This window comes from Sphingobacterium sp. HJSM2_6 (genome assembly GCF_049316305.1).
In the GTDB taxonomy this organism is placed as follows: Bacteria; Bacteroidota; Bacteroidia; order Sphingobacteriales; family Sphingobacteriaceae; genus Sphingobacterium.
On record NZ_JBMOXB010000007.1, the window covers coordinates 115343 to 173013 of the forward strand.

The 57671-nt window shown below is 35.5% G+C and carries 39 protein-coding genes (1 of these 39 cut by a window edge); 29 read left to right on the forward strand and 10 right to left on the reverse strand.

Annotated features, from left to right (window positions below):
• Positions 1 to 235 precede the first annotated feature (235 nt).
• From ACFRAE_RS08255 to ACFRAE_RS08315, 13 genes are all read left to right on the forward strand, one after another.
• Complete coding sequence (locus ACFRAE_RS08255; protein ID WP_422796666.1) at positions 236 to 2689, forward strand: ThuA domain-containing protein; 2454 nt, start codon at positions 236 to 238, stop codon at positions 2687 to 2689.
• A 296-nt stretch (positions 2690 to 2985) separates the two neighbouring features.
• Positions 2986 to 4008: a LacI family DNA-binding transcriptional regulator gene (locus ACFRAE_RS08260; RefSeq protein ID WP_422796667.1), complete on the forward strand. Its 1023-nt coding sequence runs from the start codon at positions 2986 to 2988 to the stop codon at positions 4006 to 4008.
• Positions 4009 to 4165: 157 nt separating this feature from the next.
• Complete coding sequence (locus ACFRAE_RS08265) at positions 4166 to 6781, forward strand: family 78 glycoside hydrolase catalytic domain (protein ID WP_422796668.1); 2616 nt, start codon at positions 4166 to 4168, stop codon at positions 6779 to 6781.
• A 120-nt stretch (positions 6782 to 6901) separates the two neighbouring features.
• Positions 6902 to 9985 carry a SusC/RagA family TonB-linked outer membrane protein gene (locus tag ACFRAE_RS08270; RefSeq protein ID WP_422796669.1) on the forward strand — a complete coding sequence of 1028 codons (3084 nt, stop codon included), beginning with the start codon at positions 6902 to 6904 and terminating at the stop codon, positions 9983 to 9985.
• A gap of 10 nt (positions 9986 to 9995) precedes the next feature.
• Positions 9996 to 11873, forward strand: coding sequence for a RagB/SusD family nutrient uptake outer membrane protein (locus ACFRAE_RS08275; protein WP_422796670.1), 1878 nt, complete (start codon positions 9996 to 9998; stop codon positions 11871 to 11873).
• 114 nt (positions 11874 to 11987) lie between these two features.
• Positions 11988 to 13223 (forward strand): cellulase family glycosylhydrolase, encoded by a 1236-nt coding sequence (locus ACFRAE_RS08280; protein ID WP_422796671.1) that lies wholly within the window; start codon positions 11988 to 11990, stop codon positions 13221 to 13223.
• A 65-nt stretch (positions 13224 to 13288) separates the two neighbouring features.
• The gene (locus tag ACFRAE_RS08285; protein WP_422796672.1) at positions 13289 to 14263 is read left to right on the forward strand and encodes an ROK family protein; all 975 of its coding nucleotides are present in this window, start codon (positions 13289 to 13291) and stop codon (positions 14261 to 14263) included.
• 1 nt (position 14264) lies between these two features.
• A complete protein-coding gene (locus ACFRAE_RS08290) occupies positions 14265 to 14837 on the forward strand; it encodes an SIS domain-containing protein (RefSeq protein ID WP_422796673.1) in 573 nt (190 codons plus the stop codon).
• 20 nt (positions 14838 to 14857) lie between these two features.
• Entirely contained in the window at positions 14858 to 16363 is a 1506-nt protein-coding gene (locus ACFRAE_RS08295) for a hypothetical protein (RefSeq protein WP_422796674.1), read from the forward strand.
• Between the two features lie 377 nt (positions 16364 to 16740).
• Positions 16741 to 18804: an alpha-galactosidase gene (locus ACFRAE_RS08300; protein WP_422796675.1), complete on the forward strand. Its 2064-nt coding sequence runs from the start codon at positions 16741 to 16743 to the stop codon at positions 18802 to 18804.
• Between the two features lie 18 nt (positions 18805 to 18822).
• Complete coding sequence (locus ACFRAE_RS08305) at positions 18823 to 19671, forward strand: sugar phosphate isomerase/epimerase family protein (protein WP_422796676.1); 849 nt, start codon at positions 18823 to 18825, stop codon at positions 19669 to 19671.
• Between the two features lie 59 nt (positions 19672 to 19730).
• Positions 19731 to 20654, forward strand: a complete 924-nt coding sequence (locus ACFRAE_RS08310; protein ID WP_422796677.1) for an ROK family protein — start codon at positions 19731 to 19733, stop codon at positions 20652 to 20654.
• Positions 20655 to 20683: 29 nt separating this feature from the next.
• Entirely contained in the window at positions 20684 to 21259 is a 576-nt protein-coding gene (locus ACFRAE_RS08315) for a D-sedoheptulose-7-phosphate isomerase (protein WP_422796678.1), read from the forward strand.
• Between the two features lie 102 nt (positions 21260 to 21361).
• Here ACFRAE_RS08315 and ACFRAE_RS08320 read toward each other — a convergent pair whose 3' ends face one another.
• From ACFRAE_RS08320 to ACFRAE_RS08330, 3 genes are all read right to left on the reverse strand, one after another.
• Positions 21362 to 23893: a phosphocholine-specific phospholipase C gene (locus tag ACFRAE_RS08320; protein WP_422796679.1), complete on the reverse strand. Its 2532-nt coding sequence runs from the start codon at positions 23891 to 23893 to the stop codon at positions 21362 to 21364.
• Between the two features lie 981 nt (positions 23894 to 24874).
• Positions 24875 to 25507, reverse strand: coding sequence for a response regulator transcription factor (locus tag ACFRAE_RS08325; protein ID WP_422796680.1), 633 nt, complete (start codon positions 25505 to 25507; stop codon positions 24875 to 24877).
• Positions 25497 to 27461, reverse strand: a complete 1965-nt coding sequence (locus ACFRAE_RS08330) for a tetratricopeptide repeat-containing sensor histidine kinase (protein WP_422796681.1) — start codon at positions 27459 to 27461, stop codon at positions 25497 to 25499. Before ACFRAE_RS08330 ends, ACFRAE_RS08325 begins: the two co-directional genes overlap by 11 nt.
• 155 nt (positions 27462 to 27616) lie before the next feature.
• Between ACFRAE_RS08330 and ACFRAE_RS08335 the strand changes: the two genes are divergently transcribed.
• Both ACFRAE_RS08335 and ACFRAE_RS08340 read left to right on the forward strand, forming a co-directional pair.
• Positions 27617 to 28060 carry a hypothetical protein gene (locus ACFRAE_RS08335; RefSeq protein ID WP_422796682.1) on the forward strand — a complete coding sequence of 148 codons (444 nt, stop codon included), beginning with the start codon at positions 27617 to 27619 and terminating at the stop codon, positions 28058 to 28060.
• An 80-nt stretch (positions 28061 to 28140) separates the two neighbouring features.
• On the forward strand, positions 28141 to 28992 hold the full coding sequence (locus ACFRAE_RS08340) for a hypothetical protein (RefSeq protein ID WP_422796683.1): 852 nt from the start codon (positions 28141 to 28143) through the stop codon (positions 28990 to 28992).
• An 89-nt stretch (positions 28993 to 29081) separates the two neighbouring features.
• Here ACFRAE_RS08340 and ACFRAE_RS08345 read toward each other — a convergent pair whose 3' ends face one another.
• On the reverse strand, positions 29082 to 30827 hold the full coding sequence (locus ACFRAE_RS08345; RefSeq protein WP_422796684.1) for a hypothetical protein: 1746 nt from the start codon (positions 30825 to 30827) through the stop codon (positions 29082 to 29084).
• Between the two features lie 445 nt (positions 30828 to 31272).
• On the opposite strand from ACFRAE_RS08345, the gene ACFRAE_RS08350 reads away from it, so the two are divergent.
• The 6 genes from ACFRAE_RS08350 to ACFRAE_RS08375 all read left to right on the forward strand — a co-directional run bounded on the left by ACFRAE_RS08350 (position 31273) and on the right by ACFRAE_RS08375 (position 35772).
• Positions 31273 to 31482, forward strand: coding sequence for a hypothetical protein (locus ACFRAE_RS08350; protein ID WP_422796685.1), 210 nt, complete (start codon positions 31273 to 31275; stop codon positions 31480 to 31482).
• Positions 31483 to 31903: 421 nt separating this feature from the next.
• Positions 31904 to 32107: a hypothetical protein gene (locus tag ACFRAE_RS08355; protein WP_422796686.1), complete on the forward strand. Its 204-nt coding sequence runs from the start codon at positions 31904 to 31906 to the stop codon at positions 32105 to 32107.
• A gap of 208 nt (positions 32108 to 32315) precedes the next feature.
• Positions 32316 to 33476 (forward strand): sialidase family protein, encoded by a 1161-nt coding sequence (locus ACFRAE_RS08360; protein ID WP_422796687.1) that lies wholly within the window; start codon positions 32316 to 32318, stop codon positions 33474 to 33476.
• Positions 33477 to 33979: 503 nt separating this feature from the next.
• Positions 33980 to 34258, forward strand: a complete 279-nt coding sequence (locus tag ACFRAE_RS08365) for an HNH endonuclease (protein ID WP_422796688.1) — start codon at positions 33980 to 33982, stop codon at positions 34256 to 34258.
• A gap of 4 nt (positions 34259 to 34262) precedes the next feature.
• Complete coding sequence (locus tag ACFRAE_RS08370; protein ID WP_422796689.1) at positions 34263 to 34817, forward strand: hypothetical protein; 555 nt, start codon at positions 34263 to 34265, stop codon at positions 34815 to 34817.
• Between the two features lies 1 nt (position 34818).
• The gene (locus ACFRAE_RS08375) at positions 34819 to 35772 is read left to right on the forward strand and encodes a DUF4407 domain-containing protein (RefSeq protein ID WP_422796690.1); all 954 of its coding nucleotides are present in this window, start codon (positions 34819 to 34821) and stop codon (positions 35770 to 35772) included.
• A 506-nt stretch (positions 35773 to 36278) separates the two neighbouring features.
• Here the strand turns inward: ACFRAE_RS08375 and ACFRAE_RS08380 are convergent.
• On the reverse strand, positions 36279 to 36995 hold the full coding sequence (locus ACFRAE_RS08380) for an SOS response-associated peptidase (RefSeq protein ID WP_422796691.1): 717 nt from the start codon (positions 36993 to 36995) through the stop codon (positions 36279 to 36281).
• 153 nt (positions 36996 to 37148) lie between these two features.
• Here ACFRAE_RS08380 and ACFRAE_RS08385 point away from each other — a divergent pair, with 153 nt between their 5' ends.
• Both ACFRAE_RS08385 and ACFRAE_RS08390 read left to right on the forward strand, forming a co-directional pair.
• The gene (locus tag ACFRAE_RS08385) at positions 37149 to 38660 is read left to right on the forward strand and encodes a sulfatase (protein WP_422796692.1); all 1512 of its coding nucleotides are present in this window, start codon (positions 37149 to 37151) and stop codon (positions 38658 to 38660) included.
• Positions 38661 to 39033: 373 nt separating this feature from the next.
• Positions 39034 to 39501, forward strand: a complete 468-nt coding sequence (locus tag ACFRAE_RS08390; RefSeq protein WP_422796693.1) for a response regulator — start codon at positions 39034 to 39036, stop codon at positions 39499 to 39501.
• A gap of 20 nt (positions 39502 to 39521) precedes the next feature.
• Here ACFRAE_RS08390 and ACFRAE_RS08395 read toward each other — a convergent pair whose 3' ends face one another.
• From ACFRAE_RS08395 to ACFRAE_RS08410, 4 genes are read right to left on the reverse strand one after another with little or no spacing between them, the layout of a single operon-like run.
• The gene (locus ACFRAE_RS08395; RefSeq protein ID WP_422796694.1) at positions 39522 to 40610 is read right to left on the reverse strand and encodes a sensor histidine kinase; all 1089 of its coding nucleotides are present in this window, start codon (positions 40608 to 40610) and stop codon (positions 39522 to 39524) included.
• Positions 40611 to 40640: 30 nt separating this feature from the next.
• Positions 40641 to 42815, reverse strand: coding sequence for a sensor histidine kinase (locus ACFRAE_RS08400; protein WP_422796695.1), 2175 nt, complete (start codon positions 42813 to 42815; stop codon positions 40641 to 40643).
• An 8-nt stretch (positions 42816 to 42823) separates the two neighbouring features.
• Positions 42824 to 43909: a ThiF family adenylyltransferase gene (locus ACFRAE_RS08405; protein WP_422796696.1), complete on the reverse strand. Its 1086-nt coding sequence runs from the start codon at positions 43907 to 43909 to the stop codon at positions 42824 to 42826.
• Positions 43910 to 43921: 12 nt separating this feature from the next.
• Positions 43922 to 44734 (reverse strand): hypothetical protein, encoded by an 813-nt coding sequence (locus ACFRAE_RS08410; RefSeq protein WP_422796697.1) that lies wholly within the window; start codon positions 44732 to 44734, stop codon positions 43922 to 43924.
• A gap of 617 nt (positions 44735 to 45351) precedes the next feature.
• Here ACFRAE_RS08410 and ACFRAE_RS08415 point away from each other — a divergent pair.
• A complete protein-coding gene (locus ACFRAE_RS08415; RefSeq protein ID WP_422796698.1) occupies positions 45352 to 46641 on the forward strand; it encodes a sensor histidine kinase in 1290 nt (429 codons plus the stop codon).
• Positions 46642 to 46678: 37 nt separating this feature from the next.
• Here ACFRAE_RS08415 and ACFRAE_RS08420 read toward each other — a convergent pair whose 3' ends face one another.
• Positions 46679 to 48520: an acyltransferase family protein gene (locus ACFRAE_RS08420; RefSeq protein WP_422796699.1), complete on the reverse strand. Its 1842-nt coding sequence runs from the start codon at positions 48518 to 48520 to the stop codon at positions 46679 to 46681.
• Between the two features lie 768 nt (positions 48521 to 49288).
• On the opposite strand from ACFRAE_RS08420, the gene ACFRAE_RS08425 reads away from it, so the two are divergent.
• The 5 genes in view from ACFRAE_RS08425 to ACFRAE_RS08445 are tightly spaced (at most 32 nt apart) and all read left to right on the forward strand, a layout consistent with a single transcriptional unit that may run on beyond the window.
• Positions 49289 to 52396 (forward strand): SusC/RagA family TonB-linked outer membrane protein, encoded by a 3108-nt coding sequence (locus tag ACFRAE_RS08425; RefSeq protein ID WP_422796700.1) that lies wholly within the window; start codon positions 49289 to 49291, stop codon positions 52394 to 52396.
• A gap of 7 nt (positions 52397 to 52403) precedes the next feature.
• Positions 52404 to 54218, forward strand: a complete 1815-nt coding sequence (locus ACFRAE_RS08430) for a RagB/SusD family nutrient uptake outer membrane protein (protein WP_422796701.1) — start codon at positions 52404 to 52406, stop codon at positions 54216 to 54218.
• 2 nt (positions 54219 to 54220) lie between these two features.
• Positions 54221 to 56119, forward strand: coding sequence for a sialate O-acetylesterase (locus tag ACFRAE_RS08435; protein WP_422796702.1), 1899 nt, complete (start codon positions 54221 to 54223; stop codon positions 56117 to 56119).
• A 32-nt stretch (positions 56120 to 56151) separates the two neighbouring features.
• Complete coding sequence (locus tag ACFRAE_RS08440; RefSeq protein ID WP_422796703.1) at positions 56152 to 57435, forward strand: hypothetical protein; 1284 nt, start codon at positions 56152 to 56154, stop codon at positions 57433 to 57435.
• 1 nt (position 57436) lies between these two features.
• Positions 57437 to 57671, forward strand: the start of a protein-coding gene (locus ACFRAE_RS08445; protein WP_422796704.1) for a hypothetical protein. Its footprint extends 995 nt past the window's final position; only the first 235 of its 1230 coding nucleotides appear in the window; the start codon lies at positions 57437 to 57439; the stop codon falls past the right edge of the window.

A 57671-nucleotide genomic window follows, 5' to 3' on the forward strand; every position in this document is an offset into this window, starting at 1 on the left:
TATTCTTCCAATTCCTTGGATCTCCTCTCTATTGTATTAGGTAGGAAATGTAAATGAGGTGATTTTTCAATAATAAAATTGAAAGATTTATAATTGAAAGGAAATTCTTGTAAAATTTTTGAATGGCATAGCTTTAACTAAAATTATTATTGCATATTTGTTTCTCAAATTTTAAACTGTTGTTAATTTGATTTTTCAGATTAACCAAACCTAATCAAATATAATTTATCATCGTATGATTAAACATTTATTGACGAAGGCTTGCATGGTACTGGTTTTAGTGGTCATGTTTAGTTCCTGTCAGCAAAAGCGTTCTGGAAATCCAAAGATATTAGTGTTTAGTAAAGCAACTGGATTCCAACATTCCTCTATTGCCGCTGGTAATACAGCCTTACTTAAATTAGGCCAGGAAAATAAGATGGATGTAGATACAACAAGCAATGCCGATATATTTAACGAAGACTCGCTGAAGAATTATTCTGCAGTAGTGTTTTTAAATACTTCTGGGGATGTATTGAACAATTATCAAGAGGCAGATTTTGAGCGCTATATTCAAGCAGGCGGAGGCTTTGTCGGAATACATACAGCGGCAGAGACTGAAATCGACTGGGGATGGTATCGTCGTTTGGTAGGTGGATATATCGCTTCGAACACGGAAGTAAAGAATGCTAAATTATCCATTGTAGATAAATCACATGCATCTACTAAAACGTTAAACGATACTTGGGAGATTACGGACGAATGGCCAACATTTAAAAACATGAATCCTGATGTTAAAGTATTAGTTAAAGTAGGAAAGGATGTTCTTAATAATCCAGCAGTTAAAGAAGACAGTCCAATATCATGGTATCATGATTATGATGGCGGTCGTTCTTTTTATACAGCAGTAGGTCATCAAGACGCTAGTTTTTCTGATGCTCAATTTTTAAATCAACTATTAGGAGGAATTCAATATGCGATTGGCGATAACTATGAGTTAGATTATAAAAAAGCTAAAACAATCAGAGTACCGGCAGAAGAAGATTTTGAAAAGGTAACGATGGGTTTTGGTGAGTTTTCTGAACCTACCGAAATGGCTATTTTGCCAAACCTTAATATATTAGTTGCTCAACGTCGTGGTGAGTTAATGTTATTCAATCAGGAAACAAAGGCTGTTACTCAGGTTGGTCTGCTAGATGTTTATCATCAAACCACCGTGCCGAATGTAAATGCGGAAGAAGGATTCATGGGATTGGCATTAGACCCTGATTTTGAAAAAAATAATTTCGTTTATGCTTACTACAGTCCAAAAGATACATCAGTAAACCGTTTGTCCAGATTTGAGTTTAAAGACAATAAATTAGACATGGCTTCTGAAAAGATCGTTTTGCAATTATATTCTCAACGTAATATTTGTTGTCATACAGGTGGTTCATTAGCTTTCGGAAAAGATCGTGTATTATTCTTATCCACAGGTGATAACTCGACGCCATTTGATGAGGGAGGACAAAAATTTGTAAGTAATGGCTATTCACCGAGAGACTCTCGTGAAGGTCATGAGCAATATGATGTACAAAGAACTTCTGGAAATACCAATGATTTGCGCGGTAAAATTTTAAGAATCGTCATGAAAGAAGACGGTACTTACGATATTCCTGCAGGCAATTTATTTGCAAAAGGCCAAGAGAAAACCAAACCAGAAATTTATGTTATGGGTAATAGAAACCCTTACCGTATTTCTGTTGATCAAAAGAATGGGTTTTTATATTGGGGAGAAGTTGGTCCAGATGCTAATGAGGATAACCCTGTGCGTGGTCCTAGAGGATACGATGAAGTAAACCAAGCACGTCAAGCAGGTTATTTTGGATGGCCATATTTTGTGGGCGACAACTATGCTTATGTTGCCTATAATTATGAGACAGGTGAAAGTGGACAGGCTTACGATCCAAGTAAACCAATCAATGATTCTAGAAACAATACTGGATTAAGAGAATTACCTGCCGCACAACCGGCATTTATTTGGTATCCATATGCAGCATCGGTAGATTTTCCTCAAGTTGGATCTGGTGGTCGTAATGCGATGACTGGGCCGATTTATTATGCTGAATTATTCCCTAAAGAATCTAGGTATCCAGAATACTACGAAGGTAAATTATTTATATACGATTGGATTCGTGGTTGGATAAAAGTAGTTTCTATGTTGCCAAATGGAGATTTTGATAAAATGGAATCTTTTATGGGTTCTACAAAATTTGCTAATCCTATCGATATGGAAGTAGGTCCGGATGGTAAAATATATGTATTGGAATATGGTAGTGGTTGGTTTAGTAAAAATCCAGATTCTGGAATTTCTAGAGTAGATTACAATCCTAAATCCAATAACAAACAGGTTGCGGATGGAAAGAAAGCTGAAGGTAATGATAAACCAGATGGCCCAATGGGACATCAAGAGGGTTCTACACCTAAGGGTGAAAGCCTAATTGCAGCATCTGATTGTAAATCTTGTCATACACTAGATAAGAAATCAGTAGGTCCAACGTATCAAGATGTGGCTAAAAAATATAAAGATAATAAGGACGCTTCTGCGCTATTAATAAGTAAAATTCTTAATGGTGGCAGTGGAGTTTGGGGTGAAGTAGCGATGCCAGCACACCCAGGAATGAAAGAAGAGGAAGTAAAAGAAATGGTAGACTGGATTCTTTCTTTATAAAAAATGCTTAAGATAATTAAAAGAAAAGGTGCGAGTAATCGCACCTTTTCTTGTTTATACGGGTCGGCTCTTGTTTTCCAAATCAAAATAAATTTAAAAAAATTATAGAAATGATCTTTTTAATTTCTACCTTGTAGTTATAAACCGAGCACACATTTATTTTTTTAATACAGGATTATAAGACCAAAGTATTGGATTATAATTTTTTTATAGGGTTACTTAACCGATTAAGTAAAATAGTTATCGGTCATGTATGGATAATATGCATAGTGAAAGCTACTTAACTAGTTAATTAAATGGGAATATCATTAAAAAGCATAGCGCAAGCACTTAATTTATCTAAAACTACGGTTTCCTGGGTGTTATCTGGAAAAGCTTCAGAAAAGAACATCAGTGAATCTACGGCTAAAAAGGTCTTGGATTATGCCAATAGTATAGGATATGAGCCTAATTTAATTGCTAGAAGCTTGAATACCGGAGAAACAAAAACTATAGGCCTTATACTGCCTTCGATTTCTGATAGTTTTTATTCTGCCATAGCGAAGGAAATTGAAGCGAATGCAAGAAAAAAAGGGTATTCATTAATGATTAGTAGTTCTGAATCTGATATTGATCGGGAAGGGGAGATTCTTCGTTTATTCAAATCAAAAAGTGTGGATGGTATCATCCTAGCGCCAACCAAACGCTCAAAGGTAGAGATCAATCGGTTAATTGCAGAGGATTATCCTTTAGTGACAATAGATCGTTATTTCCCTGAATTGAATATGAATTACATCGTCATTAATAATCTGGAGAGTTGTTACTTGCTTACCAAGCATTTATTAGGAAAAGGCTGCAAAAATATTGCATTCATAACGACGAATTCCTATTTAACAACGATGTCATTTCGTAAAGAAGGATATGAAAAGGCTATTCAAGAGTGGAATTTTCCAATTAATACTGCGCTAATTGGCGAGGTTGATTTTAAAGGCTATGAGCGCAATTTGTATAATGTATTGGATGGAATTTTTGAAAAAGTTCCCAACGTGGATGCTTTTGTGTTTAGTACACAAATTTTAGCGTTAGAGGCATTTCAATATTTTTACGATAAGGGGATTGCTCCAGATTTTGAAATGGCAAGTATTCACGAAGAACCTATATTTAAAGTGCTAGCACCTAAAATAAATGTCGCAAAAATGCCTGTTGAAGAAATCTCAATTAATGCCGTGAACATATTAATTGATCAAATAAAATTTAAAAGGAATTTATCGAAAAATCCGGATGCTCGACCAGCGTTGAATCAATTAATGCTTTCAACGATTATTGAGTATAGAAGTTGAACATTAGATTAGCGGATTAACTAACAATAATATTGTGGTCAATATAGTGATACACTGTTGTTGAATACTTATTTAACTAGTTAAGTTGATTTTTATATTGGAGTTTATTAGTTGTTTTATTTAAACCTAACAATCATTTATATCAGAAAATAATCCTATGAAAGTTATTCTAAAATTGATTATTTGTTTACCTACTTTGTTGTTTTTTTCCTGTAAATCTAAGCAGGTAACAGTAGATGGACTGCGCTGTGAATATCAAGTTTCACCAATTCACATAGATGTTCAATCGCCGCGATTTAATTGGAAATATAGTGCAGAAACAAGCGAAGGATTTAAACAGAAATTCCATCAGCTTGAAATTGGAAAAACATCAAAAGATGTGGAATCTAATGTTTTATTATGGAATTCGGGTAAAATAGAAAACCCTCAAGGATTAGGACATTTTGCGAGTGATAACCCCCTAGAATCCCATCAATGGTATTATTGGCGGGTTAGAATTTGGGATTATTCAGGTAATGAAAATGTATCTGCAATCGATAGTTTCCGTACGGCAAAAATAAATCAAACCGATTGGAAAGCAGCGTGGATAAGTGATAAGCATGATAAATCATTTGGTCCTGCACCTATGTTTAGAAAGCAATTTGCTGTTCAAAAGCCGGTAAAGTCTGCGTTTGTTTATGTGAGTGCTGCAGCGTATTACGATTTAAAAATCAATGGGAAAGCCTCAGGACCTGAAGTTTTAGATCCAGGATACACTCATTATGATAAACGAAATATTTATAGTGTAAAAAATGTTTCTCATTTAATCCAGCAAGGTGAAAATGTATTAAATGCAGTCGTGGGAAATGGATTTTTCAATGCTGATGCACCTGTTGCCACTTGGGACTTTGAAAAAGCACGTTGGAGAAATAGAGCGCAATGGATTATGGAATTGCAATTAGTCTATGCAGATGGTACACAGGAAATCATTTCTACCGATGAGACTTGGAAAACGAATACAGGTCCGCACGTTTATAATAATATTTATAGTGGAGAGTGGTATGATGCAAATTTGGAATTTGATGGTTGGGATCAGCCCTCATTCGATGATAGCAAATGGGATCATGCAATTCAAGTGAAGGCGCCTTCCAATTTGTTGATTGCACAAGCGATGCCGCCAATGAAAATGACAAAAACCTATGATCCGGTATCTATAAAATCCTTTGGAGATTCTGTGTATGTTTTTGATATGGGAATTAATTTTACTGGGGTATGTGAGTTGATAGTGGAGGGGGAGAAAGGGACTAAAGTAACGCTTACGCATGGAGAATTAATTAAACCTTCAGGAAGGATAGAGATGAGAAATCTCGATATCTATTATAAACCGATCAAAGATGTCGAGTTCCAAACAGATACTTATATTTTGAAAGGCATTGGCAAGGAGCATTTCACCCCTTCATTTACTTATCATGGTTTTCGGTATGTGGAAGTTAAGACGAGTAAACCTCTAAATTTAACGAAGGAATCGCTGATAGGTAAATTTATCCATACCGATATGGAGGATGTTGGGGAATTTAGTTGTTCTAACGAGTTACTCAATAAAATTTGGTCAGCTACCAAGCAAACATACCTTAACAATGTTCAAGGTATTCCAACAGACTGCCCACAACGTGAAAAAAATGGTTGGACTGCCGATGGTTACCTTGCTATTGATATCGCACTCTTAAATTATGATGCACTTACGTTTTATGAGAAGTGGCTAGATGATTTTGTGGATAATCAAAAACCTGAAGGAAATATTTCTGGAATCATACCTAGCGCTGGTTGGGGCTATGACGATTGGATAGGTCCAGTATGGGATGCCGCCATGTTTATTTTGCCAGATGCCTTGGAGCGTTATTATGGGGATGCTAAGGCAATAGAGAAAGTGTATGCAAGTTGTGAACGCTATTTAGCCTATTTGAAGAATCGTGAAAATGCGGAAGGTACCGTTACCTGGGGTATTGGAGATTGGGTTTTTTATAAAGCCCAAACGCCAACTGATTTTACCAGTACCTGCTTTTATTATTATGACCAAGTTTTAATGGCCAAATTCAGTAAAAAGCTTGGAAAGGATGCATCGGTTTACTTAAAGAAAGCTGCTGAGTTAAAGGACCTCATTAATCGCAAATATTTAAATCAGGAAAAGGGAATGTATGCAAATGGTACACAAACATCATACGCTGTTCCATTGGCATTGGGAATTGTGCCTACAGAACTGGAGGGTAAGATTGCTGAAAATTTGAATAAGGCTGTTGCGTCAAATGATTATCATTTGGATTTTGGCGTGTTAGGCAGTAAATATGTTTTGCGGATGCTTTCTAAGTATGGATATGCTGAAACAGCTTATAAAATGGCCTCAAAAGAAACAGCTCCTTCATGGGGATATTGGATAAAGCAGGGATTAAACACCTTGGGAGAGACTTGGGTTTTATCGCCAGACTTTAGGGATGCATCAATTAATCATGTGTTCTTAGGCGATGTGAGTGCTTGGATGGTGAATACCATTGCTGGGATAAACTATGATGAAAATCGACCTGGATTTGATCATATTATCATAAAACCAGATTACATTCAAGATCTTCAATTTGCTAAAGCTTCTTACAAGTCTGTAAAAGGGCTCATCATTGCTGATTGGAAAAGAGTGGATGGTAAAATTACACTGTCTGTTGAAATACCTCCAAACAGCACAGCGACTATTCATACCGATAAAAAAATCGAAGTAGGAAGTGGAAAATATGAATTTACTTTTTAGCATTTAAACGCATTAAATATGGATACATCATAATCGGGAACCCCTATGCAATCTACCTCGTGCTGTTAAATTAACCACTTAGCATCACTGTAAAAAAACTATAAATCTATAAATACGAATATGAAAAAATTGCAAATTATTGTCACGCTTATTGGCGTGTGGCTGGCCAGTATTGGCTTTGCATATAGCCAAAACCAAGGAGCATCTGAGCTCCTTACCGGCCGAATTGTAAACACAAAACTAGAGCCTATTATTGGAGCTACAGTATCTGAAGTTGGGAATACTTCGAATGTAACGAGTACCAATAACCAAGGGGAGTTTCGATTAGCTGTCAGAAAAAATTCAGAAATTTTAGTCAATTTTTTGGGTTATCAACCACAAACTGTTAAAGCCAATTTTGGACAGGTACAAGTGATTACATTGCTTCAAAATGAGGAAGTTATAGACGAAGTACTGGTGGTGGGCTATGGCGAGCAAAAAGCGGCTACCGTATCGGGCTCTGTTTCTCAAATAAAAACAGATAAAATTACCGTTGCTCCACAAGTTAATGTGACGCAAACATTAGCAGGACAATTACCAGGTTTAATCTCTAAACAAACCTCCGGTATTCCTGGTGCTGATGATGCAAGCTTAAATATACGTGGGTTTGGAAGTCCATTGGTCATAGTAGATGGTATTGAGACCAACTTAAATAATTTAGATGCAAATCAAATCGAATCAGTATCCATCTTAAAGGATGGTGCAGCATCGATTTATGGGGCTAGAGCAGGTAATGGAGTTATTTTAGTGACTACTAAAAGAGGTAAAGCTGGAAAGCCAACCATCGCTGTAAACTCTTCCTTAAGTCTTCAAGGTTCAACAAAAGTGTTTAGACCAGCAACTTCCGCTGAACGCGCACAATTTGAAGTTGATAAGTGGATTAATTCTGAAAAACCAGCAGATCAAGTTCCATTCTCTGCGGAGGAAATTCAAAAGTTTAGAGACGGGTCTGATCCGAAGTATTTAAATACGAATTGGTTTGATGAAACGATACGGAAATTTGCACCGCAGCAAAATCATAATTTATCGCTTTCTGGTGGATCTGATCAAATAAAATATTACGGATATTTTGGGGCAAACCGTCAAGAGACTATTTTAAAAACAAATGGTGGAAATTATAATCGCTATAATTTCCAAACCAATATGGAAGCTAAAGTGACCAGTCAATTGACTGCATTAATGGATATTCAATATTTTAAAGAACAACGTTTTTATCCTTCTGGGGCTGATGGTGTTGGAAGCAATAATAATTTCTGGAGGGATTTAGTGTATGCAGCAGATCCTTCGTTTCCTTTAACATTGCCTGATCCAAACCATATAGCCTACGCTGGTATAACCTATGGTAATCCAATATGGGCAACCAACTCCGATAAGAGTGGGTATCAAGATCGCGTCAATAGTACTACGCAGTTCCGTGGTGAATTGAAATATGATATTGCGCAAATTCCAGGTTTAAATATTAAAGGAAATGTGATTTATCGTAATAATAGCTATGACCAGAAAGTGGTTAAAAATCAAGAACGATTCTATACATACAATGGAGATACTGACCAGTATACATTTGTTAGAAGTTCTCAAGATCCACTTTATTTGAGTAGAGCAAGTACGATGGATTCTGAAATCGTTCAACAGTACTCTTTAAACTATAGTAATTCCTTTCAATCCGTTCATAATTTTACTGGTTTATTCATGTATGAATATATCAACGAGAAAGGAAGATCTTTTGATGCTTCAAGGGGTGGATTTCAATCCATGGCTTTAGAAGAATTGTTTGCAGGAGATCCTACTACCGCAGCAAATTACTCTTCCAGTTTCAATAATGGGCGAATATCTTGGATAGGAAGGCTTAATTATAATTATGCGGATAAATACATGGTAGAGACGATCCTAAGAGCTGATGCTTCTTCCAGATTTTCTAAACAAAATCGTTGGGGATATTTCCCAAGTATCTCCGCAGGATGGAATATTGCGAAGGAAAACTTTATGGCGAATCTTCCAGCGTTTGATAATTTGAAACTACGTGCTAGTTACGGAACCTCAGGTTATGATGCAGTCGCGAATTTTGCCTATTTAACAGGATTTAAGTTTGATGGTACTTACACCATTAACGATAAGCTAATTACGGGACTTATTCCGGCAGGTCTTGCGAATGCTAATCTGACTTGGGAGCAGATGAAAATCTATAATGTGGGATTGGATTACGCTTTATGGAACAGAAAATTATATGGTGAATTGGAATACTTCTATCGTGAGCGCTCCGGAATACCAGGTAATCGATCCATGTCATTACCATCATCATTTGGTGCTGAATTACCCGTAGAGAACCTGAATGATCAAAGTACACAAGGGTTTGAATTTAGATTAGGAACTACAGGTCAAGCAGGGGAAATCACTTACGATATCTCCGGTAATATTTCACGTTCTCGTTCTTCATGGATTTACATTGATGAACCTATTTACAGTGATTCAGATGAGATTAGGTTATACAAGAGAAGTGGTCAATATACCGACAGAAGAATAGGGTATGTATTTGATGGATTATTTACCAGTCAAGAAGAAATTAATCAATGGACGAATACATTTGAGGCATTAAATAACGACAATAGTTCTTTAAGACCAGGTGACGTTAGGTATAAGGATCTAAACGGAGATGGTATTATTAACTGGCGTGATATGAAAGAAATTGGTAAAGGTGCTGAACCACATTGGAACTTTGGTGCAAATATCAATCTTAAGTATAAACAATTTGATTTATCAGCTTTGCTACAAGGGGCATTTGATTACACAACCAATGTGAATTTTGATGGTGGACCTACACAATTAAATTATACCAGCTATTGGAATCCTAGAGACAATAATAAAGCAGATGCTTTACAACCAAGACCTTCAGGTTCATCGACCAATGGATTTTATTCGGATTATAGAAATCATAATACGTCTTATGTTCGATTGAAGAATTTAGCTGTTGGATATAATTTGCCAAATCATATTTTGGATAAAGCAGGTATTAGCCGATTAAGGGTTTATGTTGCTGGAACCAACTTATGGACGATGAGTTCTTTAAACAAATTTGGAGTAGATCCTGAGATGCCTGAAGGATTTGGAGTTGGGGTATATTATCCTCAACAGTACACGATGAGCGCAGGTGTAAATTTAACTTTTTAAACTTAAAGCAATGAAAAGAAAATTTAATTTAGCATACATACTATTGGCTACTGCCAGCTTAACTTCTTGTTATAAGGTATTGGATCAAGTTCCTACAGATCGATATACCGATGCCGTCGTATGGTCCGATCCCTATTTACTGGAGGCCCATTTGACCGAACTATATTCGAATGTTCCTGTCATGGTCAATGATGCCATTTGCTTAATGAACACTTGGAATGGCGCACCAATGAACCGTGATGGTAATGATTTCGGTACTATTATGGGTTTTAGTGCTCAAATGGAAGGACCTGTTAGAACCAATGAAATCGCCGATGAAGCAAAATATAATTTTGGTGGACAAGCGCATTTATTGGATATGAAAGAGAATGGTATTCAGGCCAATGGAACAGAACTGCAGTGGTGGGGAAATGCCTATTATAGCATAAGAAATCTAAACAACTTTATCGAGAAAGCTGCAGCATCCAGTATAGAAAACATCGAAATAAGAATAGCGGAAGCGAAGTTTCTCCGTGCATTCTGTTATTTCGCAATGGTCAAAAGATATGGTGGTGTTCCCTTAATAACCAAGGTGCAAGAACTTTCAGATCCAGAGGAAGTGTTGTATCCAAAGCGGAATACGGAAAAAGAAATCTATGATTTTATCATCAGTGAGACCGATGAAATCGCATCAATACTACCAAGCAGTGCCGAAAAAGGAAGAGCATCCAAATGGGCAGCTTTAGCACTACAAAGCCGCGCAGCATTATTTGCGGGCAGTATTGCTCAATTTGGAACCAAGCAATTAAGTGGAGTATTGGGATTTGAGAATGCTGAAAAAACAGCCTATTACCAGAAGAGTTATGATGCCAGCAATAAAATAATACAAGAAGGTCCTTTTGCATTATATCAAGGAGATGCAGATAAAGTACAGAATTTCAAAAATATCTTTATCAAGAAAGGTAATGTAGAAGCTATTATGGTAAAACAGCATTCCGGAAATGGCTTTTTAGATGGAGGATCTAACAGGTGGTCTTGGGATATGGTAGAATGTCCTAGACCCAATGTTTGGGGGGTAGGAAACTATCATGGACCGTATTTGGACTTCGTGGAAGAATTTGAAATGAAGGATGGTACAAGTGGAAAAATAGATCGTGCATATGCGAAGAGTAGGTTATGGACGATGGAGGAACTTTGGGGAAATAAAGACCCAAGATTCTTTGCGACTGTCTGGACACATGGAACCACTTGGAAGGATGCCGTTGGAGGACCATTAGGGGCAAATAAAATTGATATGCATAATGGGATCATGTCTCGTCAAAATCAATTGCTGGATGGACGTTACGATTCCTATGAAGGCTTAGCAGCCGTAGGCGATCAATTAGTGCGTTTTAAAGAAGGAAATACACCAAATACCGGATTTGGAGTCATGAAATACTTAGATCCAAATGCCAATAATTTCAATTGGTTTAGTGAATCTACCACAGATTATTTGATATTCAGGTATGCGGAGATATTATTGAATTTTGCTGAAGCGGCCTTTGAACTAGGAAAAACTTCCGAAGCATTAGTTGCCATAAACCAAATTCGTGAACGTGCGGGAATCGCTCCATTAGGGAGTGTAGACCAAGCGAAAATACGCCATGAGCGAAAAGTAGAATTGGCTTTTGAAAACCACCGGTATTGGGACCTACGTCGTTGGAGAACAGCCGAATCATCCCTTACAAGAACATATTCCGGATTACGCTATATATATGATGCGGCATCGGGAAAATATCGACTTGATTTCATAGAGGATATTGATGGAAGAGCTAAAAAACCAACCTTTCCGGCGAAAAATTATTATTTTCCAATTGGGCAATCCAGAATTGCCGCTAACCCACAGCTGGTAGAAAATCCAGGCTATTAAAATTTGAAAAGTTGTTGAACGTCATTCCAATTATTAAAAACCCATTAATAAGCTCCTTAAGGAAAATAAGTATCCTTAAGGAGTGGGATGATAATATAAATAAACCCTAAACTTATGGTTAAGAAACAGATGAAATACCTCCTTTTATTCGTCTTATTTGTAGGAATATCATGTTCCGATAAAAAGTTAGAAGCAAAAGTAGATGACCCTAAAGAAGATATGAAGAGCTATCCAGGTTTGTCCGTATCTTCCACAGGCACATTATTGTTGAATGGAAAAAACTTTCGGGGTATAGGCGTAAATTATTTCAATGCGTTTATCAGAACCTTAGAACCAGGAAGTCAAAATGACCAGTCCTATATTCAGGGATTGGACTATTTAAAAGAACGAAAAATTCCATTTATTCGATTTGCTATCAATGGCTATTGGCCCAAAAACTGGGATTTATACCGAAATGACAAAGAAGCCTATTTTAAGAGTTTAGATGCATTTGTAAAAGCGGCGGAAGATCGGGGTATTGGTTTAATTCCTTCTTTCTTTTGGCATACGCCCACGGTACCTGATTTGGTAGGAGAACCCGTAAATCAATGGGGAAATGCAAAAAGTAAAACCCACGTATTCATGAACAACTTCATCGAAGAAGTGGTAAAAAGGTATAGAAATTCCCCAGCTATTTGGGGATGGGAGCAAGGGAATGAAGTCAACCTGTTGGTAGACCTGCCAGGAGATGACAGCAACTTACCACCTGTAGTTCCTTCCTTGGGAACACCCAATTCCCGCAGTAAGTCCGATAAATTGTCAAGCAATGATTTGTTGGTCATGATGAAAGCTTTCGGCAATACTATTCGAAAATTAGATGCATCAAGAATCATCATATCTGGAAATGCTATAGCAAGACCATCAGCCTACCATCTTCATAAACATAAAAACTGGACGAAAGACAGCAAATCTGAATTTAAAGAGATTTTTGCCTTACAGAATCCGGATCCGATCAATGTGTTATCAAGTCACCTGTATAAAGCCAGCAGTACAGAAGGATATTTCGCTGATGAAATAATGGATATAGATGGTTTAGTTGGGAGCAGTATGGAACTAGCATTAGCATTGAAAAAACCACTTTTCTTAGGCGAATGGGGCGCACAACAAGCAAAGTATGGTGAAGATACTAGGGCAGTATTTATGGAAATTTTGAAAGCTGTAGAAGACCATCAAGTTCCAATATCTGCCATGTGGGTATTTGACTATCCTCCTCATGATACTGAAGAAGGAATAAACGTATCACCCAATAATGGCCCGAGGGAATATATGCTTCAAGAAATTATGAAAGTGAATAGCCGTATGAATCCTTAATTCTATCAGAAATAATTATTTCATCTTAAACAGATAAGCAAGTTTCAAAAAGTGAAAAAAGAGTAATGTACGATAAAGAAGAAAAGATTTTTGGTATTGATATAGGCGGGACAAAATGTGCAATAACCTATGGAAAAAAAAAGCAGGATAAATTAATCCTAGTGGAGGAACTGCAGTTCAACACTACCGAGTTAGAAGAAACGATCGCGAATATCCTAAGTACTGTAGAGGGTTTGATGAAAAAGCACCATTTAAATCCGAAAGATATTGCTGCTATAGGCATCAGCTGCGGTGGGCCATTAGATAGTGAAAAAGGCATCATATTATCACCTCCAAATCTTCCCAGTTGGGATCAAGTCCCAATTGTAGCTATTATTTATGCTCATTTTGGCATCAAAGTAGGCCTACAAAACGATGCAAATGCTTGTGCTTTAGCAGAATGGAAGTTTGGATCAGGACAGGGAGCTAAAAACATGATTTTTCTTACCTTCGGAACAGGTCTAGGTGCTGGATTAATACTAAATAATCAATTGTATACCGGAACCAATGATAATGCGGGAGAGGTAGGACATATCCGTTTAGCGAACTTTGGTCCTGTGGGTTATGGAAAGGCAGGTTCATTTGAAGGTTTCTGCAGTGGAGGAGGGCTTGTTCAAATTGCCAAAATGTATATCCTTGAAAAATATCAAATGGGCATAAATACCGCATGGTGTTCCATCGCTGATCTTGATTCCCTTACCGCGAAACAAATAGCAGACGAAGCCTATCGTGGGGATCCATTAGCCATTCAGATTTTTGAGACTTCCGCCAGGGAGCTAGGGCGTGGTTTATCCCTGCTTATCGATATTTTAAATCCAGAGCTGATTGTAATTGGGGGGATTTATACCCGATGCTTGACCTTAATGGAACCTATCATACAAGAAGTAATTCACAAAGAAGCCTTGACCAACTCTTCACAGGTTTGCCAAGTTTTACCTGCCTTATTAGCCGAACAAATAGGCGCTTACTCAGCGCTATCGGTAGCAGCCAATATTATTTAATATGATTCAAGAAAAAATAGTAAATAGCTTATTGGAATCGCAACGAATATTAGATTCCTTTATTTCCAGTAAGCCAGAAATACAAATCGAAAAAGCTGCGGTACTTATAGCCTCAGTAATACGAGCGGGGGGTAAAGTGATTTCTTGTGGCAATGGTGGTTCCCTATGCGATGCTACCCATTTCGCAGAGGAACTTACAGGTCGTTACCGCGAAAACCGCAACCCATTTCCTGCCATCGCCATCAACGATCCAGCCTATATGACATGCGTAGGAAATGATTTTAGCTTTGAGGATATCTTTTCAAGATATGTGGAAGCGTTGGGGCAATCAGGCGATGTCTTATTAGCAATAAGTACCAGTGGGAAATCGGAAAATGTACTTCGTGCCGCCAGGAAAGCCAAAACCATGGGGATAGCTGTCATTGCGCTCACGCATAATGAACCCAATGTATTAGCAAACGAGTCGGATATCGTGTTAGGCAGTCCGAAATCAACGTATTCAGATAGAATTCAAGAAATACATATCAAAATCATTCATACATTAATAGAAGCTATAGAACATCAATTAGGTTAGTTTTATTTAAAACAGATATTATGAACAAAATTTCGATACCTACCTTATTTGCTATTGCAAGTATTTCATTCAGTAGTTGTAAAACCCAAGGAACCTATCAATCTGTACACTTGGGAACGGCAACAGGAACTCAGTTGGAAGCCATGGGTGCAGAACTAGATCCTCATTTTTTTTCTCAAAATCTTACCCGACAAGATGGTGCAAAAGCAGAAGATTGGAAACTGGTAGAGCAACGAGTGAAAAAAATGGAATTGCAAAAGCTGCGTGTGATGGTTCAACCTCAATGGTTTGAACCGGTAAATGATAATGCAGATCCGCACACTACGGATGTCTCTAAGTTCACCTTTGATTCTCCGGAGATGAAATCTTTATACAAAGTGTTGGATATAGCCCAAGAAAATAACATGGCCGTTTGTATTGTTATTTGGGGTTGCCCGGTGCATGTAGCACCTTTAGATCCCAATTATGCCCATGTAAAAACTTCCTTCATGGCAGATCCAAGTAAAAAAGATGTATGGATTACGGGGCCTACAGATTACGATGAATGGGCAGAGAATTATGCGGTTTTAATCAAGCATCTAATTGAAGATCGGAACTATACCTGTGTAAATGAAATTACGCCGATGAATGAACCTGATGGGGGACCATTATTAACATCGACGGAATATATTAAAATGGCAAAAGTTTTAGATACGCGCTTCAAAACAGAAGGTTTACGAGATAAAATACATTTCAATTTATCCGATAATACCGATACAAGGACCTTTTATTTAGAAGACTGTGCAGCGAACCTGCAAGAGCAAGCAGATATCTTTAATTCCCATACCTATATTTTTGGTTACGATACTCCAAATGATACCATTTTTAAATGGGAACAAAATAATGTAAACATTTCCAAGAAGGCAGGCAAAAAACACTTGGTCGGGGAATTTGGCTCCAATCAAACCGTAGGTGCCACTAGACAACGCGATATCGATTTGTATGAGCGTGGTGTTCTTATGACTCGATTAGTGCTTAATTTCTTTAATGCAGGGGCATCAGGCGTCAGTTATTGGAGTCTTATCGATCAGTATTATGGTCGCGACGCAGATTATCAACAAATGCAACAATTGGGATTGTGGAAATATGTTAAAGAGGCCTATAAAGGAGATTCGACCTATCACCGTATAAAAGAGGATTATGAAGTAAGACCACAATATTATGCCTATTCGCTTTTAACAAAACACTTAAAGCCGAATGCTGAAATATATCCTATTGATTTGAAGGATGACTTTGCCATTGGAACTGGATTTAAAAATGTTGATGGCAAATGGGTTTATGTCTTTGCCAATGGTTCTGAGGACGACAAATCCCTTTCATTAGAAGATGCGAATATGGAGGGTCAATTTTCCGTATTTAGATATGAGGAAAATGCGCTCCCTCAAGGGGATGAATTAATCCGTGCTTCAGATAAAGTTGATTTCAAAAAGGGAAAATTAACCATTAAGGTTAAAAAGAATTCAACTGTTTTATTAAAGCAGGAATAAAGCGGGACCTTGTGGAAATAGTAGCAAATGATTTTTCAAATGAATACACTCATTAGCAGGAAGTTCGTTTTTAGTATATTCAAAAGGTTGAACTTGAAAATCATTTTTTATTAGCATCATTTAGCTATAATTTCAACTGGGATAAGCCCCAATATGAAAAGTAAAGATGAGGAAAAAGCGTATTTCAATATTAAAACAAAGCATGTGAAATCTTATTTAAGCCAATAAGCATGTATTTGTTTGCGCAATTTTCAAATCAGCTAAAAATATGATATTTTTAAGCGTATAATTATTCTAAACCTAATCAATAACCAGGCAAGAAAAGGAATCTTTTTACCTATGCAGATTCTTTTAAACCGCCAATAATTTTAAATACTATGATCAGATTACAGCACTATTGGAGAGTGTCTTTGCTCTTATACGGTCTATTTTGCCTACCTATCTTAATGAAGGGGCAATCGAATATGATGTTTCAAAAATCAGCTATTGAAATTAATAAGTGGGTTGATCAACAATTTAATGCAAAGACGATTCCTCCATTTTCATTTCAGTACAATGGTCAAGCATCACAAGCCTTCATTAAGAAATGGAAATTTGAAAAGAAAGAATTGCAGAGTTCAAACCCTGATTCCAAAGCGTATGAGTTTTCTTGGACAGACCCCAAGACCAAATTAAAAGTGAGGTGTGCAGTTGATGCATACCCTAAATATCAAGCGGTGGAATGGGTACTGCACTTTGATAACTTGACAAATACCAATTCAGGTCAGATCAAAACGGTAGAAACCATAGATGCGGCATTTCAATTTAAAAACAGCAATACCATCGATTTACATTATGCAGATGGCACCCATGTTTCCAAAGCAGATTTTAATCCTCGTGTGAAAACTTTTAAAATTGGGGAATCCCTGCAAATCATTCCAGAAAGTGGACGTTCATCAGACAATGCATTTCCATTTTTTAATATCGCCTCATCCAGTCATGAAGGCGTTATAGCAGCGGTAGGTTGGACAGGAACTTGGCAAGCGAATTTTAGTCATGCCCAACAAGAGGAGCTTCAATTCAAATCTGGTCTAAAATATCTTGATGCCTATTTAAAACCACAAGAATCCATTCGTACAGCTAGTATATGCTTATTATTCTGGCAAGGAGAAGATCGTATGGTTGGACACAATAATTTTAGACGCTTTATGCTTGAACATCAGACGCACCAAATTAATGGTAAGCCAGCCGAATATCCGATGTCCAACAGTTTTAATTATGGCGATCCTTTCCCTTGCAATGAGTATACCTGTCTTACAGGAGATTATGCAATTGCCTTAATCAATCGGTATAAGCAATTTAATTTGTTGCCAGAAGTTTTTTGGTTGGATGCCGGTTGGTATACTGGATCGGCAGATGTTGCTAACAATAAAAACTGGGCAAATACGGTAGGTAATTGGGAAATCGATTCTGTGCGTTTTCCGGGAGGTTTAAAGCCTATTTCCGAAGCCGCACATCGGGTAGGGTCTAAGTTTATGGTTTGGTTTGAACCTGAACGAGTGATTAAGGGAACTAAGTGGAGTGTAGAACATCCCGAATTTATGTTGGATGCTAAAGGCGCCGATGCGCACCTGTTTAACCTTGGAAACCCAGAAGCGTTAAAGTGGCTTTGCCAATATATTGGTGATTTTATGGAAGAAAATGGAATCGATTATTACCGTCAAGATTTCAACATGTCTGTCGATAACTTTTGGGAACAAAATGATGAAGCAGGAAGAAGAGGCATACAGGAAATTCGCCATATAGAAGGCTTGTATGCATTCTGGGATTACCTTCTTGAACGTTTTCCTGAAGCTATTGTAGATAATTGTGCTAGCGGTGGTAGACGTATAGATTTTGAGACAATGAAGCGTAGCGCACCGATGTGGAGGACAGATTATCATTATGGGGAGCCCATAGGTTATCAAACCCATACCTACGGATTGAATTTCTTTTTAAATCAAACTGGAACAGGCGTAGAGAAGAGTGATAAGTTTACCTTCAGGTCTAGTTTAGGTACATCAGTCGTATTCAATTGGAAAATAACCGATAAATCAGCCAATATCATTGATATGCAAAATTGCATGAATGAATTTAAAGAAGTAAGACCCTATTTCTATGAAGATTATTATCCACTGACTGCTCATCCAGATATGACCATTGACCAAATATGGTTAGGTTATCAACTCAATAAACCAAGCGATGATTCCGGATTTATTGTTGCTTTCCGCAGAGATAAAGCGGCTGATAAATCCATTCAAGTGAAATTATCTGGAATAAAACCCAATAAACAATACAAGATCAAAAATTACGATACTCAAGAAGAGCAAGTAAAATCTGGTCAAGAATTAATCGATGGATATACTTTAACATTAGAACAGCCTCGCAGTTCCATTTTATTAAAGTATGCCGCTGTTCAATAAACCTAAATGATATTATATATGAAAACATCACTATTTAAACTAGCTATTGCCTTGATTTTTACGATGGTATTTAGCTCCTGTAATCAGGGGCAAAAATCCACAAGTAATACAGAAAACCAAGTAGACTGGAACCTGGCTATTTTAGCCTATACCTTTAAGGATAATACCTTTGCAGAAGCCATTGCTAAAGCCAAAGAATTGGGAATAGATCGTATAGGCGGTTTCCCTGGCCAAGCAATAGGTGGTGGCATTGAAGGGAGTATGGCCTTCAATATGGATAGCCTGACTAGAGGAAAGGTTTTGGATCTATTGGCAACTAATAACGTGCAATTGGTAGATTTCGGCGTAATTAGTCCTAAAACGCAAGAAGAATGGGTGCAATTATTTGAATTTGCAAAATCAATGGGCATTCAAAATATCGTGTCTGAACCTGAACCTGCGCTTTTAGATTACATTTCCACTTTATGCGATCAATATCAAATAAAAGTAGCTATACACAATCATGCTAGTCCTTCCATTTACTGGCATCCAGATACAGTAATGAAAAGTCTTGAAGGTAAAAGTGAATTAATGGGAGTATGTGCTGATGTAGGACATTGGTATAGATCGCAATTGGATCCGGTGCAGAGCCTTCAGAAAGTGAGTAGCAGACTTTTTGAATTGCATTTTAAAGATATTGCCAAGGATGGCAAAGATGTGGTAATGGGTACTGGAGATATTCAAATAGCACCATTATTAGAAATCTTAAAGCAACAGCATTTTAAAGGTGTCCTATCGCTGGAATGTGAAGGAGATTTACACGGCAATGTTCCAGAAATTGCAAAGAGCGTAGCCTATTATCAGCAAGTATTAACGCAAATACCTTAATTTTTAGCAGAAAGGTTGGCATGAAAAAATGCGAATCGATTACTATATCAAGAACATAAATGGAAAAAAAATATATTGGAATTGAAATAGGAGGGACTAAGCTTCAACTGGTAATTGGCGATGGAAAAGGAAATATTTTGCAATCCATTCGATTTAAAATCAATACAACAGAAGGTGCTGAGGGAATCCAATCGACTATCGCCCAATGCTTGGCGGATTGGAATCATATTTTACCCAGCATTACAGCCATTGCTGTCGGTTTTGGAGGGCCTGTCAATTGGATGGATGGAACCATTCAGCTTTCGCATCAGGTAGATGGATGGAATCAGTTTGACCTTAAAAATTGGTTACAACAACTTTCTGGATTGCCAGTTTTTATTGAAAATGATGCAAATGTAGCTGCTTTAGGGGAAGCTATTCATGGCGCAGGAAAAGATAAAAACCGCGTATTTTATATGACGATTGGGAGTGGTATAGGTGGAGGTTTTGTATTAAATCAAAAGATTTATCACGGCAAATTACCTGGGGAAGTGGAAATTGGACATATTCGATTAAACAAGCAAGGTGACACTTTAGAATCCGCGTGTTCAGGATGGGCTATTAACCTTCGGGTTCGTAAATACCTGGAAGAAAATGAACATAGTTTACTAGCCAAATTAAGCGCCGACCAAGTTGGACCCGAGTCAATATGGTTAGGCCAAGCCCTAGCACAGCATGATCAAGATGCGCAGCAATTGATGATGGAAATTGCAGATGATATTGCATTCGCTTTATCGCATGTTGTGCATTTATTCCATCCTGAAATACTCATTATTGGCGGCGGAATTTCCTTATTAGGCGATTATCTGCTTATACCCATACAAAATCAATTACCTAATTATGTAATGGATGCATTAAAACCGATTCCTGAACTAAAAATTTCCACATTAGGAGAAGAGGTCGTTCCGATAGGAGCTTTAGAACTGGCTAAAAATTCATTATAACAAGTTATTACCGAAAGAAAACGAAAAATATGTCAACAAATTTCTTAAAAAACTATATTACAGCACATCATTCCGCATTAGATTCTATTCCTACTGAATCAGTTGAAAAAATTATTCAATTGTTTAAAACGGCCTTGGATGAAGATCGTCAGATCTTTGTCTTTGGTAATGGAGGAAGTGCTGCCAATGCCTCTCATTTTATCACAGACTTAGGAAAAGGTGCATCCGATAAAACTTACAAACGATTTCGATGCCTATCCATCAATGATAACGTGAGTTGGATGACAGCCATAGGAAATGACTATTCTTACGATGATGTGTTTTTAAGGCAATTAGAAAACTATGCGAAACCACAGGATATCATATTGATGATGAGTGTTAGTGGGAATTCCCCAAATTTAGTAAAGGCTACGGAATGGGCTAAGAACAATCAAGTATACAGTATTGCGTTAACCGGTCGTACTGGTGGTAAGTTAAAAGAGCTGGCTGATTTATTAATTCCGATTGCATCAGATCATTACGGTCGTGTAGAAGATTGCCATATGCATATTTGTCATATGATTTGTTATGCCTTTATGGAGCTGGAAGAGCTTCAGCAGCAATAATGCAATTTGCCTGAACATGTAAAAAAATTAAAAAGTTCAACTGCTGTATCCTGCATGATAGCATACAGCAGTTGAACTTTTTTATGCCTTATAACTTGAAAATTACTTTTCTTTATTTATCAGCGGATCTGTAAAGGTATCTTTCCCTAGTTCTAATTTTCCAGCAAATCGTTGGTGATAATGTGGAAAATTTGGGCAAGTAAACTTCACATCATACCAATTAAAGCTTTTTGATACATCTACCAATAGTTGCGCTGTGCTAGCTCCTTTTACCTTTAATTTTGCGATTTCTCCTTGTTTATAACTTAAATCATCTATTTTTAATGTAATGGGATCTTTTCCCAAATTTTCAACCTCAATCAACAATTCTCCAGTAGGTTTCTTGGTCAATTTTTTCAATGCTGCAGACACCTGTATCTTAAGCTGAGGGTCATTTTTAGAGCCAGCAAACTCGCTATAATAACCATTCGGACCATGCACGTGCAATTCATATTGCTGTTCCTTAAAAGAGGATATAGGCCATTCATAGGAAATAAGATCTCCCGCTTTTACAGCGAAGGACCAATTTTTATAATTCTCTACTTGTTGGTTGGTATTGGTAAATGCGCCAGGAGCATAAATGGTAAATGGAGAACCTGCAGCTTGTTTTCCAAATAATTGGTTACCTGCTTTCATCGTGATATGAATGGAATTACCTTGCACAAAGCCTTGGGTATTTAATTCATAAGGTAATGCTTTTGAGACCCTTTTTCCGCTTTCCTGTTGAGACATCAATTGGCTAAAATCACCTGTTTTTTTAGCTTCCATAATCTCGGCATCGGAAATCTCCTTGAATATTCCAGGCTCTTCCTTGAATTTTGCATTATAAATACTTTCCAAAAAGCTGTTTCGCTCAATAAAATTGATTTTCTTTTCTTGAGGATCAAACGCGGAAAAAGCGGATGTTAAGTCACCACATATTGTCCTACGCCAAGCACTAATATTCTCTAAGTGTATGTTTTTGTTAAATTTTTTATTGATAAAGCTTTCTAAAAATTGAAGGGTAGAGGTATGGTCAAATACCTGTGAACAAACTTTACCACCTCTACTCCAGGGCGAAGCAATAAGCATAGGAACTCGGAACCCTAATCCAATTGCGCCTTCTCGGGCTTGCTTTTCTGGAATACCCTGTGCTATTTCATTCGCTAGTCGTACAAATTCTACTTCAGTATTGATGCCCGAAGAAACCTTTCCGGTATCTGCTTTTGTAAGATCAGGTACGGAGAATGGAGGTATATGATCATAATATCCATCATTCTCATCGTAAGTGACTATAAAAATAGTTTTCTTCCATACTTCTGGGTTTTTAGTTAAGATATCTAATATTTCAGAAATATACCAAGCACCATACCAAGGGGCACTAGGATGGTCGGAAAAGTTTTGTGGAGCAGATAACCAAGAAACTGTAGGTAATTTACCCTGATGGACATCTGCTTGAAACTGATGAAATAAGTTCCCCATTGGAACCGCTAATTCGCGTTTAACTTGCTTGTCCAAATAACTAAGTTTATCCAATTTTCGGTAATTCGGATCTCCCTCGTTGGTTATAAAAGCCCTATTGTACAGATTTTTTTGCTTCGGACTTAGGTTTTCAAAATTCTTTTTATTCCATTTTTTCAGCTCTAGCTGTGTATCATCGAGCACTTTCTGCTTATCCCGGATACTTGCTTGAACTTTGCGCGCTCTTTCCGCTGTCGAAGGACTTTCTTCTTGTAGCTTGTTGATTTCAGCGGGTAGAGTTTCAACTCTCTTCTGTAAATTTTCTAGGTATCGCTCCTTAAATTTTACCTGATATACCTCAAAATATTCTAATAAATTACATCCGAAATTACTTAACCAAGATCGTTCCTCTGCTTGAAATCCTCCAGCACAACTTATTTCATTCTGATAAAAACCCCATGAGATTCCTTGCTCTTCCAGCAATTCTGGAAAGGTCTTCCATAGGTGCTTTGAATAGGAATAATCCTCATTTCGAATATTAGCCTTAGGTAAATCATTCTCGGAATTCATAATGTTTCCAGTCCAAAAATAAGATCGATTAGGCGTAGTACTGGTCATAGCCGAGCAGAAGTTTTGATCACAAATGGTAAAGGCATCTGCCATGGCATAATTGAAAGGAAGGTCTTCCCGAATATAATGACCTAAGGTCAAAGGCATATGCGCATAATTCTGATGGCCTGATTTTTTGGAAGGTAACCAATAATCATATCGACCATGATTATACGCATCTACTTGGCTAGCTCTAGAATGCGGAAGGTCACCCATCCAGGTACTTTTACTTTCTTTCATGCTCAGTCGAAAAGGAGCAAAAGTTTTACCGAGGGTATCGGTTTGAAACCACACAGGCTTATGATTAGGTAAGGTTATAGCGCGTGGATCATTAAATCCTCTTACTCCAGATAAAGCACCAAATGCATGATCAAACGATCGGTTTTCTTGCATTAAAATAACCACATGTTCAGCATCTAAATACGTGCTTCCGGGAGCAGGATCTATGGCCATTGCTTTCTGAATAGCTGTTGGGATTGCATGAACCATACCCGTAGCTCCAGAAAGCATCATTACTTTCCTTAAAAATTCTCTTCTATTATCCATCTAAAATGTAGATTAGGTTTACGCATTATTGTTTTAGAAAATAGGTATTCTCTTTTTAATTGTCACTAAATCAATTTGTTTAATCATTCAAATTGCTAGTTTAAATTAGGGATTTATTTTTTGAATCGGGAATTATTAGGACGGAAAGATCAATTTTTTAAAGCTCGACACTACATTTAAGTTGTAAAATTGTAAGTTGTCTTTATTTCGCTGAAATTTCCTTTGATACCAGATGCGGCAATATAGCATGCTGTGTTGCCATGGCATGAGTTCAATCTTAGGTCATAAAAGGCTTTAATAAGATTCTATAATCAGTTTTAAAAAGTTTAGCCCCTGATGAGAAAGTATACGTATGGATACGCTATCTGCACATACCGTATCGAATTTGGTTTCTAACAATACAACCCCCGCTAACTGAATGATTAATGGACTAAATGGCTAAACCTGCTGAATTCAATTCACAAAATTAAATACTAATCCTATACCGCGAAAGTTAAATTAAAAATGTCCATCGCATTGCTATGTATATCTTTTCCAAAAAATAGGTCTAACACGAATTAATTTCAGGTAATCATTTCAGCTTATTTAAATGATCTGTTTAGTCGAGCTTAGGCTTAGTGCTTATTTTAATTAATTATTGTATGAATCTTCATTGGATCTGCTACGGAATATTGCATAGCAGATCCAAAAAAGATCCAAAGAAGATCCAATGAAGATCCGAAGGAGATCCGATTATTGATAAAAAAATGGGTTTCAGTGTAGGGATAGACCTGCTGGATAAGATTTAAATAGGTTGAATTTTTATGCAGGGTTTATCTTTCAAAATAAATCGGATAGGTTCCGCTTAAATTAGGATTAAACAAGAATGCTGATTCAAATGGCTAACACAAGCTGCTAGGAAATTTAGTCAATAGCACAACAGTTTAAAGGTTGTACAATACCTGCATCGCGTAAAACATGGCAGATTGTATTTGATTTAAATTAGTCAAACAACCTGTTTTCTGTGGCAATTCGAATTAATTCAATCATGTTTTTAACTTTGAATTTTTGCATCAAGTTCCTACGATGTGTTTCTACTGTGATTAAGCTGATAAAAAGTTGATCAGCAATTTGCGCCGAAGTATGTCCTTTGGCAACTGCTTGAAGAATCTGTTTTTCTCTTTTGGTTATTTTAGGAAGCGCTAGGTTGTTTACGGGGGCTTGCAAGATAATTCGCTGAGCTTCTTGCGATAAGGCCAAATTACCTAATAGCGCTTGCTGTATACAGGTAATTATTTCAGAATTATCCGAGTTCTTCAATATGTATCCATTTCCACCTGCTTGGATAAATTCCAGAATAATACTTTTTTCTGCCTGATTGCTTATGCCTACAATGATCGTATTTGCTAATCTATCCCTTAGTTTTTTGCATAAATCAATTCCATTACTATCGTTTAATACGATATCTAATAAGATCAGGTGGACGGAGTTGGATTGGATAAAATCTAACAATGCCGTTCCTTTGGTAAATGCATATACATCATAGGCTTCTTTAGATAAAATCGATTTTAAGCCTTCCAATACCATTGGATGGTCATCGACAATGGCAATTTTTATCGTTGAATTAGTTGACATAACATTCCATATTAATGGTTGTTCCTTCCGAGATAGTGGAAATTATTTCCAATTTTCCATTAATTAATTTTATTCGATTATTGATGTTGGATAAGCCCAAACCATGCTTTACTTCATCGATTTGGAAACCAATGCCATTATCTTCTATGGTAAGTTGTAATAAATTTTCGGATTGACTGAGTTGTACAATAATGGAAGTGGCTTGAGCGTATTTTATAGCATTACTTAAACATTCTTGCACACTACGGTAAAGGTTGATCTGTAGGGTAAATGGGAACTGTTTCTGAAGGTTGTAACGCTCATACTGAATGTTGAGATTTGGGGTAGAGAAAGTTTCACACAGTTCTTTTAGAGCAACATCTAAACCGAGTTTGTTTAGTGTTTCGGGCATCAGATTTCTGGATATTCTTCTCATTTCAGCAATGGCCATGTCAATTTTTAATAACTCATTGGTATTTAAAGTTGGATTTAATGACATTCGTATGCTCGCTAACATACCTCCAATGCTGTCGTGTAAATCTTTAGCAATTCGTTGCCGTTCTTGTTCTTCTCCTTTTAATATGCCTTCTATCGCTTCTTGTTTGCGGATTTGATCTATTTTATCCAAATCCTTTTGATGATTGATTTGGATTTGTTCATTGAGTTTTCTTTGTTTTAAGTAGTTTTTATAAATCAATAAGGAAATGGTGAAGAAGAGTAATAAACCAATGACTAGCATGAAAATACGATCGCTTTTATCTTTGGACAATAACTCATGAGCTTGGTTTTCTACTTGAAGTTTTTCGATGGTTTTGTTATTTTCAAAATGCTGATGTAAGGATTCTAGCTCCAGCATTTTTTCTTTCATTTTGGCCGACTGTAAGCTATCTGCCAAATGATTGGATTTTTTTAACCAAACTAAGGAGGATTTAAAATCTCCAAGTAATTCATTGACTTGGGCTAATTGTGCAAAAGTAACTCTCCGATTTACCGGATCTTTGGTCAAGTAATTTTCTTCAATTAAGTTTTCTAAAATACTTTTAGCTGTTGGATAATCTTTTAGCATGAGGTAGACGTTGTACATGCGGAAATGTAGAATCTGTAACAACTGTATTTGTTGAAAATCCTTTGCGTGTTTTATTCCAGTTTTTAAGGTATTTAAGGCTTCATGATAGTTGGTTTTCGTGGTATAGTAAAGACCAAGCTGGTACTGATAGTTGGCTAAATGCTGTGTTTTAGGGAACTTTTTTACGATTTGTTCTGCTTGATCTAAATATACTTTTGCAGATTTAGAATCAGGGATATAACAATAATTGCTAATTAAATTCAGATAGGTGATTAATTGTGCTGCACTAGGTTTAGTGAAGTTTTGGACAATATTTAATGCCTTTTCGTGTTGCTCAATACCTTTTTGCAGTTCGCCTACCGACATGAATACCATCCCTAGTTGGGTGTAAAAATAGGCTAGAAGTTCTTGGTTATTGATCTGTTGTGCGATTGGAATACAGGTGTTTATGAGCGTTTGAGCCATGTTGTCATAGCCTTTCTCACTTACTTGTTGGTAGCTGTGTTGGTAATGTGCTAAGGCTAAAGTTTCTTGGCTTAAACTATCCGATTGTTGTCTTAATTGCTGAATACTGTGTTGAAAATTTCGTATACCTGCTGCTTTGTTTCCACGATAACTATCGTATAAGCCCAGATGGTAAGTGTAGTGCGCTTCTAGGTTGGGGTATTCAGATAAGGATTCTTCTGCCGTTTGGAGAGCCAATAAACTTTTAAAACTATCTCTTTGTACATAGAACTCAGCAGTTTTTAATAAGGTAAGGAACTTTATTTCGGAATCTAATTCGGTTGAATTGGACTTGGTTAGTTGAATGGCGTAATTTTCCTCGTCTAAAGGAATCAAGGATTGCCCAATTACAAAAGGATGATATAGACTTAGCATGCCCAATAAGAGCATAAGTTTTATTTTCATAGGGGTGATTTGTGCAAATATGTTAATTATTATATGTTATCATGAAACTTTATTAAAAATCATAGTATACCATTAGAAAAATATCATGGTAAGTGGTGATTGTGTCGAATAATTATAAACTGGATATTTGTCAATATTAATTCAAAATAAAACGAATGGAAAGTTTGAAATCATTAAAAAAAATCTCCTTATTTCTTTGTCTGTTGGGTTTAATTAGCTTCAGTTATTCCTGTAGTAAAGAAGAAAGTGAACCTGCTGAAAAAAAAGGTAAAGTAGAAGATGCGGTTGGCATTTATAAAGGTGTTTTAGAAGTTGGTTCTCAAGATTATTATGATGCTATACTAGAAGTTAGTCAAGTAGGAGATCAAAAGTTAAGTGTGAAAGCAAAGGTAGGACAACCTTATTCCAATATAACTACGAAAATATTTACGGTAGAAGTAGGAGATTATTTTAATGTGGATCCCATTGATATAGCTTCGTTGAGTATATCTCCAGAAGGATTATTTCATTACGATGGTTTATCCAAATCCATTTCAGTAATAACTTCTAAACAACTTGAGCTTGAAATTTCTTATAGTTTTGAAGGGACTAAACAATAATATTTAATTTGATAGAAACTTAATGTGCTTTTATTTTAATATTCCTATTTTTGGATATTCACACTAAGAACTAATTTATTATGAAAAACAAGCGAGTTGCTCTTTTAAGCATGGTATTGGGTTGCCTGATAAGTTCAAATTCAGAAGCTCAAATTTTAAAAAATATAGGCAAAAAACTAGAGAAAAAGGCGGAAGAAGTTATTGATCGAAGCATAGACAAAGTTGGTTCGGAAAAGGTAGAACGCAGTAATCCAAGCACTGAGCAAGCAGAAAATAGCAAGAATAGGCAGCAAGGTCCATTTAAAAATATTGCAGCATTACCGAATGACTTCGTAAGCGGGACTGAGGTTATTTTCTTTGATGATTTTTCGAAGGATGCGGTTGGTAAAATGGGTTCGCATTGGACTTCCAATGGTACCGGATCTGTAAAGGAAGTGGAAGGATTTGATGGGAAATGGTTACAGATGTTCCACTTTAACACTTATAAAATCAAGGATTTATTTCGTATTCCAGAGAATTTCACTTTAGAGTTTGATGTATTAGCATTAGCAGAGAGTAACGATAAAATCCAATTGAATTTTGGGTTTGACTACAATAAAGGGGTTGGAGAGCATTACTTTTTAGCTAACCAAAATCCAGTCAATGTAAACGCTTCCTACCGATTTAATCGCTTTGAATTTAATAGCGCAGAAGTAGAACCTAAAAAGAAGAGTGAAATAGAGGCAAACATGTCCTATTTCATTAATGATATCATGAAAGTAAAACTGATGATTTCGGGAAATCGCATGCATGCTTATGTGAACAATTATAAAATTTTAGATACCGAAATGATTGATCCAATGACTAGAAAATATTTTTATCTAGCCTTAGAAAATGAAAATAACGAGGGTAATGTTTATATCTCGAATGTAAAGATGACTAAATTAGATTGATGATCGATTAATACTATCTTTAAATACCTTATGCAAAAAAAAAGTTGCCCCAACGAGGGCAACTTTTTATTACAATCAACCAGAAACTATTACAATTTATCTTTAACACAGCGTATCGGATAACGATGGTCTCGACGAGGTCTAACATCAGAAGTCACTCCATCCAAATAAACGGTTCGATGGGATAAGAAATTAAATCGTTTATCCGAATTTTCATTCAACGCTAAAAATGTTGGTGGAGCGAATACATAATCTTTCAATTCCAAAGGTATTCCATCTCTACCTGTGGAAGGACTTGGGTTTTGACTATCACTAGCCAAATATACGGCATCAAAATTTCGTACAGTCACGTTTCCTCCCTCGCTGTTCGGGATTATCGATACAGGGATATTATTAAAAACGAGTCCTCGAAGTCCTCCTCCTGCAAAAAATTTCAATTTGTTAGCCGCTGCGCCAACTTCATTTTTCCCATTGAAATAGATATATCCTGCATTGTTTTTTGTGCCTGTTGCGGAGTTTCCTAGACCATTTGCTTGAATTCCAGTGAAATGCCCTACATTGCCACTGGCATCAACGATGATTGGTGCACCTAACAATTCAAAATCTCGAAGAGTTGGCATACGCCATTTTCCACCAGAGATTTTTTTGCAAGGATCTGCAATAGGGTATTCAATTTTGGGGCTGGTTGGATCGGGATGAGATATATTCATCGCCGGAAGAAGCTCGGGTTCATGTGATGCAAAATTCCAATAATCTGTATATCCATAGTTAAACCCTGTTTCTTCTGGATACTTTCTATTGTAATATATTCCATTTTGATAGGTTAAGTTGCCGGTTGCCCAAATTACATTACCCACTTCTATTCCTCCAGTTCCTTTAAAAGTGAGGTTTAGGATGTATTTATAGCCTGGTAATAATTTAAAACCCGACACATGTATATTTGATTTTGTAACGCCATCAATCGTGATGGAATTGATGGAGTAAACATTGTCTTCTGTGCTTTTGGTGCAGACATATCTTAAGGCACTTTCGATAATAGGTTTGTCTAGTTCCGCAAAGGTAATATTAGCATTATTATTTACATCTATGATTGTAAAAGAACCATCCATCAGTTTTACGGAGTATATGGAGTTTCTATGATTCGATATAAAACTATTGATGGCAGAGATATTACCAATTTCTGCACTATTGATGTTTACTTTTATTTGGCTGAATTTATTCTTCAATACGATGGGAAGAACATTATTGTTTTCATTGATTATCATATTCTTAGAAAAATGCAACCAACCATTTATGGTACTATTGTAGGATGAGATCGTTGAAGTACTTAATGAGCTAGTGGGAGCAGGTCCAGGATCTGTGGTATTGCCAAAAGAATAGACTATGAAGGTATATTCAAGCCCAACAGTTAATTTGATTGCGGGATTCAAAATCTCGCTTCCTACCGTGAATACATCCTGCATCAGGTAGGTTCCATTTTTTTGGTAGATCACAACTCGATATTTTACACCTTTTTTAAGTGGTGTAATCGTTAATCCATTTGTACTGTTGACGATGGCTGCTCTATTTAATGATTTATTAGAGGTTTCTTGGATAAGTTCAGCTTGAATGTATTGGTTATCGCCGATCGGAATCTCAACTCCTTGATTCGCTGATAAACTATTTGGCCGGATTGAGCTCCTTTTTAAATCTTCCGAAGTTAGTTCTGTACCCAACATGGAAATTTGTATTTCTGTAGATTTAATCAGGGATAAATCTTTTTTACAGGCCAAAAAAAAGAATGTTGGAATAACGAATAGTAGTAAATAACCTGTTCTTTTAGTAAAAATACTCATTTTAATAAAAATTGTAGTGTGATTAAATTTTAACAAAAAATATATGCTATTACTTGTTTTTATTAAGCAATAGTTTTTTTTTATGATACAAATATCCTAGGTTGTGATTGATAAAAAAATGATTTAAATCATATTTAAAATTTTAATTATTCATTTTTTAAAATGTATTTATGTAAATAAAATAATTCCTATGAATTTATTTTAATTCAATAAAATTAAAAATTGAAGTGCTATTGTTGCTTGTATCTTTATTGTTTTGAATAAGTTATGTTTTAATTTGTTTATGCAACTTTATATGAAATTATAAGATAAAAAATGTATTTATAATGAAAAATTACATAAAGTGATTTACGTCATTTTGTTTTTGATTTATCTATTGAATATTTGCAATAATATTTAATTAATAAAATATATAATAGTTAAATTGTAATTAAAAAAATTTGTCATGACAATTCAAGAGATCGATGTACAAAATGAAATATTGGAAGTTAAAGTGGAGAAAAAAGCTTATGAAAAGCCAGTAATTACTTTGTTTGTTGTAGAGATGGAAGATAATATTTCTGCTGGATCTATTGTAATTGAAACAGACTATAATCCAATTATGGAAAGTTGGGATGGTACTGGGACTATTGAGGAGGAGAAAATGTGGTATTAGAAATGTTGGTTTGGTTGTTAATAGATTTTATTTAGTAACAAACCTTTCTAAAATTTCATTCTAAAAATTTTCACACTAACTATTAATTTTCTTCTTCTTAATATGTTTTTCAATAAGTTTTTATGGAAAGCGTCATGATGTTTTTAAACGGGAGACTGATGGTTACAGTGAGCTGGTTTAATTGGATTAATAGAAGTTTTATAATTATAAAAACGGAGTTAAGATTTACTTTTTATTGAAAATTTGAAACCACTAATTCTGGTTATAGGAATTTGAGTAGTTGCTGGAGTAGATCGAGCCTTAATTCAACTAGATTCAGCCCCTAATCTTATGGATCCATTTTAAGGATTTATTTGATTTCCTGTAGGCATTGTTATTCTGATAAACGGATTTAATTTTTTTACCAATAATCTAAAAATACATGAAAAATGATCAATTAGATAATTATAGTATTCCTTTAAAAGAGTTTTCTGAGGAATTGTATCAGACTTTTATGTTGTATATAGCCGGATTTAAGCATGAGGAAATTTCTGAATTTCTGAATATTTCGCTGGAAACCACTGAAAAAAGGATGACCTATATTCAACGAATATTGAGTTCTATAGATAATATTATCCCCAATTAATATTTTAAAATCAATGATCAAAATTGTTTTTATTAAGTAGCGTCTCCTCTCCGGAGTATTAATGTAAGAGGTGCATTTTAATGTACCTCTTCTCTTTTTAGCGGACTTAATAGTTTCTTATACTAAAAATGTTAAGTATATTAGTTAATGAACTAGCTTTTTGTTAAATACTTAACCTATCGAAAGACCTATGCTAAAACATCAGCTCATGCTATTACTTTTTGTTGTTTCCGTGCTAAATTTATCTGCGCAGCATAAAAAGAATGAAAATGATTTAGGGTATGCGGCAGTCAAAAAAATTAAGGATATCTTGATTTATGAAGACCCTCAATTTTATGTTGCATTTCCTTCTATTGTAAAAACAAAGAATGAATTTCTTGTAGCATTCAGAAGAGCTCCAAACCGCACAGCTTTGGGAGAAAACTACAATACACATACGGATCCAAATAGTTATTTAGTAATGCTTCGTTCAACAGATGGAGAACATTGGGGAAAAAATCCAGAAACGATTTATGCATATCCATTTGGAGGTTCTCAAGATCCCTGTTTATTGCGATTGAGGGATGGAACCTTGCTATGTACAAGCTATGGTTGGGCACCTGTGAAAAGTGAAGCCATAGAAAAATTGAAGAAGCCAGTATATAGTCAGGGAGGATTCGTTGCAATGGGTGGCTACCTGGTACGTTCTTTTGATGAAGGGAAGACCTGGTCTGATCCGATTTATCCACCCCAAGTAAAAGATGGTATTTATTTCAATGCCTTAGGGAACCCCATGCCCGCATACAATCGTGGAGCTTTATTTGAAAGTAAAACTGGCAGGATATTTTGGGTAGTTGCAGCCATGGATGATTATCCATTAACTAAAACATCCAACCATTTATTGTATTCTGATGATAAAGGATTGACCTGGACTTATTCTGCGGTAGTTGCTTCTGATCCGAAAATTGTTTTTAATGAAGCATCTGTTTATGAAACCCCTAAGGGTGATATTGTTGCTTTTATTAGAACAGAGAATAAAGAAACGCAAGCCTGTATAGCACGCTCAACAGATGGAGGAAAGACTTTTACTTGGAAAACTATGGGTTTTTATGGACATCCATTAGCTGCAGTACGTTTACCAGATCAACGGGTGCTTTTAACCTATGGCTATCGACAAAACCCTTGTGGCATTCGTGCAAGAATTCTCAATGCCGAATGTACCGATTTTGCAAGTGCTGAAGAGATTATTTTACGGGACGATAATGGTCCTGGAACCGACGTTGGGTATTCATGGCCGGTAGTAATCGATAAAAACAGGGCATTAGTCGTTTACTATATGACTAAACCGGATGGTATGCGTGTAATCGCAGGAACTTTAATAGCTTTTTAATCCTTCGTGCAAATAACCTAATTTCGCTTGCTTCAATGGTTGGGTTTATGTTTGTACAGGTTCCCAAACCAGCTGATCCAGCAATTACGCTGTTTTTGAAAAAATTATTTAATCATTTCAATCATGCGCTAGTTCCTTTGAACGCTTGTTCAATAGCTGTAATTAAATGTAGATCCCAAGCAGGTTATAGTGATAAGGATGTGAATGGTATTGATGCAGCGTCACTAACAAGAAATCCACAAACAGTTTTTCGAATATAAATGGTATTTTTCCAAAGCTGAGCAGCTTAATATTTTAACGGCTTATGTGCTCATCCTGAGGGAAATTTAACCTTTGCCATGCTGCAGTCACTACAGCATCTCCAAATGATAATTAATTCGCTACAAAAAATAAATTATTCGGGATTTGGAATTGAATTATATGGCAAGTTCATGAATAATTAGTGGACTCTTCTTACTTTAGATTCACTAACTATTAACAAACAAATTATTAATCCTCGTTTCATGAAAGCTCCAGAAACACATGGTACCTATGGTGCTTCACTTTTTGATATTAGGTGGAGGCAAAAGCGACAAGCAATTTTAGTTCGTGATAAGAATCGATGCGTTATTTGCCAAAACGTCCAAGTTCTTCAAGTCCATCATCGACAATACCATTTTATCAATCGGTTGAACTGTTTTAAAGAACCATGGGACTATCCCAATGAGTTATTGATCACCCTTTGTGCCTCATGTCATAAAAGAGGGCACCGAAAATATAAAATACCAACCAAATACATATAACCCAATGAGTCTATTTAACTTTTTTAAGAAAAAGCAGAACGGAAGCTCGACGGAAGATGCACTTATCAATGGCTATCTGCCTCCAATTCCAGAAGATATATTTGTCGAAAAAGAAGTCAATCAGGATATGACAAGCCCTGTTAATTCTTTTACGGGCATAAATGCTATTTTTTCGTATCTGCAATCGGATTTTGAATCGAAAGGGTTCAATGATGCGCTCACCAGTCCTGATGAAAAATATAAGGAAGATAATCTACGATTGATCAAATTTGACCTCGAGATTATTATTTCAAAAGTGAAGACCTATCACGACTCTTTCCTAAAAGAACTTGAATTTCATATTAATTCTAGAAAAAGGTCTGGATTGATCGATTTGGTGGAAGAGCTTCGTTCTAAAAAGGAAGACCTCGAGAATCACATCCATAAAGTTATCCTTATCGAGGAATCCCTCAAAACGGATTCCGGGCTTTTTGAACGGGCCATCCTAGCTTATAATCGGGGATTTACCAAAGGATTGGCTTCCATTACACAACGGACTTTACTTTCTAAAGAGTTTTAATATGAAGAAAAATCTATGGCTTAGATTTGGTTGCTTACTTACAGGATACAATTATTATCTGGTACAACTTTCTTGTGAACTTAGTGCAAAGGCCGTCAAAAAATTTACCTCTGCAATTTTGTTGATTGTCCTAGTTTGGATCTTTATAGCTTATTCTTTTGCGACCAATTATTTACATGTGGGTGTATGGGGTGGTTTGATAGCCTCCATTATAGCGGCATTTGTGGTTATTCAAATTGAACGTATAATTATTCTATCTACTAAAGTTAATAAGTGGTCTGTTACATTTCGAGTAGCTTTGGCGATTGTGATGGCTATATTGGGGTCCTTTATTATCGACCAAATCATTTTTAAGGACGATATCGAATTACGTAAAACCCAAATAATGGAAGATCGGGTAAAAGTCGCTATAAAAATTTCAGAAGCTGAGGTTGATGAACAGGTGAGAAATATGGACAGTAGCATTTTTCTATTGGAACAGCGATCACAAAAGCTTTCCGAAGAATTGCAAAAAAATCCAGTGATCGTAACTTCCTTTACCAATACTTCCGTGACACGCGATAATGAAGGTAATAGAATCAACAGTGTCAACTCCACCAATAAAATGGTGAATGAAAATCCTAAAAAACGGGAACTGGAACAAATACATGAACAAGTCAATATCCTGAATGGGCAAAAATTTAAAACATTAGGTTCTTTAGATTCTATAAAAGCAAATAAAGAAAAGGAACTTCGAAAATCATCGGGATTTATTGATGAGCTGAATATTTTGCATGAGGTAATTACAAGTTCAAAGATTGGGCTTCTGGTGTATCTTTTGTTCTTTTTCTTCTTCCTATCCATTGAATTATTTGTCGTGACCATAAAGGTTTTTGATAAAGCTTCTGATTATGACCGGTTAATAAATCACCAAACCGATGTAAGAATTAAAATGTTGGAACGACTGAATTTATAGCAATTAAAGTGCGAAAGCAGGAGGGGGCTAATGATCATTCATTAGCCCTTTTTGTTATTGAATTCGTGTATTATTTTTCATGTCATCTCTTTGATACTTGTTTTCTCGAAGACTATGGCTGGGGACATGTAAAGGTTTCTATTGGCGGTCTATTTTACTTTTAAAAAGAAATAGTTTAGTTTCTGATGCGACAAAGTTTCGATGAGCTAATCCTTTTTTTACGTTTTTTTTAAATTCATTTAAACGGAAATAAAACAGCTGGAAAATATTATCTTAACTATTAATGTGTTATTCTTTACTTGCCATTCCTTGGAATGGCTGAAATATAACAGATGGAATCGGCAAAATAAGTTGGTTTATAGATGTTAAATAGCTTGCTGATTTTCATGTTATTAAATAAATAGGTTCAACCCAAAGAGTAATATGCTATCCCTAAAATAATTTTACCACATATTTTTAAGTCTTACATCCTAACCAAGCTGAGACATCTTGATTTAGGCTGATATTTAATCAAAAAGTGAACGGTTATTGTCGGTCCAAAGCTTTTGAGCGATTGGATTATTGCTGTCCTCACTTCTGCTAGCGGTAACTCTAATGGTTTGATGGCTCATTAACTCATTGGCATAGGGAATCATGAGTTTTTCAATAGCTGATCTACCTTCAGCAAAAAGCCATGCATCTCTGTCTTTTTCAGCAATAATCAATGGCATGCGTTTCTTTTCATTATGTATTTCTTCCAATAAGGGATTTGCTGCCGTAGTAATGATGGAAAAGGTTGGGTAATGCTCACCTGTGCTTTGATCTGTCCAGTCGCTGTAAACAATTCCTAGGGTAAGTAAATCTTGTTTTGGGGCATAGATAAAATAGTTCTCTGTTTCTTTTTTGCCTGGGACACGATGCGGTTCGAAAAAGCCAGTCACGTAGAGTAAACCGCGTTGCTTTTCGATGTAAGGTTTGTAAGATGCTTTATCAAATATAGATTCAGCTTCCGCATTTAACGTATTGGCATATTTACTTGCTTCCTGTTCTGTTTTAATCCAATATGGAATTAATTTCCAACGAGCTTCTTGAATCAGTTCCGCATGTTGGTTTAATGTGACAGGAAGAATGGGTCGGGTAAATCCTGAAACATGAAACAGTTCTTCCGCTTGGTATTTAATCTCCTTTTTAGGAAATTTTGTTTTGAGGCTTGCTTTATTTGGTGCGCCGATATGATAACACATAGTTAAATGTACGTATATATTGTAAATTAATTGAATATCACGTATTTTGAAGAATAAAAGAAAGGGTAAATTTGAAACTCCTGCATGTAATATCCTTAACTAGGTGATTTATATCCTTTAAAACATACAGCTGCCTATAATTTTTAAAAATTGATGATTAAACTAATTAAGATCTGTTTTGTATTCCTATCGATATTAACGCAAGCGAATTCTATTTCTGCACAGCAAAAACAGAAACGTCCGAATGTATTATTTATCCTAGTTGATGATTTAAAGCCCGCTATACATGGGTATGGAGATACCTATGCACATACGCCACATATGGATCAATTAATCAAAGAAGGCGTTCGATTTGATCGAGCCTATTCTAATCAAGCCGTATGTGTTGCTTCGAGAAATAGTTTACTTTTAGGAAGTCGATCTACTTCAACAGGATTATATGATTTTGGTCGGAATTTTCGGCAATTTTACCCTGATGTGGTCACAATGCCTCAAGCATTTAAAAATCAAGGGTATCATTCACAAGCTATAGGAAAAGTTTTTCATATAGGACACCATACCTATAATGACACGATATCCTGGTCCGTTCCACATTTTCATGAAAAAATTGTGGAATATTTAAGTATGGATAAGTCTAAATCTGAAACTACCATCGAAGAAGCTTTATTTGAAAATGAAAGTTGGGAGTATGCATTGAAACAGGTTAAAGGTTTAGCTTGGGAATCTCCAGATGTGGAAGATGAGGCGTATGGAGATGGTCGAGTAGCAGGCAAAGCAGTAAAGGTATTGGACTCGTTGAAAAACGAGGATACCCCTTTTTTCTTAGCAGTAGGATTTGCAAGGCCTCATTTACCATTTTCTGTACCAAAGAAATACTGGGATTTGTATCAAGAAAATGAGTTGCCCTTGCCAGGAACAGAAGAACATCCCATGGGCGCACCGGATATGGCTATTAAAAAATTTGGAGAAATAGAACAATATCAAGATATCCCGAACTATAAAGAAGGGCAGCGCTATCCTGATCAGTTGAAAAGGAAGTTAATTCATGGTTATTATGCAGGAGTAAGTTATGTGGATGCTCAAATAGGGAAGGTGCTAGGCAAGTTGAAGGATGCTGGATTGGCGGAAAACACCATTGTGGTCCTTTGGGGTGATCATGGCTATCTTTTAGGTGATATGGGGATGTGGACTAAACATGTCAATTATGAACTTGCAAATCGAATTCCATTAATCATATCCTATCCTAAAAAAACATTAAGCAACCATGCCAGTACAAGTATTGTAGAGACGGTAGATCTTTATCCAACCTTGATAGAAATGGCTGGCTTAGAAATGCCAAAGAACCATGTATTGCCGTTTGATGGAAATAGCCTAAGAAAATTACTATTAAATAAGAAGCATCAAGTTGATTATGCTTACCATTGTTATCCTCGAAATGGGTGGATGGGAAGAGCTATTCGGACAGATCGATTTCGCCTTATTGAATGGCGCAATATTCAAAATGCCAAACTAGCACCCACTTATGAATTTTATGAATATGGAGAGGATTTGTTGGAGTATAAAAATATAGCCAATAAGGATAATATTAATTTTCAAAAGCTATTAAAGTTGTTAGAAAATCAACCCAACTTTAAACAGCCATTACCTGCAAGTCCAATTAAATAAGCTTAGGTCACCATGGACAAAAGCTATATTCTAAATTTATTTTTATAATTTAAAATTAGTATTTTTCTTACTAGCTAGTAATTAATAAAAAAAGGTTTGCTTGGAGGTTTTTTAGTTAATATATGTTTAGTGAATATTTAAAGATGTGATTTTAATCTTTTTTTTTAGTAGAATTTTAAAACAATTTATTAACCATATCTTTAAAATAGATAGCATTTCAAAAATTTGAATTATCTCAATTAAAATCATGTTAATAAACGAAAATTCGAAGTGTTGCTTGGGATGGTAGGATAAATTTGTACATTTCCTACTGTTGATATATTAACAACTATAGCAAATAATTGTTATTTTTGTATTAATAAGGGGTAATAAAATGGAATCAAAATCAAAGATCAATGTTTTATATGTAGACGATGAAGAAAACAATTTGTATTCTTTTAAGGCGACCTTTCGATTAAAATATAAGGTTTTCACGGCTATTAATGGAAATGATGCTATGGACATTATCCGTAATAATGATATCCAAATTATTATTACAGATCAGCGCATGCCTGGAATGACAGGCGTGGAATTTTTAGAGAAAGTGATTGAGTCTCATCCAAATCCGATGCGTATCCTGTTAACTGGATATACCGATATGACTGCTGTAGTAGAGGCCGTAAATAAGGGTAAAATCTTTTATTATTTAAATAAGCCTTGGAGTGAAAAAGAAATTGATGATATCATCGAAAAGGCTTATGAAATATACCTGAATAAGAAGGAAATCATAGAACAAAACTCTAGGTTAGAACTTTCAAATGAACAGTTTGAATTTTTATTACGTCAAAAATTATTATCCTAAATGAATGCTTTCAAATAGGATTATCCCTTGGAAGGAATAATCACTTTGAAAGTTGAGCCTTTTCCTTCCTTGGAGGTCAGTATAATTTCTCCATTCAATTTTTGAACTGCATTTTTAACATTGTAGAGTCCAAATCCCATTCCTTCCGCTTGATCACTAGCTCGATGAAATAAGTTGAAAATGACATCTTGACTTTCTCTCGGAATACCAATTCCATTATCTTCCACAATAATAACCACTTGATTGGGTTCAGTGTTGACTGTTACATTGATCGTTTTATGAAATTCTTCCTTTTTCTGGTATTTAATAGCGTTGGAAATAAGGTTATGTAAAATAAGTTCGATGATGGATTTATCGCAAATGAATGGATAAGATTGATCGGCGAATGTGTTGATAGTCACCCCTCTACTTTTTAGGAAAACATTGTAGAAGTCTATTAAATTTTCAAAAATGATTTCAAAATCGATTATTGAAAGATTTAAATCACCACGTCTTACTAAATAATATTCGCCTAAGTTGTCGATATATTCTTCTAATCGGACAACAGATTTCCTCATCAATTCTAGGATTTCATGAAATTGTTCTACACGATCAAAATCCATGGCAATTTTGATAGCTCCTACAATTCCAGATAAAGGATCTTTCAAGTCATGACTAACACTATAGGCAAATTTGTCTAATTCCTCGTATGCTTTTACAAGTTCACGGTTCTTAAGATCTAATAAGGAATGCGTCAAATAATAGCGATTAGCCTCTTCGATACAAGATAACATGTCTGCTTCATCCCATGGTTTTCGCATAAACCTAAACACGTTACCACGGTTTATAGCATCCAAGACTATTTCTGGATCTGGCAATGCCGTCAGTAAAATTCTCACCGGGCGCGGAAATTCTTTTTTTATACGTTCAAAGAAATCTACCCCTTGTTCCCCTTCCATTCTTTGATCACAGAAAATCATGCGAATGTCTAGGTGAGTTAATAAAATATTAACAGCCTCAATCGTATTGCTAGCAATATGCACGGTATAGCGTCTACGAAGCATGGCTTTGAACGCTATTAGATTATTTTTTTCATCATCAATGTACAATATTTCAATATCTTTTTCCATGAGATAAATGTCAGTTAGCTTTATAACCTGTTAATTGTGTTGTAAGTTTTGTTGGGTAGGGAGGATAATTGTAAATGTAGTTCCTAATCCTACCGTAGAATCCAACATGATTTTGCCTTCATGTCTTTCAATCGTTTTAAAGGCGATAGACATCCCTAGACCGGTGCCTTCACCTACGTCTTTTGTAGTGAAAAATGGCTCAAATATTCTTTTTTGTAAATCAACAGGAATACCTATACCATTATCGGTTATCTTAATCTCTATCGTATTATTTTCTTGGATATGATTCGTGATAATTTCAATTTTACCACCTGTATTTTCATCAAATTTTTTGGTTACCGCATAGATTGCATTGGTAAGTATATTCATGAAAACCTGATTTAATTTTCCTGGATAACACTCGATATCAGGTAGCTCTTGATAATGCCGTTCGACAATGATTTTTTCTCTTAGCATCGTGTTAAGAATGACTAAGGTTGATTCCACACCTTCATTGATGTTGGCGTATTTTAAAGTATCTTCATCTACTCTAGAAAAAATCCTTAAACTACGTACAATTTCAGCCGTTCTTTCAGCCCCTTCTTGAACACCTTTTAGTAAGAAATTTATTTCTTCCTTGAGGTAATCTATTTCATTGTCATCTTTACTATGATTGATTTGCTTTAGTTTTTCATTACGGTCAAGTTTCTCGTCGAGGGCAATTTCTTCCAATTGATCCATGACATCCCAAATGACTTGGATATCTCTTTTTAATGGAGATATGCTAGCAGTAACGAAATTAATAGGGTTATTTATTTCATGTGCAACCCCAGCGGTAAGCTGTCCTAAAGAAGCCATTTTTTCTGATTCAACCAATTGTGATTGCGTTTCTCTTAAGTTTGCTAAGGTTAGATTTAGGGAATTATTGGACTCTTGTAAATCTAAGGTTCTTTCTTCAACTTTTCGTTCGAGGCTAATATTCTGTTCTTTAATCAATCGTTCATTTTCCTGCGATATAGCTAATTCACGAACTTGCAATTCCATTACTTCTTTCCTGTAATTGTTGATTTTATCAGCAAGTGCAAAAGATAGTAAGAGCGCTTCAATGATTGAACCGATTTGGATAGCTCTATTGGTTAATAGGTTGTTGGGTAAAACCTGGTAATCTTTAAGCACAAAAATCAGTACACTGATCATGAATATATACCACGCAAATAAGAATAATTTGGATTGGTTATAGCTTGTTTTGGATAGGTTGAATGCTAAAATAAGGACAACTATAGCTCCGCCACCAGCCACGATATTCACGAGTTTATAGGAATAGGAAATATAGCCTAAAACCAATAAGATAATTGCTATTAGGTAACCAATTAAGAATATATTGAGTAATTTATTGAACCTTTTAGCACTTGTTGCTGTTTGTAAAAATGTTTTCACAAAAACAATCGTAGCGATTCCAGACATTGCCCCAGAAAAAGTGAGCAGCCGAGAAGTAAGCCATTCATTATTAAATTGGAAAACACGCTCAAATAGACCTAGTATGGTCAATTGCGCAAACATTACCCAAAATATGTAATTTACATAGCTCGCGTAATTTTTATCTCTTGTGGAAATATATATGAACCCATTATAGAAAATAAGGGATAACATCAAACCAAAGTAAATCGCTGATAATATATCTTCCTTTTGTAAAAACCAAAATAACCCTAAGGTACTAGTGATAGAAATGGGTACGGTTAATTGGGTTCGATTATTCAATTTAAAATAACAGGTAACCCGTTCACCTTCGTGAAACTTTAGTTCGTATAAATAAAATTGATGATTGAATTGTCTATCGTTGATTGCATCAGCAACAGTATATTTTACACTATCAATTTGATCATGATGAACAGCATAATAGGAAACTTGATCAATGTTTGGAAGAGATAGGATCACAAACATATTTCCTGCATAACTAGATTTTTCCAAATCGAACTTTACCCAATGAGTTTTGCCATCAATTCCTAAATTAGGAACGTCAATATTACTGTAGGTAAATAAATTTGGTTGATTTTTGACCTCTTCAAAAGTCATTTTAGCAGATTCATCAGTAAATATTTGCAAATTTTTGCCAATGTAAAACTGAGAATCTCCGTTAAACTTAACGACTTTTTCCTTCGGTAATTGTGCAAATAAAGCTGTCGAAGTTATTAAATAAACCAATATTAAGCAGTAGATATGTTTCATGTTTGCTTTTAACTATTGGATTTAATAATTTGATTTTCTAGATCAATATAATGCCTGCCAGAAATAATGGGTTGATTTAATAATAATTTTCGAGCTGCCCATGAAGTTACTCCAGCTCCTAACATGACTTCAGATGCTAATTGAGGCCAAGATTTTAGTGTTTTTCCAATTTCAGGCAATGATTTTTTCATGCCTAATGACAGTTCTTGGAAGTTTACTATTTTAAATAGGACTTCCATTTTTTGTTGTGGAGACCAAGAATCCATCGTATCAAGTTGAGTATCGTCAATTAATCCATGGAAAAGGGGGCGTTCAGGTTCTAAGTCGAATCTTTCAATGTCCAACATGCACCGATCATTTGTTTCCATAATCACGGGAATACCATATTGGCGAGCATGTAATCTACTTTGCACTTTCATTTCGAAGCCATCACATACTTCAATGAGTAAATCTAAGGGTTGATTTCCATTAAAAAACTGAGCTATAGTTTCCGATGTGAGGCCTTTATCGTAAACTTCTACGTTGATATAAGGGTCTATTTCAGCTATTTCTCTTGCAGCTAAAATAGCTTTGTTTTCTCCCAGATTGAATACTGAGGACCGTAGACGATTGAGATTACTTAAATCCAAGCTGTCAAAATCCGCCAATTTTAAAGTACCACCAATTCTTTCCATCGCGATAGTCACTGCAATTGATTGTCCAATGGATAGTCCAATGATACCAATTGTTTTAGTGGACAATAGGGCTTGTTCTTCCGGTTCTAATTTAAGTTGATTACGATTTGTTCGAACTTCAATAAAATCTGTTTCAGGAAGCAAATGTATTAAGGCGTTTTTCCAAGGGTAGTAAACCCAAGACCCCAGTTTTTCTAATGGTTGATCTTGTACATATTCCTGATAGAAAATCGGGTAATTTTGTAAGGAAATGTCTTGAGGAAATCGGCATTTATATAAATCGATAACCTGCCTCTCCAAGTAATCTATGATGAGCAAGTTAGGATTATCAATTTTGAATTTATCCAATTCTAACACATGTATTGGATTATTCATTTGATAAATAATCGTACGATAAAAGCTTGTAATTGTAGAAGACATGGGGCGTTTTTCTTATAAAATCATAATATTCTCCGGGTTATTTTCAATAGTGATATTTCTTGGACCGTTGGCCATCTTAACGATCTCTTGAAGATTCCAATTGTTTAGATTATTAAGTCCTAAATCATAATGAATTTCAATTTCTTTATTTCGTAGTGTTTCAATCCTAGCACCCACGCTCATAGCTCTTAAATCTAGAATAGCTTGTCTATCTTCTTCGGATGCCAAGGGTAGGTTAATGACATCATCTAAAATCATGGTAGTTGCTAATAGATCTAATTTTGGATAATAAAATGTTCCATTGTTTCCAACTCCCGTTTCTTGTCTGTATCCTACTGCTTTAGTCAGGTTGATAGTGTAAGGTGCACAGAGTGCAAAAAGGGAATTTAGGCCTATTTTAGGGGCAATTGCAATAGCTGCACGGGTTAGGAAAATACTTCCAATTCCATATCCAGCAATTTCTCGAGAATTCCATAGTCCACAGCCTTCACCGGTACCATCTTGCGCAAATGACCAAACTAAATCTAATATTTTTGGATCCATCAATCCTGTTGCCTCTTCAATAGGTAATGGTTGTGTTCCTCCTGCCACATGGATGCGTGCTCCTCCATAAACAGAAGAACCATCCAATGATTCAACAATTAGAACAAAGGCCGCTGGATTGTACATCCAGTCATCTTTTGAGGAAGTTACTTTTTTGACACCTATGGAAGTGAGAACATGTTCATGTCCTTTAATAAACCTTTTGCACGTATCTGGATCGTCAATAGCTCGAAAAGCCCTTAGTCGTACAGTTGGTCTGTTGTTATTTAAAATTAATGACACTCTTTCGTATTTGTTTCTGGTAGAAATACATCTATACTATCCAAAAAAATGAATAGATGTTCAGACATGCTTTCAAATATAAAATTAACTATTGGTATGATAAAATCTATTTTAAGCCATCCATGAATTTTAATTTTACTTTATTAAACTCCTGCTCCATTCTTTTTCCAATATGTACTTAGAAATTGGATATCAGTAGTCTAAAAATCAAGTTAAAATAATAGGTATATCAGTTAGTTTATTGTTGGGCTTACAATGATTTAAACACAAAACTTATTTATTAAGCGAAATTTTATGAATACAATAATAATACAGGAAATTCATTAATCCAAATAAGAAAGGATAAAAAATCCCATAATTCAGTATTGATTTTAAGTAATTATAAAGATTTTTTGAATTTTGATAAAGATGTGTGAAAAGTATAACATTTGTTTAGAAATTTTGAATAATTAATTGACTGAATTTAGCAGATACGTGAAAAAAAATAGATGTAATTACATCTATTCATGAATTAAAAATTGGATATCAAGCTTATTTTGTATTTTAAAATGATGTTTACATAATAATTACTTAGTAGATTGAAGTAATTCTTATTTTTGCGCTCTGAAATCTAAACTATGAACTATTTTCAAAATTTTTGGAATTTAACGTTTGATTCCAAAACGAAATCGGATATGCCATACCTGGAATTGAAAAGAATGGAAATGGTAAATTTCATAGCGATCATGTGTATCATACCGACTATAGTTTTTGCTTTTTTTAATATTAATGAGGGAAGATTTTTGTTGGCATTTATTAATGTATGTAATACCATGTGTGGGGTAGCTGTATTGATACTTCAATATCAACGGAAATTTCATTCAGGAAAAGCCGTTCTTCTGATTAGTAATTTTATTTTTTATTTAGCGGGGGCAATTTTATACAAAAATGGAGGAGAATATTTCCTGCTAAGCATTTTGATTTGTTCAATGTTATTGTATGATCAAAAAATCATTCATCTAATTTTTGGAATTTTAGTAGCGATTTCGATTGGAGCTACTATTTTATTACGGGATGAATTTTCCCTAGGCGCTAATGTTCCTAAAATTAGAACCGTTTACAATATGATGACGGCACTCGGTTTTATCGTATTTGCAGTAAATTATTTTTTGCTAATTATCTATCGAAACTCTAAAGAAATCGAAAAACAAAACGAGGAATTGAAAGTAATCAATGCCGATAAAGAAAAGGTTTTTTCAATTATTGCACATGATGTTAAAGCTCCTTTTGCGAATATGGAGAGCCTCGTATATGGTTTGCGAGAACGTGTATTAAATAATCAGGATTCCATTCAATTCATTAATGAAATCTATCAAGATATACAAAACCAAAATCAGGTCTTAGATGATGTTTTGCAATGGGGAGGGAGCAGTATGCAGGGCATTTCAAATAAAACGTCGAACATCAATATATTTTACTTGCTGGAAGATGTTATCAATCAATTACAGAATCAAATCTCAAAAAAAGAAATAAACTTGAATTTAAATATTTCAAAAGAATATTTAGTGCTTGGAAATAGAGAACAGTTATTAATCGTGTTTCGAAATGTAATTACAAATGCTATAAAATTCAGCTATTCTTCAAGTCAAATTGATATATATTTAACCTTTTTGAACGCCAATTTAACTGTTCATATTAAAGATTATGGGATTGGTATAAAAGACAATGATCAATTGCATTTATTTAAGGTTCGTACAGGTAATTCTGTAGGGACAAATAATGAACCTGGAACAGGCTTTGGATTATTACTTTGTAAAGATTTGATCGAAAGGAATAATGGCAGCATCAGTATTCAAAGTAAATTAAATGAAGGATCCATATTTTCCATTTCCCTGCCTGCCGAACAAACGACTGAATATTTAATTTAGAATTTTAACTTCCTGCTTCGTTCAATTACTTGTTTTTTTACGGATTATTTACTTTTTCTAATGCATTTTGGATACAGCTATTAATTTGCTTTTCTAAATCTCTGCCTAGTTCTACAGAACCTTTGACATTTATATGTTTATCATCGTAATAAATTAATGTGTCTTTTAAATAGGGAATGTCCTTGAATATTTTACTTTGGGAAAGATCTAAAACTGAAATGTTTGCATGTTGAGAAAGCAAGGCATTTAGTCGGCTTTTATAAAGCGTTCTATCTACGACTTGAAATTTAGGATTTCCTTTTTTAAGAATGGATTGGGTTACGCGGACGGGATTTCGATTAATAATAGGAAATGTGTTAACTAGAATAATTCGTTGATTAGGCTTTAATTCCTGAGCTAATTTGGAGATAGCATTTGAGAAACTTGGGTATTCATCCAAGCCGTTAGTAGCGATGATAATTACATTCGATTCATTAATTAGTTCATAGGTTTTATCAACTTGTTTCCTTGAATTATCGTAATAAATCATATCTACGTTTTTAATTTCTTTCGTATCAATTCCGTTAATAGCTGGAAAGCTATCATCGGTCATTGTTTTGAATGAAAATTCATTATTCCTACCTACATAATCTAAAGTTGGTTTGATAACATTGGCGTGACTATCTCCAATGAGAAGAATTTTTGGATGTCTATCGGATTTTGAACCTAAGGTGTCGACTTGAAGGTTGTTGTGTGACCCTATAGAAAATGTGGCGCGACTGTATTCGTCTGGAATTCCTTTTTTGTATTTGGGCGTTAAGAAGAAATAACTAATTATGGCCATAGGAATAACGAGTACACTTAATATACTGATCACCTTTTTATTGGACCATTGCCTGAATGTTTTTTCAATAAAGGTATATGATAACCATCCTAACACAAATGTCAGCACGGTGATTAGAATCATGTCTTTATTATTAAAAACATAACCCTCGTAAGTTCCGTTTTTATACCTAATCAAGGCCATAACTGGCCAATGCCATAAGTACAATGAATAGGATAGGGTACCTATGAATGTCATCGGTTTTGTAGCAAGGAATTTGGTGATCAGATTTTCATTTGAAATTAATATGAAAGCGATACCTACACAAGGAAACAAAGCAATAACACCTGGCGAAAAGGTGTTTTCGTGAATAATAGCTAAGCTGACTAATAAAATAAATAACCCTAGAATAGCAATGGGGAGATGTACTTTGTTGTTTTTAATCCCCTTCGGTAAGACAAGGGTGAAAAGCGATCCGATTAAAAATTCAGGAACTCTTGCCCATACCGAGAAATAGGTGGCCGTGGATATCGTATGTTGTGATATTTGATATTGATAATACCCTGTAATTACAAGAATAATACTGGCCATAATGAAAGCGAGATATTTTCTTTTTATAAAGATTAAAACAATGGGAAGAAGAAAGTAAAACTGCATTTCAACTGCTAAAGACCAGGTATGAAGCAATGGATTTTCTGCTAATTTTGCGCCGAAATAGGAATCACTATTTCCTAGATAAAAATTGGAACAAAATAGCATAGCTGAAACAACTGATTTTCTTAACGTGAGTAGGTCAACAGGTAAAAATAGGATATATCCAGCGATTAAAACAGCCAAAAGTAACATGTAATAGGCAGGACCAATTCTTTTGATTCTGCCGAGGTAAAAATCGATGGAATTAAATTTATTTTTATCAATTTTTGTTAGAATAATTGCGGTGATTAAATAACCACTGATAACAAAAAACAAATCCACCCCGATAAAACCACCGGGCAACCAATTTGGATTTAAATGGAAGATAAAAACACTGATAAAAGCTAAAGCTCTTAATCCTTGAATATCATTTCTGAACTCCATAACTTATTGAATAATGGTGTCAAAGCTAGAAAAGAAATGGTGTGATTTATGAATTGAATAGCGGATTGCTGCTATTAATTATTAATTGTAGTGATTTATCTAAGATGTTAATAGTTAAGCAGTAATTGAAAGAATTTCATGCTATTTGGAGGTTTTAAATTTTTGAAATAGGACTTTAATAAATGCTGTTTTTAAATAATTGATGCTTGTTTTAATTGTTGTATTGGAATTACAGCTTTCCAATTTATTTTTTTAAAAAAATCTATTATTGAAGTTTTTACGTAGTTCTGCTGTTTATGTTAATATAGTACAGGTTATGGTAAACTGTGTACTATTCTAAAACATAAAATTAGATTATACTTGATTAATCAATAATTAAATACTTTCGAGCATTTGCCAGCAATCGATGCTATTCAATTTGAATGCAATGCTCGTAATTTTTTCCTGAAGCACAAACCATGGATTTCCAAAAATCTACAAGAGGTGATGGAATCATAGTTTTACTCTTTAAAATTAAAAAATTTGCTTGGAGTTAGATCATGGTAGATTTTTTTAGAATGAGTTTGAAAGGTTGGATATGCAATGGGATTTTTACTGTTTTTGGGTTGACAAATAGTGGCATATTCGTAATTGATTGTTTGAGAATACAATAGCAAGATTGGATGATTTCAAAGTAAGACTGGCCTTTTGTATTCATTGAATTCTCTAGGATTTCGTAAGGACATAAACATAATATTATACTAGTTATTTAACCAAAACTTATAGGATATGATTAAATTAAAAATGCTTCGCATTTGGGAATCGCAAGAGAACAGAAAGGCTTGGCTTGGCCGGTATTTGTTGATTTTCATTTGTCTTCTGCTTATTTTTCAAAAAGCACATGCTCAAAGAATATTCAATGGGAAAATTGAAAGTAGTTCGGGAATCCCAATCGCAAATGCTACGGTTCAATTAAAAGATAGTGAGCTTAGTACGCAATCGAATCAAGTTGGACAATTCAGTTTGACACTTCCTTCAGCAACAGTTCAGCTGTTAATTTCTTCGGTAGGCTATACAAGTTTGGAAGTCAGTATTTCTAAAGATGAAAATTTTAAAAATATTATTCTAGCTGAATCTACTGATGATTTGGAAGAAATTGTAGTAGTCGGTTATGGGGTTCAAAATAAAAACAAAGTTACAGGTTCTATTGCTACCCTTAATTCGGAGCAATTATCTAAAGTTCCAGTTTCCTCAGTTTCGAATGCATTAGTAGGTAAACTACCTGGATTAATTGCGATGCAGTCATCAGGGCAACCTGGTCGCGATGCTGCAGGATTAAGTATTCGGGGTTTTGGTGGAGCATTAGTTATCGTGGATGGGGTTGAATCATCATTTAATAACATTGATGCAAGTCAAATTGAAAGTATATCGATTTTAAAAGATGGTGCTGCTTCAATTTACGGTTCTCGAGCAGGAAATGGGGTTATTTTAGTTACTACCAAACGTGGAAATGTTGGAAAACCAGTAATTCAGGTAAACGGAAATTCGACCTTGCAAAAGCCAACTTATTTTCAAGAAATGCTATCCTCAGGAGATTATACAACCTTGGTTTCCGAGTCTTATCTTCAGTCGGGTCAGCCTGAAAATGCTGTACCTTATACGAAGGACCAAATAGCAAAATACTATGCTGCTTCAGAACCAGGGTTTTATAATACCAACTGGCAAGATATAATTATGAAAGAATGGGCGGAAATGCATAATTATAATCTTTCCGTTCGAGGCGGTTCTGAAAAAATTAAATACTATGGCTTTTTAGGTACGCAAAATCAAGGATCCTTATGGAAAAAAAATGGGGGCAATTATAATCGGTACAATTTACAAGTGAATGTAGACGCACAAATTTTAGACAATTTGAGCTTTGGTATTACCATTTCGAATATCGTCGATGTTATTAAGTCGACTCATAGACCACAAAATGGGGGAGGTTATTTATTTGCTGACTTATATAATAATAAGCCTATGTATCCAGCCAGTTTCCCTGACCCTTCTAAAGTTCCTTTTTCGGGCTCTCCTACAGGAGGTGCATTAGTGCAATCCGATATGGAATTAGGGGGCTACAACAATAATAATACTCAAAACTTAAGCAATACGGCTTACATTGAATATGGCTTTAAAGGTATTGAAGGTTTATCTGCTAAAGCATTTGGAAACTATATACAAGTGAATGATAACTTGAAATCTTATGGTAGACCTGTAGATATGTACAATTATAATGTAGATACGGAAACCTATGAATTAGTGTCCCAATTCAATTCCAATTCACCATTGTTTCAACAAAAGTCAGTTTTCAGAACATTAACAGGTCAATTCTCCTTAAATTATAAACGAAATTTTAATGATAAACATGATTTAAGCGCTTTACTATTGCATGAGATCATAAGTACAGATTATGATTTTATCAATGCAGGTAGGACAGATTTCACTTTCCCAACGTTGGATCAAATGTTTGCAGGGAGTAGTAATACGGTAAGTAATAATGGTTCTGCAAGCCAGATGGGAAGGAAAAGTTACGTGGGTAGGGTCAATTATAATTATAGCGAGAAGTATTTAGCAGAGCTCATTTTTCGAGCAGATGCATCTGCGAAATTTCCACCTGCATCGAGATGGGGATACTTTCCTAGTTTATCCTTAGGTTGGCGACTTATTGAGGAAGAATTTTTGAAACCATGGACATGGCTAAGTGATCTGAAATTGAGAGCAAGTTATGGTTCATCAGGCTATGATGGCATAGGTGATTTTCAATATTTGGCGGGTTATGGTCCTACTTTAATGCCCGTATTATTTGATGGAACGCCTATATTGGGAATTACTTCATTAGGCATGGCTAATCCAGAATTATCATGGGAAAGAATAACAAACTATAATTTGGGATTGGATTTTGCATTTTTAAATAAGGCAATTTATGGAGAGTTTGATGTCTTTTATCGGAATAGAGCCGGGATTCCAGCAAAGAAAACGGTGAGTCTTCCATCCAGTTTTGGGGCTGAATTACCATTGGAGAATTTAAATAGCCAAACCAATAGAGGAATGGAGTTTAAATTGGGGACCATGGGTAACCGGGATGATTTTAGATGGGATATAAGTGCTAATATTTCCTATCAACGTGCGAAATGGGATGATGTAGAAGAGATTGAATACACTGATGAAGATTCCAAAAGGATTTATAAACTATCTGGAAATTGGGTGGATAGAACAGTAGGCTACATTTCCGACGGCTTATTTACCAGTCAAGACCAAATTGACAATCTAACTTTCAAATACCCGGGTAATCCAACGCTCAAACTGGGGGATGTCAGGTATGTGGATACGAATAACGATGGAGAATTGGATTGGAAAGATATGCTGGAAATAGGACGTGGACAAATACCAAATTTTATTACTGGGCTTAACATTGGTTTAAATTATAAAGATTTTGATTTAACAGCGTCATTTCAAGGGGCATTCGGGTTTTATAAAAGAGTTTCTTTGACATCTTATACGCAAACATTTTTTGATAACAGATGGACCGAAGCAGGAAACAATTCGGACGCTTTAATACCTCGTCTAGGTGGGGCAGGAACGAATGGATTCTTGTCAGATCGAAATTTTATTAAATCAGATTATTTCAGGCTTCGATCTTTCACTTTGGGTTACAATTTGCCTAAGACCTTATTGAGTTCGATAAATATGCAACAAGCTAGAGTATTTGTTGGTGGAACCAATTTGTTTACGATCAGTAAGTTAGGCAAGTTTATGTTGGACCCAGAATCACCATATGCTATACAAGATGGTCAACCGACTAATTCTTATTATCCACAGCAAAAAACAATTATGCTTGGTTTTAATGTTTCCTTTTAATTTGAATATGATGAAAAAGTTATATATATACCATTTGATTGGTTTATTATTCCTGACAGGATGTAGTAAAGATGTTTTGGATCGTCAACCTTTGGATCGAATTTCAGAAACAATCGTATGGAATGATAAAAATGCGGTATTAGCCCATTTGGCAGGAAGTTACAGTATGATGAGTGTGCTGGAAAATGAAACTCCAGAAAAATATGTTGGTATTCGTCCTGGTGTAGGATGGACCATAGAAGGTCAAGTAGGTGCGACATTAATTACGAATTTGACGGACGAAGCTACTTGGGGAATGTATCCAAACTGGGCGGTATACCGGAATAGTGGAATTACAATAAATGGAGGTTTGTTGGAATGGTGGGAGAATTCTTATGTGATCATTCGTCAATTAAATGAGTTTATTGCGCAAGTTCCAAAATCTTCAATCGCAGACGATTTAAAAACAACTTTGGTTGCTGAAGCCCGTTTTTTGAGAGCATACAATTACTTTTCAATGGTCCGAAGGTATGGTGGTGTGCCATTGATTACAAAAGTTCAATTAATTTCTGATCCGCAAGAAGAGCTTTATCCGAAAAGAAATAGTGAAAAGGAGTTGTATGATTTTGTTATCCAAGAGATGGAGGAGGCTTCAGAAGATTTGCCCCCCACTAATCAGCAGGGTAGAGCATCAAAATATGCTGCATTAACCTTACTGAGTAGGGCAGCACTTTATGCTGCAAGTATTGCAGAACATGGAAGTATTCAATTGGGTGGCTTATTAGGAATTCCAGCTAATGAGGCTACAAATTATTATACGAAAAGTTATGAAGCTTCTGCTCAAATTATTCAAGATGGTGTTCATAAGTTATACAATGCGAATCCGGATAAAACGAAAAACTTTCGCGATATATTTTTGGTAAAAGGAAATCAGGAAGCCATTTTTGTGGTGCAACATAATGATAAAGATATGATTGGCTCAGGAGGAAATGGTTGGCGGTATGACTTTATCCAGGGACCATTGCCTAATGCTTGGTACAATGGTAATCAGAATATGGTTTATCTATCCTTTATAGCTTCAACTTTTGAGCATGCCGATGGTTCTATTCCTGATTTAACAACTCCGACATTAACTAGTAAACTCTGGACATTGGATGAGCTATGGGGGAAAATGGAGCCAAGGTTCTTTGCTTCTGTCTATACCTATGGTACCCCTTGGCAAGGCTCGACGATTGATTGGCATAAATCATTAAAAGTAAATGGGCAATATCTGGCAGATCAGAATGGGGCTTATCAAGGTACACCCCATATTGGCCTACAAGGTCAAAAGCTAGGTCCATATACCAGTTTTGGGGTATTGAAATACTTGGATGAAAGTAAAAATAACATGTCTGCCGACTTTGCTTCTAGTCAAGATTGGATTGTTTTTCGTTTTGCGGAGGTCTTATTAAATCATGCAGAAAGTGCATTTAAACTAGGTAAGTCAGGGGAGGCTTTGACTGTTATCAATCAACTTCGTGATCGCGCTGGTGTAAAAGCTCGGACAAATATTACTTTTGACCTGATTCAAAAAGAACGTAAGGTAGAGTTAGCTTTTGAGGGTTCCCGTTATTGGGATTTAAGAAGATGGCGCTCGGCAACCGATGTGTTGACGAAACGTGAAACTGGTTTACGATATACCTTGGATTTTGCAACTAAAAAACTGGAGTTACAAGTGTTGGAGAATGCGGATGGAGGTCCAAACGTTTCGGCTATTTTTGAGCCTCATCATTATTATTTACCCATTACAAAAGCTAGAACTCAACAAAATACCAATTTGGAAGAAAACCCTAATTACAACTAATAATGCATAAAATATTGTTCGTATGGTTTGCGTTTATGGTACCTACAATTGCATGGGCTCAGTTAAAATTGCCTGATATTTTTTCGAATAGTATGGTTTTTCAACAAACGAAACCTATTGCAATTTGGGGTACAACAACTGTAAATAATACAGTAATAATCAATTTTGCAGGTCATCAACAACAAATTCATGTAGATTCAACAGGAAGGTGGTTTACTTACCTTCCTGCATTGCCTGCAGGTGGTCCTTATGAGATGGAAATAAAAGATAATGATACTTCGATACGATTAAGTGATGTGATGGTTGGGGAAGTTTGGATCGCTTCTGGACAATCGAATATGGAGTTTGATTTGGCCAGTTCAACCCATGCAGAAACTGAAATTTCTCAATCTGAAAATTCCAACATTCGATTTTTTCAAGTACAGCATGGAATGTCAAGTGAAGAAGCTAAGGAGGTAAAGGGTAAATGGGTTTTGAGTAATACGGAGAATTCGCCTGGATTCTCTGCTGTTGCTTATTATTTTGCCAAGGACTTGAATAAACATCAAGGTGTGGCAGTAGGTATAATACAGGCTGCTTGGGGAGGTACTTCGATTGAGACCTGGACTGGATTTGAGGCAATGCATTCACGAGAAAATCTACCTGAAGTCATGGCAAAAGCGACTAATATAAATGTTAGCACTTTGTATGAATCCTATCTAAGTAAGGTGGATGATTTTGAAAAATCTAGGAAGGGACAGGAATTAGGCGTGCAAAAATCTAATTACGACGATAAGGAATGGAGTCAGGTTGATTTTCCATTGACAGCTACTTCCATGTTTGGAAATCAAACTGAAGTTTATATACCAGGTTGTTATTTATGGTTCAGAAATTATATAGATATACAAGAAAAAAATAGTCCAGTAAAGCTTTACCTTACGCAACTGACGGGGGAATTTGAATTGTATCTTAATGGGGAAAAGGTGGAATACCCAGATGTTCATACCAATAAATTCGTGGTCCTTCCTAAGGAGATTATAAAATCTGGAAGAAATAGTATAGCAATCCGAATACGAAGTATTTGGGCCAATGGAGTATTAGGACTTGAAGCAAATAGTATTTATTTAAATTCAGGAAAAAAAAGGTATGAATTTAAGGAAAAATGGCTGTGTAATCCTGACATAGAACCGAAGTATCCTAACTTACCCATCGAAAGAAATAATCCCTCCGTTTTATTTAATGCGATGATAGCTCCATTAATCCCCTATTCCATGAAGGGAGTAATTTGGTATCAAGGGGAAGCAAATACTTGGAAACCTCAAGATTATAATTTTTTATTTCCTATGCTAATAAACGATTGGAGAGTGAGGTGGAAACAAGGTTATTTTCCGTTTTTATATGTCCAGCTTGCAAACTTTGAAGGAAACGAATTGGCTAAGGCTGATGAAAGTTGGGCCATATTACGGGAGGCTCAAAGAAATACACTCGCTCAACCAAATACAGGTATGGCAGTGGCTATAGATGTAGGGGATGCCTTGGATATTCATCCTAAAAATAAAAAAACAGTCGGGGAACGATTGTACAAAAGTGCTCAATTTGTAGCATACCAAGATTCAAGCTCTTCATTCTCTGGTCCAATCTATAAATCCATGCAAATAAAAGGGGATGCTATTTTATTGTCCTTTTATTATGCTGAAAAAGGGTTAAAGGTTCTAGGAAATGAATTAAATGGCTTTACCATTGCAGGAGAAGATGGAAACTTCAAGCCTGCGAAGGCAGAAATTGTAGGGCATCAAGTAAGGGTATACTCCGCGGAAGTTGCAAATCCAAAATATGTGCGTTATGGCTGGTCTGCAAATCCCAATTGTAATTTATATAATGAAAGTGATTTACCAGCCTCTCCGTTTAGAACTGCTATGTGAACATTGAAATCCATTTTAAAACACTAAAAACGATGAAAATACATTCTATCATAATTTTAGCTTTTTGTATGCCTGTACTCCTTATTTCCTCTTGTCGAATGCATTCAAACAATATAGCAGTAAAACAAGTAAATAATGCTATTGATCAATTTTCTATTGGCATATTTTGGCCTCCTGTATGGGAGTTTACGAATGAAGAACAATATCAATGGATAGGTGAAGCGAATGTAGACTTTGTGGAAAATGTTAAAAATGCCCGTATGTTCAGTGAAATGCATAATCTTAAGCTTTTGGAATTAGCTGAAAAATATGGTTTTCGAGTTACTGTAGCAGACCCTAGAATTTTTGGAACGGATGAAGAAATCGAGGATGCGGTGAACGCCTATAAAAACCATAAATCATTAGCAGGGTATTACATCAAAGATGAACCTGACTCGACAGAATTTGATTGGGCCTCAAAAATATATAAGAAATTGATTGCATTGGATTCTGTACACATTCCTCATGTTAATTTATTTCCAAATTTTGTAATTCCCAATTATGAAAAGAATCATGTCGAAAGGTGGGTTAATCTTGTGGGGGCTGAGAGATTGAAATATTTGACGTTTGATCAATACCCATTTATGGTGAACGGAAGAATTCGACCTACCTATTATGAGAACTTAGAAATAATACGAAGAGTTGGATTGAAGTATCAAGTAAAAACTTCGGCTTATCTTCAATCGGTAGGCATCATCGATGCTTATAAACGACCAAGTGAAAGTGAACTTCGATTTAATATGTATTCAGCGTTGGCTTATGGTATTAAAAGACCTGTATGGTTTACTTACTGGACACCTACAAATGCAGGAAAAGAAATTTTTACAGATGCTATTATTGATCCATTTGGAAGAAAAACAGACCTCTATGAACCTTTTAAAAATCTGAATGAAGAAGTGAAACAAATTGGAAATATTCTATACGAATCCAATGCTATCGAAGTTTATCATTCAGGGCTTGATTCGGCAATTGCGATTCAAAAACTGCCAGCTCATTTTATATTCCAGCCGCTAAGCCATACGGATGATTTATTGGTTTCAAAATTTCTGCGTGCGAATGGAGAACAATACATTATGTTAGTTAATAAGTCATTAACGGTTCCAAAGAATTTTAGAATCAAAATTCAATCTGAAGCAGTTCCTAACATTACTGCATTAGAAATTAAAAATCAAAAACTAGTTTATACTAGCATGAAGGTTGATGACAAGAATGCGTTTAATACCTATTTAACTGCTGGAGAAGGTCGATTGTTTTTGATAAAAGAAAAGGGGTTATAGCATGAGGAAAATCATTTTGATGGCTTTATTAGCTGTATTTAACGTCAGTTTAGCACAAGAAAGGAAAACAGCATTTCAAGTTCCAAAGGATATAGCCTCTATACCAAATGATATGCTCTATGGTATAGTTGAACCATTATGGGAAAGGGATGGGACAAAAAGCAAATTTCAAGTGACTGGGTTCAATTTAGATACGGCGGTAGGTCTTATGGAATTGTTAGGTGTTCGAAGTTTTC

What these genes read in the sequence shown, in the direction of transcription:
- ACFRAE_RS08255 (WP_422796666.1), top strand. Translation starts at nt 236, where the DNA reads ATGATTAAACATTTATTGACGAAGGCTTGCATGGTACTGGTTTTAGTG.
- ACFRAE_RS08260 (WP_422796667.1), top strand. Translation starts at nt 2,986, where the DNA reads ATGGGAATATCATTAAAAAGCATAGCGCAAGCACTTAATTTATCTAAA.
- ACFRAE_RS08265 (WP_422796668.1), top strand. Translation starts at nt 4,166, where the DNA reads ATGAAAGTTATTCTAAAATTGATTATTTGTTTACCTACTTTGTTGTTT.
- ACFRAE_RS08270 (WP_422796669.1), top strand. Translation starts at nt 6,902, where the DNA reads ATGAAAAAATTGCAAATTATTGTCACGCTTATTGGCGTGTGGCTGGCC.
- ACFRAE_RS08275 (WP_422796670.1), top strand. Translation starts at nt 9,996, where the DNA reads ATGAAAAGAAAATTTAATTTAGCATACATACTATTGGCTACTGCCAGC.
- ACFRAE_RS08280 (WP_422796671.1), top strand. Translation starts at nt 11,988, where the DNA reads ATGGTTAAGAAACAGATGAAATACCTCCTTTTATTCGTCTTATTTGTA.
- ACFRAE_RS08285 (WP_422796672.1), top strand. Translation starts at nt 13,289, where the DNA reads ATGTACGATAAAGAAGAAAAGATTTTTGGTATTGATATAGGCGGGACA.
- ACFRAE_RS08290 (WP_422796673.1), top strand. Translation starts at nt 14,265, where the DNA reads ATGATTCAAGAAAAAATAGTAAATAGCTTATTGGAATCGCAACGAATA.
- ACFRAE_RS08295 (WP_422796674.1), top strand. Translation starts at nt 14,858, where the DNA reads ATGAACAAAATTTCGATACCTACCTTATTTGCTATTGCAAGTATTTCA.
- ACFRAE_RS08300 (WP_422796675.1), top strand. Translation starts at nt 16,741, where the DNA reads ATGATCAGATTACAGCACTATTGGAGAGTGTCTTTGCTCTTATACGGT.
- ACFRAE_RS08305 (WP_422796676.1), top strand. Translation starts at nt 18,823, where the DNA reads ATGAAAACATCACTATTTAAACTAGCTATTGCCTTGATTTTTACGATG.
- ACFRAE_RS08310 (WP_422796677.1), top strand. Translation starts at nt 19,731, where the DNA reads ATGGAAAAAAAATATATTGGAATTGAAATAGGAGGGACTAAGCTTCAA.
- ACFRAE_RS08315 (WP_422796678.1), top strand. Translation starts at nt 20,684, where the DNA reads ATGTCAACAAATTTCTTAAAAAACTATATTACAGCACATCATTCCGCA.
- ACFRAE_RS08320 (WP_422796679.1), bottom strand. Translation starts at nt 23,893, where the DNA reads ATGGATAATAGAAGAGAATTTTTAAGGAAAGTAATGATGCTTTCTGGA.
- ACFRAE_RS08325 (WP_422796680.1), bottom strand. Translation starts at nt 25,507, where the DNA reads ATGTCAACTAATTCAACGATAAAAATTGCCATTGTCGATGACCATCCA.
- ACFRAE_RS08330 (WP_422796681.1), bottom strand. Translation starts at nt 27,461, where the DNA reads ATGAAAATAAAACTTATGCTCTTATTGGGCATGCTAAGTCTATATCAT.
- ACFRAE_RS08335 (WP_422796682.1), top strand. Translation starts at nt 27,617, where the DNA reads ATGGAAAGTTTGAAATCATTAAAAAAAATCTCCTTATTTCTTTGTCTG.
- ACFRAE_RS08340 (WP_422796683.1), top strand. Translation starts at nt 28,141, where the DNA reads ATGAAAAACAAGCGAGTTGCTCTTTTAAGCATGGTATTGGGTTGCCTG.
- ACFRAE_RS08345 (WP_422796684.1), bottom strand. Translation starts at nt 30,827, where the DNA reads ATGAGTATTTTTACTAAAAGAACAGGTTATTTACTACTATTCGTTATT.
- ACFRAE_RS08350 (WP_422796685.1), top strand. Translation starts at nt 31,273, where the DNA reads ATGACAATTCAAGAGATCGATGTACAAAATGAAATATTGGAAGTTAAA.
- ACFRAE_RS08355 (WP_422796686.1), top strand. Translation starts at nt 31,904, where the DNA reads ATGAAAAATGATCAATTAGATAATTATAGTATTCCTTTAAAAGAGTTT.
- ACFRAE_RS08360 (WP_422796687.1), top strand. Translation starts at nt 32,316, where the DNA reads ATGCTATTACTTTTTGTTGTTTCCGTGCTAAATTTATCTGCGCAGCAT.
- ACFRAE_RS08365 (WP_422796688.1), top strand. Translation starts at nt 33,980, where the DNA reads ATGAAAGCTCCAGAAACACATGGTACCTATGGTGCTTCACTTTTTGAT.
- ACFRAE_RS08370 (WP_422796689.1), top strand. Translation starts at nt 34,263, where the DNA reads ATGAGTCTATTTAACTTTTTTAAGAAAAAGCAGAACGGAAGCTCGACG.
- ACFRAE_RS08375 (WP_422796690.1), top strand. Translation starts at nt 34,819, where the DNA reads ATGAAGAAAAATCTATGGCTTAGATTTGGTTGCTTACTTACAGGATAC.
- ACFRAE_RS08380 (WP_422796691.1), bottom strand. Translation starts at nt 36,995, where the DNA reads ATGTGTTATCATATCGGCGCACCAAATAAAGCAAGCCTCAAAACAAAA.
- ACFRAE_RS08385 (WP_422796692.1), top strand. Translation starts at nt 37,149, where the DNA reads ATGATTAAACTAATTAAGATCTGTTTTGTATTCCTATCGATATTAACG.
- ACFRAE_RS08390 (WP_422796693.1), top strand. Translation starts at nt 39,034, where the DNA reads ATGGAATCAAAATCAAAGATCAATGTTTTATATGTAGACGATGAAGAA.
- ACFRAE_RS08395 (WP_422796694.1), bottom strand. Translation starts at nt 40,610, where the DNA reads ATGGAAAAAGATATTGAAATATTGTACATTGATGATGAAAAAAATAAT.
- ACFRAE_RS08400 (WP_422796695.1), bottom strand. Translation starts at nt 42,815, where the DNA reads ATGAAACATATCTACTGCTTAATATTGGTTTATTTAATAACTTCGACA.
- ACFRAE_RS08405 (WP_422796696.1), bottom strand. Translation starts at nt 43,909, where the DNA reads ATGTCTTCTACAATTACAAGCTTTTATCGTACGATTATTTATCAAATG.
- ACFRAE_RS08415 (WP_422796698.1), top strand. Translation starts at nt 45,352, where the DNA reads ATGAACTATTTTCAAAATTTTTGGAATTTAACGTTTGATTCCAAAACG.
- ACFRAE_RS08420 (WP_422796699.1), bottom strand. Translation starts at nt 48,520, where the DNA reads ATGGAGTTCAGAAATGATATTCAAGGATTAAGAGCTTTAGCTTTTATC.
- ACFRAE_RS08425 (WP_422796700.1), top strand. Translation starts at nt 49,289, where the DNA reads ATGATTAAATTAAAAATGCTTCGCATTTGGGAATCGCAAGAGAACAGA.
- ACFRAE_RS08430 (WP_422796701.1), top strand. Translation starts at nt 52,404, where the DNA reads ATGATGAAAAAGTTATATATATACCATTTGATTGGTTTATTATTCCTG.
- ACFRAE_RS08435 (WP_422796702.1), top strand. Translation starts at nt 54,221, where the DNA reads ATGCATAAAATATTGTTCGTATGGTTTGCGTTTATGGTACCTACAATT.
- ACFRAE_RS08440 (WP_422796703.1), top strand. Translation starts at nt 56,152, where the DNA reads ATGAAAATACATTCTATCATAATTTTAGCTTTTTGTATGCCTGTACTC.